We start from the raw sequence: 55,644 nt of genomic DNA on the forward strand, positions 1-55,644 counted from the left end.
CTCACGCCGTGCATATGGCTTCAGGAACTTTGAGAATTACCGCATGAGAGTCTTGGCTCAATGCGGTTGGAACGGTGTGATCAACCGTGTCTGATGAATGCCCATCCCCCGTTAATGGGGAAGAGCCGAAAGTGCGAAAACGCTCAACCCGTTGGCTACGTTGACACTTCGTTGACAGTGCCAAATAAAAGCGGGTTTCCAAATCCTTGGAAACCCGCATGAATACTGGTGCCCCCCCCGTGAGTCGAACACGGCACCAACGGATTATGAGTCCGCTGCTCTAACCAAGCATGAGCTAGAGGGGCGTATCGGTTGACCGCCTGGTTTTGCTACAGGCTTCGAATCGATAAGCCCGCAATTATTGCACAAACAGCTGTAGCGTGCTTAGCGTTTCGTCCTTGTATAAGAGCCAATCTGCGTAAGCCGACTTGGATGACGAACCACCGTGCCACACTGGAGACGCAACAATTCATGTCGCCATGCGCGACCAGGAGTCCGAACAATATTTTCTCGACTGCAAGCCGGCGCCAGGACCTTCAGTCCGGGTCGCCCATTTTATGCAATCGCTGCGGAAGCGATACCCCTGCTCACATATTGATGGGGATTGACTTAGTTTTACTCTCTCAGCTGTTAAACTTTTACTCTATCGAATAATCGTTGGGGGAAGTTTAATGAAAACTGTTCGTACGTTCGGCCGCTTTATTGCACCAGCCAGTCTTATATTCCTGGCCGCCTGCCAATCCGTACCCACCGACAAGACAGCAACGACTGCCGGTCAGTCGCCCGCCGTAACTGCGCCACAACCTGAATCCGTTCAACAGGCTCAGCAGCAAGGCGCCCCCGTCGCGGTATTCCTGGCCGATACCACCATGCAAAGTGGATGGACACCGGTTAACCTGCAGTCGGGTGCGCTTTACGTCAATCCTCAGCCTGTCATTACGCGTGCCGATCTGACTGGTATTCAAGCCGGTACGAACAAGCAGGGTGAAGGTCTGCTGGCGTTGGAACTGAACGAGGCAGGAAAAAAGAAAGTTGCCGACATTACCAGGCAAAATCCTAATAAGCGTCTCGCACTGGTAGTCGGGCGCACCATGATGGCCGCGCCAGGCTATAGCACTCCCGTCACTTCGGGCCAATTGGTATTTGTAGTGGGTACCGAAGAGAATGCTACGGCGGCAGCGCGTGCCATCGCAGGGCAGCCCGATAATGCCGCTGGAAGCAGCACTGGCACGGGCAGCACAAAACCCTCGTCGATGCCGGCCGGCGGCGCTTCCGGCAGCACTGGTACGCAGTAATCGCTACGTGCGCTCGTCGTATAAGCGTACAGCAACCATCGAATACACGGCACCCATGGCGGTGCCGTTTTTTATCCACGATCGCGCTCCATTTCGGCGGTATACATGAACAGCACTTCGAACGATCGACCGCCTACCGTTTCCGCCCTGACATCGTCGCTCGCGCTTGGCTTCAAATTTCTAGCATGGATCAACGGGCTCGGTGTGGTCGCAATGCTTTTCTTCGGCCTTGGTGTCATAGAGATCAATCTCGCACCGCAGTGGTTGAGGCTACCCCTGGGCGCTTTCCTTGGCGGCCTTGTCTTGTCGGCGCTGGGGCTGCTGTGGACGTATCCGGCACAGGCGAGTTTGATTAATCAGTCGATAACCGGGCGTGTGCGTCGATCGCATTGGATCCCGCTATCCTGCACCATGATTGCGTACACGCTAAGTCTACTTGCCTTTGTTGCCGGATGCTGGATTACGCTCGGGGTGGGTCACCTGGCTTACCTGAACGCGGAACAGACATTATCCATGCAAGATGAATATGGCGAACCTCTCGACCAATCGGCCGGCGAAGCCGATGTGCACACGAGTACGAGTAATAGAGCGATCCGATTCATCTATTGAGCTGCCCGGTTTGGCGCCATCTGTTGTTTTTTTAGTTTTTATAGTGAATCAGTGCTCGTCAATAGCATGTAGTCTAAATAAAATATACGCTTTGCGTATATAAATTCAGGATACTGTCATGACCGTTTCGCAGCAAGTGTTTCTTCGCGATTCAATGCGCCGCTTAAATCTGACCCGCGACGTTTTTGCCGCAAGGATTGGCGTCAAGCGCCGGGCGCTCGATACATGGCTGCTTCCGGAGGGGTCTCAGGAATTCCGTACGATGCCTGAGGTAGTATCCCGTTTTGTGACCGAGATCGTGCAGAATGAAGGTTTGCTACAAAAGTATGCGCAGAGCGCACAGTCGGGCCCGTTGCGTGATCGGATCGCTTACCACGGCAAGCATCAGTTACTGTCCGTAGACCAATTCACGCGTGAGTCGGTGGAGGATTTATTCCGTATTGCCGACCAGATGCAGCCTATCGCACGACGTCAAAAAGTGTCTCGCGTGCTGGAAGGCGCGGTTCTTGGGAATCTTTTCTTCGAAGCCAGTACTCGCACGAGGGTAAGCTTTGGCGCGGCGTTTTGCCGGCTAGGCGGTTCGGTGTGTGACACCACTGGATTCACCTTTTCCTCCATGGCCAAGGGCGAGTCCATCTACGACACAAGTCGCGTCATGAGCGGTTACGTCGACGCCATGGTGATACGGCATCCGGAAAAGGGTTCTGTTGCCGAGTTTGCACAGGCGACGAATATACCGGTGGTTAACGGCGGCGACGGCCCGGGAGAACATCCCAGCCAGGCCTTGCTGGATTTGTACACGATACTGACCGAATTCTCACGCTTGGGAAAATTGCTGGATGGTGCGCACATAGCGCTGGTTGGAGACCTGAAATATGGTCGTACCGTGCATTCACTAATCAAGCTGCTCGCGCTGTATCGCGGACTTAAATTCACACTTATCGCTCCGCGCGGGCTTGAGATGCCTGACTACTTGCTGGAAGAAACCGGCAAGCAAGGCCACACCATCGTTCAAAGCAGTTCTTTGGAAGAAGGGCTGGTTGGCGCCGACGTAATCTACGCTACCCGGGTGCAGAAAGAGCGTTTCGCGGCGGAAGAGATTGAAGGCTATACACCCGACTTTCAGGTGAACAAGGCGATTGTCGACAAGTGTTGCGGCCCCGATGTTATCGTCATGCATCCGCTGCCTCGCGACAGCCGCGAAGGCGCCCATGACCTGAGTGTGGACCTGAATCACGATACGCGCCTGGCCATTTTCAGGCAAACCGATAACGGCATACCGGTGCGCATGGCCATTTTTGCGGTGCTTCTGGGCGTGGAAGGCTTAGTGCAGCATTCGCTGCGTGACGTCACCTGGAGTCCGCCGTCGCATATCGGGCCGGACGACAGCATCTTGCACGATATGGATTGAGTGCTGGCAGTGATCGTATCCAGGCTTATACTTGTGGCCTGGATACCTCGTTCGAGTGTGACGTCTATTTTCGCTCGCCGCCCAGGGCTTCTACCAACTCCGTAACCATGCGGGATAATTCGCCAGTCATCAGGGTGAAGTCGGAATCGAATTGTTCGGCGTCATTGTGGGCGGAGCCGTCCTGGCCTTCCTTGAGAACATCCAAAGGATTGACCCGCTTGATGTCCAGGCCTTCGGTCAACGTGAACGATACCCGGTCGGCCCAGGTCAGGGCCAGGCGCGTACATTGTTTGCCGGCCTGGACATGCTTGCGCACATCGTCGATTTCGATGCTCTGACGCACATAGCGGATGGCGGAACCATTTTCGTTGGTGGACTTGAGTTCCGTGTCTTGGTCTATGCTGAACCCGGATGGCGGTTCATCGGTGATCAGCCAGTTAGTCATTGCCGCCGCAGGTGATTGTTCTACAAATAGCGGAGCGATCGGGAATGATTCAATTGCTTTTGCCAGCATGCCAAGCACCTCGTCGCTTTTGGCTGCCGCTGCCGCATCGATGACCAGCCAGTGATTGCGGGTGTCCATCCAGACCCGCGTGTCGCGGTAGATGCTGAAAGCCTTGGGAAGCAGTTCGACAGTTACTTGCTCCTTGATGTCTTTCATCTGTTTGCGGCCGGGTTTGAAACCCTGTTGTTCTTCGATATCTTGCGCTTTGGCCTTTGCCACCTGGTTGATAACGGTGGATGGCAACAATTTCTTTTCGGCACGTAGGCTGAGCAGAAATTGTCCGTTCACTTCATGGACCAACCCACTATTTTCGCTGGGCCGTACCCAACCCAAACTTTGCATTTCCTGGCTGCCGCCAGGCTTGAAGGCCTGTTTCTCAATGGCTGCTTCCAGCGTATCCGCGGTGCAGGACCATGAGGGGGACAGACGGAATATCCTGAGATTCTTGAACCACATGTTTTTGATGTCTTCTCGAGTTGCGGCCGAGGCAGGTTCGCGTCAGTCGCGAGCGTCGGCCTGTAAAGAGTAACGAGCGACGATTGTAAGCCGTTTTTGCCGGTGCATTATTTTGGGGACGCAAAGGTGGTAGGTCAGGAAACGTTACAAAAAAATGGCCCGAAGTGCCGTAGCACCGGGCCATTGGAGAGCACACCTGATGTTGCGCTGATAAAAATTGCGGGGCGCGCAACATAGGCGACAGAAAGGATTTCCCGTGTCGTCGAACCGGGGGATCAGACGCCCGACAACAGACGTTGAACTCCTTTCCATCCGCTAAATTGTAGACCTCTAGGCTGACACAGTGCTGAATCGAAACGCCGTCGAACAAAAAGACCGCGGCCGTCGTAAATGCTGACGGTGGCGGCGACCACAGCAAATGCCACGGGCGGCAGGAACCCCCAAACCGGCCGTTTCAGATAGGCAGGAACGCGTCATGGACGCATAATGGATACGCGCGTCTTTGTCGCTCATATCCGGGCCCTCCACATCTGTTCAAAGTATCGGACGCAGGTAAAATGAGAAACGGCAGCGGAGTATGGCGTTGACGCAGCTGACGTAGAATCGCCAGGCCTGACATGACCGGTGAATCGGGATCGGAGGTCAGCAGGTCGAAGCTTTGCAGTTGCAAAGCGGAATCAGCACTTGAGCCATCTGCCACTACATTTACAGCATAACCGTCGTAGCGTAGGGAACGCGAAAGTCCGTCCGCAAGAATACTGTCGTCTTCGGCGATTAAAATGCGCATGTCAATGGGGCTGCAGCTTGATGTGGAAAGGTGTTCTTAGTTTGACATGCGTCATTGGGGACGGATAGTCAGGGATTACGATCGGTCGGGCTGGATATCTGTTTATTTATACAGTACAATTTGATGCAATAATTCCTATCGCTTCAATTGCCGCGTTACTACGCTTTCAACCATTCGCTTCAAGTCAAGGATCCTACATGGACGACAAAAACAGCAAAGCCGCGACCGATCGCGCCAAAGCACTCTCTGCCGCCTTATCCCAAATCGAAAAGCAATTCGGCAAGGGTTCGGTAATGCGCTATGGCGACGACAAAGTGGAACACGACATACTGGTTTGCTCCACAGGTTCCCTTGGCCTGGATATCGCTCTGGGTGTTGGCGGCTTGCCACGCGGTCGCGTCATTGAAGTCTACGGTCCGGAATCCTCGGGTAAAACTACCCTTACGCTGCAAGTCATTGCCGAAATGCAAAAAATCGGAGGCACTTGCGCATTTATTGATGCCGAACATGCACTCGATGTCCAGTACGCCTCCAAATTGGGCGTAAATCTGAACGATTTGCTCATCTCCCAGCCCGATACCGGCGAGCAAGCTCTGGAAATCACCGACGCCCTCGTACGCTCGGGCTCGGTCGACCTCATCGTCATCGACTCGGTCGCCGCGCTGGTGCCCAAGGCCGAAATCGAAGGCGATATGGGCGATTCCCTGCCAGGCTTGCAGGCCCGCCTCATGAGCCAGGCCTTGCGCAAATTGACCGCCAACATCAAGCGCGCCAACTGCATGGTTATCTTTATTAACCAGATTCGTATGAAAATAGGTGTCATGTTCGGCAATCCCGAAACAACCACCGGCGGTAACGCACTGAAGTTCTACGCATCAGTCCGGCTCGACATCCGCCGCATCGGCGCCATCAAGAAGGGCGACGAGGTCGTCGGCAACGAAACCCGTGTCAAGGTGGTCAAGAACAAGGTCGCACCGCCGTTCAAGCAGGCTGAATTCGACATCATGTACGGTGCAGGAATCTCGCGCGAGGGCGAAATCATCGACCTTGGCGTACAGGCGGGCATTGTAGACAAGGCTGGTGCATGGTTCAGCTATAACGGAACGCGCATAGGGCAGGGTAAGGACAACGTGCGCGAATACCTCAAAGAGCACCCCGATATGGCGTTCGAAATCGAAAACCGGGTGCGCGAGCAATCCGGTGTCATCGCGCAGGCGGCTTCCACCGTAGCCAAAGCCGTAGCGCCGCTGGCACCCGAAGAAGATCCTGTCGACTAATCCTCAAGGCCAGTCATGCGCTCTGACGACGATTTCGAAACACTGTCTCACGCAGTTGCGGAAACCGCCAGGGTCAAAAAAAAGGGGCCTAGTCTTAAAGCACGTGCGATTGCCATACTTTCAAGGCGCGAGAACTCGCGTCTTGAATTGCAGCGTAAACTCGCTCCGCACGCCGAAAGCCCTCAGGAACTCGATCAGTTATTAAACGACCTTGAACGCGAGAACTGGCTTTCTAATCAGCGTTTTGCACACAACCTGGTCCATAGGCGGGCACCTACCAAAGGTACCGGGCTTATTGTCCAGGAACTTCGCCAGCATGGTCTGGCCGATGAAACCGTCTCAGATCTTCAACTGCAGTTGCGCCACACTGAAGTCGATCGTGCTCGAAGCGTCTGGGAAAAGAAATTCGGACAAGCTCCCGAAGATGCCAAGGCATACGCCAGGCAGTTTCGCTTTCTGGCCTCGCGCGGTTTTTCTCCCGAATGCCTGCGTCGTATCCTGGGTGACCTGCCCGATCAGTAATTGATGCATCGTCAGCCGCCAGGCCCGTTGTTGGCGCGGTCGAACCTGTGCCGTCTACTGATCAACGCACGGCTTTTATTCCAGTCAATGTCTTGAAACAGGTGTCGCGCGCTTGGGCGAGGAAGGCTTGAAGATAGTCGGCCTGCATATCCTCGCTGCGCAATGCCGCATACAAGGTGCGCCAGACCCCTTTTTCTCCCAGGCGACACACGCGCAGCCATGGCTGTGATAAATATTCGGTGAGTGCCCAATTGGGCAGGGCGGCTACGCCTCGTTGACTCGCGACCAGTTGGGCAATTACGGGGGTAAGTTCGGCCTTGCGGATGGCAGTTGGCTCCACGCCAGCAGGGTCAAGAAACACCGTAAACACATCCAGGCGTTGTCGCTCAACCGGGTAAGTAATCAATACCTGATCGGAGAGCTGATGGGGCTCTATGTATTTATGGTTCGACAAAGGGTTGCCCGCCGCCACGGCCAATACCAGTTCGTAACTGAAGAGCGGAACGTACTCCACCGCCTCGGTATCTTGGGGATCGGAAGTGATAACGACATCCAGGTCGCCACGCAGCAATGCCGGCAGCGGGGCGAACGAAAATGCCGCCGACAGGTCCAGCGCGACATCCGGCCAGTCTTGCCGGAATGCGTCCAGGGCGGGCATGAGCCATTGAAAACACGAGTGGCAATCGATAGCAAGGTGGAGCCGGCCGGTACGTCCGGCAGCCAGTCGCTGCAGCTCGCGCTCGGTATTCTTCACACGAGGCAATACTTCATCGGCCAGGGCAAGAATACGCAATGCCGCCGTCGTGAGTCGCGCCGGCCGCGTGCGGCGGTTCAGCAACGGAGTCTTCAGACGAACTTCGAGGTCGCGAAGTTGGTGCGAAAGGGCGGACTGGGTGACATGGAGGCGTTCGGCGGCATCTTGCAGGCTACCGGAATCGCGGATAGCGCTGAGTGTTTCCATATGGCGTATTTCAAGCAGCATGACGGTTTGCCTTAGTATGAGATCTATTCATGTTAAGTATGGTGTATTTGATTTTGATTCATTGCGTTGCGGGAGCACAATGAACGACTTGATAAATTCCTCATATTGTAAAGAATTAACATGACAATTACTCATAATCTAGGTTTTCCCCGTATCGGGGTCCAGCGCGAACTCAAGAAGGCGCTTGAAGCCTATTGGTCCGGCACACGAACCGCGCAGGATCTCGAGGGCACTGGTCGGGATTTGCGTGCGCGCCACTGGAAACTGCAGGCCGCATCAGGACTGGATTTCGTGCCCGTCGGCGACTTTGCCTGGTATGACCATGTACTAGAGTGGACCACCTTGCTGGGCGCGGTTCCTGCACGCTTCGCCCAGTCAGATCATGAAGACGTGGCGCTGGACACCTTGTTCAGAATGGCGCGCGGGCGCGCGCCCACAGGCACCCCGGCTGCCGCCTGCGAAATGACCAAATGGTTCGACACTAATTATCATTACCTCGTGCCCGAACTTGTGCCGAATCAGACTTACCGCATCGCCCGCCGTTATTTGTTCGATCAGATCGAAGAGGCGCAGGCACTGGGATACCGTGCGAAGCCGGTGATTCCAGGGCCGCTGACCTGGTTGTGGCTCGGCAAAGGCGACGCATTTCCCCACGGCCCGAACGACCCCGCCAAGCTGGAACTGTTGAATAACCTGGTGCCCGTCTACCGGCAGGTACTGGAACAAATCAAGGCATTGGGCGTGGAATGGGTGCAGATTGACGAGCCCATCCTCGGTCTGGACTTGTCGCCGGCATGGAGAGCAGCGTTCAAGGGCGTATACGATGAACTTGAGCACGCAGGCATCCCTATATTGCTTGCCACGTATTTTGAACATTTGCAGGATAATGTCGATGTCCTTGATGGCTTGCCGGTGCAGGGCGTGCATATCGATCTGGTGCGGGCACCGAATCAGCTCAACGACGTTCTGGCTGTGATAAGCGACGAGCAAGTGTTGTCGTTGGGCGTGATCGATGGCCGGAATGTCTGGCGGACTGACCTGGACAAGGCGCGTGCGCTCGTGGAAACACTGGCCGTCCGCCGAGGCGATCGACTGTGGCTGGCGCCATCGTGCTCATTGCTGCATGTGCCAGTCGATCTTGATGCCGAAAACGAGCTCGATGCCGAACTGCGCGGCTGGCTATCGTTTGCAACACAGAAGCTCGATGAATTGGCGTGGCTCGCCGATTCGTTATCGTTGGCCCCCTCTGTCGCGACGCAAGATGCATTGCAGCGTCAACGCCTTGCTTTGAAGGCCAGGCAGGACTCAGGTCGCATCCGTAACAGTGTTACGCAGAAAGCGCTGGCCGCCTCGAACTCCCTGGATCGCAATCGGACACCATTCGTACAGCGTATTCGGCGACAGCAGGACAAGTTGGGTTTGCCGGCCTACCCGACCACCACCATAGGCTCGTTTCCCCAGACACCTGAAATCCGGGTGTCGCGTCGGGACTGGAAAAGCGGTGCATTGAGTGACTCGGCCTATCAGACGGCGATGCGCAAGGAAATCGAGCACGTCATACGATTCCAGGAGAGGATAGGACTGGACGTGCTGGTGCATGGCGAGGCGGAGCGTAACGACATGGTGGAATATTTCGGCGAGCTGTTGGGCGGATTCGCGTTCACGCAGAGCGGCTGGGTTCAGAGTTACGGTTCGCGTTGCGTAAAGCCGCCGATTATTTATGGCGATATCGCCCGGCCTGCACCCATGACCGTGGCTTGGTCAGCCTATGCGCAATCGCTTACCGAAAAGCCGGTGAAAGGCATGTTGACGGGACCGGTGACCATCCTGCAATGGTCATTCGTGCGCGATGACCAGCCGCGTGAGGAAACGTGCCGTCAGTTGGCGCTGGCCTTGCGCCAGGAAGTGATCGACCTGGAAGCGGCAGGTATTGCCGTCATTCAGATTGACGAGCCCGCTTTTCGCGAGGGCCTGCCATTGCGCCGAGCCGACTGGAATCGCTATTTGGATTGGGCCGTCGATTGTTTCCGTCTGTCGACCAGTGGTGTCAGGGAAGAAACACAAATACACACGCATATGTGCTATTCGGAATTCAATGACATCATCGAAGCGATTGCCGCCATGGACGCGGACGTCATCACCATCGAGACCTCGCGCTCCAATATGGAGCTATTGGCGGCATTCGAAGACTTCCAGTATCCCAACGATATAGGACCCGGGGTTTACGATATCCACTCACCCAATGTGCCTGATATCCAATGGATGATCGCCCTTATGCAAAAGGCTGCGAAACGATTGCAGCCCCAGCGATTATGGGTCAACCCCGACTGCGGCCTGAAAACCCGCGGCTGGGCTGAGACGGAGGCGGCTTTGGTCAAGATGGTCGGAGCCGCCCGGGCACTGCGCTATACTTAGAGGGTTTACCGCTATATTCTTTTTTGTAGATGCCCCTACCTCCTTCCAAAATTGCCCGCGAACCTTTGCACACGCGTTCCATACGCGTGAATTCGTTTGCCCGGGAGGACGGCCAGTGGGATCTCGAAGCCGAACTCATCGACGTCAAGGCTTACGATTTCCCACTAAGGGACGGCGCCACAATACACAGCGCCGGCGACCCTATCCATCACATGCACCTTCGCGTCACGATTGACGACCAGTTCCAGGTCACGGACGCTGTCGCCGATTATGACGCCGCCCCATACAACGAGAACTGCAGTGCCATTGCGCCTGACTACCGCTCGCTGGTGGGAATGAATCTGCTGCGTAACTTCCGCCAGATGGTCAAAGACCGTTTTGGCCGAACGGCAGGTTGCAGCCACATGACGGAACTCTCGTATCTCCTGCCCACGGTCGCGATTCAAACCATGGCCAATAAGCGGCGTCAAGAGCAGTCGGCGCCGGGCAAGCAACAGAAGCGTCCGTTCCAGCTGGAAGGTTGCCATGCCCTGAGGCTGGATGGTCCGATTGCAAAAGAGTTTTATCCCCAGTGGTATAAATCCCCGAAAGTCGAGACAAAGTGCGAATAGGCATATCCCATAGGGCGGCTAAGTACCACGCCCACTGGCGCACGCGTTCTTTTTCCAATTCTTTACGTTCTGACAGGTAATAAATGAAAATTCACGAGTATCAAGGCAAGGAACTGCTGAGGAAGTTTGGCGTTACCGTCCCCCGCGGAATTCCAGCTTTCTCCGTCGAAGAAGCCGTCGCTGCAGCCGAGAAGCTGGGCGGACCCGTATGGGTGGTGAAGGCGCAGATTCATGCAGGTGGCCGTGGGAAGGGCGGCGGTGTGAAGCTGGGGCGTTCCATTGACGAAGTTCGCCAATTGGCTTCCGAAATCCTGGGCATGCAGCTGATTACACACCAGACCGGGCCCGAAGGTCAAAAGGTGGGACGTCTTCTTATTGAAGAAGGCGCCGACATCAAGAAAGAATATTACGTTGGAATTGTCACCGATCGCGGCACGCAACGCGTTTGCGTGATGGCTTCGAGCGAAGGCGGGATGGACGTCGAGGAAGTCGCTGAAAAGACACCCGAGAAAATCCTGAAGGTATTCGTCGATCCCAAGACCGGGCTCACCGACAAAGAAGCGGCGGACCTGGCGCGCGGCATTGGCGTACCCGAAGGGTCTGTGGAAAAGGCGGCCGTTGAATTCCAGAAGCTTTACAAAGCCTACTGGGACACAGATGCGTCGCTCGCAGAAATCAATCCGCTGATTCTTACCAACTCCGGCGATATTATCGCACTGGACGCAAAGTTCAACTTTGACTCCAACGCCTTGTACCGTCATCCCGAAATCGTCGAGTACCGCGATCTGGCCGAGGAAGACCCTGCTGAAATCGAAGCCAGCAAGTTCGATCTGGCCTATATCCAGCTCGACGGCAACATCGGCTGCCTGGTCAATGGCGCAGGCCTCGCCATGGCGACCATGGATACGATCAAGCTGTTCGGCGGCGAGCCCGCCAACTTCCTGGACGTGGGCGGTGGTGCAACGGCCGAGAAAGTGACCGAAGCATTCAAGATCATGCTCAAGAACGAAGGTGTCAAGGCTATTCTGGTGAACATTTTCGGCGGCATCATGCGTTGCGATGTCATTGCCGAAGGCGTCATCGCCGCTTGCAAGGCCGTTAATCTTAGCGTGCCTCTGGTGGTGCGCATGAAGGGCACCAATGAAGAGCTAGGCAAGAAATTGCTGGCCGAGTCGGGCCTGCCTATTATCAGCGCTGATACCATGGCCGAAGCCGCGACTAAAGTCGTAGCCGCCGCGAAATAAGAATACTGCCGAGGATCTGTAAATGTCGATTTTGATCAACAAAGACACTAAAGTCATTACCCAAGGAATTACCGGCAAGACCGGTCAGTTCCATACCCACATGTGCCGCGAGTACGCCAACGGTAAGGCGGCGTTCGTAGCAGGCGTGCATCCCAAGAAGGCCGGCGAGAACTTCGAAGGTGTGCCCATTTTCGGTTCCGTCAAAGATGCCAAGGCCGCAACCGGCGCCACGGTGTCGGTCATCTACGTTCCGCCGGCCGGTGCTGCAGCCGCTATCTGGGAAGCGGTCGACGCCGACCTGGACCTCGTCATCTGCATCACCGAAGGCATCCCCGTACGCGACATGCTTGAGCTGCGCAATCGCATGCGCGACCAGAACAAGACTGCCCTTGTGCTAGGACCCAATTGTCCCGGTCTCATCACGCCCGACGAACTGAAGATCGGTATCATGCCCGGTCATATTTCCCGCAAGGGCCGTATTGGCGTAGTCAGTCGTTCAGGCACGCTGACCTATGAAGCCGTCGCACAATTGACCGAGCTGGGGCTGGGCCAATCCACCGCCGTGGGTATTGGTGGCGATCCAATCAACGGTCTGAAGCATATTGATATCCTCAAATTGTTCAACGACGATCCCGACACGGATGCCGTCGTCATGATCGGCGAGATCGGCGGACCTGATGAAGTCAATGCGGCCGAATGGGCTAAAGACAACATGACCAAGCCGGTTGTAGGTTTTATTGCTGGCGTCACCGCTCCTGCAGGCAAACGCATGGGCCACGCCGGCGCGCTGATTTCCGGTGGAGCCGATACGGCTGATGCCAAGCTCGAAATCATGGAAGCTTGCGGTATCCGCACTACGCGCGATCCTTCGGAAATGGGCAAATTGCTCAAATCCGTGCTGTAGAAGTATCTGCCGGTAGAAAGGCTCGTGCTGCTTTCACAGTTAGCGCGGGCTTTTTTTTTGGACAAGTACAAGCAGCTTTCAAAGCTGATTTACAATGGCTCGTTATGTTTTGCCTCGGTACAGACTTAGCCGGGGCTTTTTATCGCTTTTCAAGATCACACAGGAATACACATGCTAGAGTTTATCGACACGCTGCATTGGGGTGCGCTTTTTCAGATTGTAATGATCGATATATTGTTAGGGGGCGACAATGCCGTGGTCATAGCGCTGGCGTGTCGCAATCTGGGTCCCAAGCAACGTGTCCAGGGCATTCTCTGGGGAACGGCCGGCGCCATCATCCTGCGCATCGTGCTGATTGCCTTCGCGCTCACATTGCTGGCAATTCCATTCCTCAAGATCGTGGGTGGCCTGCTATTGCTGTGGATCGGTATCAAGCTGCTGGTTCCAGAGGAAGGACATCACGAAAATATCAAGGCCAACGCTTCAATCTGGGCAGCAGTCAAGACCATCATCATTGCCGACTTTGTCATGAGTCTGGATAACGTCATCGCCATCGCCGGCGCGGCACAAAACACCATTCCTGATCACCAGTTGGGCTATGTGATCTTCGGTCTGCTGGTCAGCGTGCCCATCATCATCTGGGGCAGCACGATTGTCCTCAAGCTTATCGACCGTTTTCCTTTGGTGGTCACACTGGGCGCGGCCTTGCTGGGTTGGATTGCCGGCGGCATGATCGTCACCGACATTTTCATTCAAGATCAATGGGGCGGTGTGCTTCCCGGTACAATCAAGCTGGCGGCCGAAGTCATTGGCGCCGTGCTTGTGGTGCTCATCGGTAAATGGATCGCCAGCCGCAAAGGCGCTCCCAAGGAAAATGTAAATGGGTCTGTTTAAATCTTCCGGGCGCAAGAAGCCCGATGAATCTGGCTTGAGCCTGCTTCAAGGATTATTCATCCTGGCGATTATCGGCATTATCCTGACCATCGTATTCACACAGTTGGCAGGCTAAGGCATGGTTCCTGTCCCCGCTACGCTGGTCATCGCGACGCGCGCCAGCCGGCTGGCCTTATGGCAAGCCGAACACGTGCGCGATCGTTTGCAGGCTGTTTATCCAGAGTGCCAGGTCACATTGCTGACCATGACCACCCGTGGAGACCAGATCCTCGATCGCACACTATCAAAAATCGGCGGAAAAGGTCTGTTCGTCAAAGAGCTGGAAACTGCTCTGCTCGACGGCCGCGCCGACCTGGCTGTTCATTCCCTGAAAGATGTCCCGGTCGACATGCAGAGCCCCTTCGCCCTGCCTGTCATACTCGAACGCGACGATCCCCGCGATGCGTTCGTTTCCAACGACTACGATACCCTGGACAGCATGCCGCCCGGTGCCGTTGTAGGCACTTCCAGCCTGCGCCGGGAATCGCAAATCCGCCAGCAGTTTCCTCAGCTCAAGATACAGGCGCTGCGAGGCAACCTTGATACGCGCCTGGGCAAACTCGATCGCGGCGACTACGCGGCCATCATCTTGGCTGCCGTGGGCCTGAAGCGGCTTGGGCTCGAATCTCGTATTCGAAGCTGTTTGCCGGTCGAGCAAAGTTTGCCCGCCGCGGGCCAGGGTGCGTTAGGTATTGAAATCCTCGAAAATCGGGATGACATGCGTCTTTGGCTGGCGCCATTGGCCTGCCCGGATACGACAGCGTGCGCGCTGGCCGAGCGGACGGTGTCGCGCGTTCTGGGCGGGTCGTGCCAGGTACCGCTGGCAGCCTTCGCCAGACTGGACGGCGGTGTGCTGCACCTCGATGCGTTGGTTGCCGAACCTGACGGCTCGCACATTGTACGGTCCCATGTCCACGGCCCGATCGCATCAGCAGTGCAGCTGGGCGAGCAAGCCGCCCAGGAACTTATGCAAAAAGGTGCACAAGAAATCCTGTCCCGACTCTTGTCTGCGGACACGGCCTCCTGATACGTGGCGGCCTTTTTCCGGCTCAAGCTATCATGACAGTCAACGTTGTATTGACACGGCCGGACGGCAGGAACCAGGCACTGACGGCACGGTCGCTGGCCGCCGGATGGCGGCCGCTCTCGCTCCCCGCCCTGATGATCCGCCCGTTGCTGCAACGGGGCGACCGCGTACCGGATCCCGGCGACTATGATCTGGTTATGTTCGTAAGCCGCAATGCGGCCAGGCTTTATCTCGATCTGCTGGCTGACCAATCCGCCGGCCAGGCCTGGCCGCGGCGGACACTAGCCGCTACCGTCGGCAGATCCAGCGCACAACCTCTTTACGATTCCCTCGGTATCCCGAATGCACAGATCGTGCACCCCGATCTCGACAGCGAAAGCCACGACTCGGAAGCGTTATGGCGTTGTCTGGGAACCCGACTCTCCACGATCCGCAAAGTATTGATCGTAAGAGGCGAGTCGGGACGGCTATGGTTCGGCGAGCAATGCGAACGCGTTGGCATCAAGGTCGATCGATTGGCTTTGTACCGCCGTGAACCGGCTTTGTGGAATGCCGGCCAGGCTGCCGAATTGTCCCAAGCGCTTGTGATACCGGAATCATGTGTATTCCTGTTGACCAGCAGTGAAAGCGTTGACGCCATACATGCCAATATGTGTCGTTTGGGCCTGGAGACCGCATGGCGCAAATCCTGTTTCGTAGCGATACATGAACGCATCGCCAGCCGATTACAATCCGTGCTTGGTGGTACTGGCAATGACGAACCGCCGGTGGTAAAAGTATGCTCACCGAGTGACGACTCGATATTTCTGGCCATCGGCCAGATGGCGTCGCGTTAAGAAATACTCCAAGGATTACAATCTGGCCATGACTGATAAAAAACCCGAGATCCCGCAAGCAGCCCAGGCCTCCACTTCAAGCGCTTCGGCTACCCCTGGTCCAGCCACCACTGCCTCGGCCAAAAAGGCATCGCCCGTTAAAAGGTCCCGCCCTTTCCTTTTGCCGGCATTCATCATCCTGTTGATCATTGCCGTGGCGCTCGGTGCCGCCTTTTGGTATCAGCAGAAGCAGTTCCGCCTTTCCTCCGCAGATCTGGCCGCGCAAGTGGAACGCAGCACCAGCATGGCCGGCCAGGCCGCTGGGCAGGCGCAGCAAGCTCTGTCCATGCTGCAGGAGCAGACCTCGCAGCTCGATACCCTGCGTAGCTCGCTCGAGGAATCGCGTGAACAGGTCGAAAGCCTGGAGCAGGCGTTCCGCACGCTTACCGACAGCGGCTCCGACCTGGTCCTGATCAACGATATCGACCACCTGCTTACTATCGCTCAACAGCAGCTGCAGTTGAGCGGGAACGTTGCAAACGCCGTCATCTCTCTTGAAACCGCACAAGCACAATTGGCGAGGGCCAATCGGCCCGGACTGGCTTCGTTGCTGCAAACCATCAATGGCGACCTCGATCGCCTGCGTGCCGCCTCAACCGTGGATGTTGCGCTGTTGTCCACCCAGCTCGATGAACTGAGTGCACTCGTCAGCGAAGCACCATTGCTCGTCCCCGATGACGCGTCGCCCGATGTGGTTGGCGCGGAAAAAGCGGATGCGCCGCAGGCTTCGGCCAACAGCGGTGGCAATGTTGACTCCAATGCACCGTGGTGGCAAAAATCGCTGGCCACGCTAGAGGACTGGTCGCGCAACGCGTGGACGTCAGTGCGCCAGGATCTCGGTCAATTCATCGCCGTGCGGAGGGTGGATGATCCTGTCGCTCTGTTGATGTCGCCGGATCAGGCAACACGCTTTCGTGAGAATCTGCGCTTGCGCATCATGACGGCGCAATTGGCACTTATGATGCGCCAGCCGAAAGTGTGGGAATCCGAAACCGATGCGCTGGTCAAGGCCATTGAAAGCCGCTACGATCCAAAATCGCAGTCCGCGCGGCAAGCCCTCAAATTGGCGCGTCAGATGGCCGATACGTCCATCGAGCTGAAGCTTCCCACCGTCACTAATAGTCTGCAGGCCGTGCAGACACTTCGGGACGCCAGTGCTAAATCGGCTCGGGACGGTGCCATACCGTCTGCTGATGAAACCGCCGTGCCGGTCGCTCCAGAAGAAGCTGGAACCGACCAGCCGTCGATCAAGCCCGAGGCACAGTCGGCGCCCGAGCCTACGGAAGCGCCAGGAACAGGGTCGGCGCCGGATTCCTCTGTCGCGCCTCAGTCGCCAGAGCCGGCAGCACCGGCCGCGCCGGCAACACCCGAATCCTCTGGTGCGCAGAGCCAACCCGCCGTTCCTGCTCTTGCACAGCCTGCCGCGGCGGTAATTAGTCGGCTTCGGGGGTAAGCAATGAGAACCTGGTTCTGGACTCTGCTCGTATTCGTGGCTGCCGTAGCGCTGGCCTTACTCTTGCGTGACCATAGCGGCAACGTACTGATCATTGCGCAACCGTGGCGCATCGAATTGTCGCTCACGCTCGCGGTCCTGCTTATATTGGCCGCTTTCATCATTCTGTATGTGCTGCTTCGGGTAATGGCGTGGATCTCCGGCGGCCCGGAGCGCTTTCGTTCGTGGCGAAGTCTGCGAGCCGAGAATCGCGATCACGAGTTGCTCGAAAATGGCTGGATCAATGTGCTGGAAGGCCGCTACACCGAGGCGGAAAAAGAACTCTCAAAGGTGCTCGGCCGCACGCGGTCCAGCAACCGCAAGGTATTGGCTGGGCTGGCGTCCGCACGAGCCTCGCATCACCTTGGCGAATTCACGCGCCGTGACCAGGCGCTGGCGCTTGCCAACGAGGCGGCGGGCACCGACGCCCGCTTACGTGAAGCGGCCGCTACCGTGGCCGCCGAAATGTACCTGGACCAGAATCGTCCTCAAGACGCCCTGGTGTTGTTGCAGCCCTTGCAGGACGCCAGTTCGCGTTATTTTCACGCGACGCGCCTGCTATTGCGCGCACACCGGCAATTGCGCAACCACGACCGGGTCTACGAGCTTACGCGCCTGCTGTTGCGTCGCGGTGTCATCGATAAGGCCGAAGCGACCCAGCTTATCGAAACATCGGCCGCAGCGCGCCTGCATGCCGGTGGCGCGGAGGGGTTCAAATCCATCTGGAGCGATCTGAAAGCCGAAGAACGCGTCCTGCCGGACATAGCGCTGGCGGGGGCCGCCATTCAAGCGGCGCAGGCGAACCATGACGAAGCCTCGAAAATTCTCGAGGCGGCCATCAACGTCAAGCTGGATGCCCGCGTGCTCAGCGCATACTCGCAGTGCCCGCCTGAGCATGTCGCGCGCCGTTTGAGCAAGGCCGAGGTCTGGCTTAAATCGCATCCAAATGATTCCGCATTGCTCGCCGCGCTCGGCAACTTGTGCCTTACCGGCGAACTGTGGGGGCAGGGCGAGCATTACCTGCTGCGCAGCATGAAGATCCGCAGCGATATGCGCATCCACGCATTGTTGGGAAATCTGTACGATCGCCTGGGACGCCCGGCCGATGCCATGAACCACTGGCGCCTGGCATCCAGTGTGGCAGGGGTGCTGCCTATGTTGCCAATCAATCGCGCATTGCCGGCCGCCGATACGCGTGGCGACCCGATGCTCATTGATGTCGAAAGTCTGCCCGAAACAACCATGGCGCGCCATGCCGAGGCGCCCCAGGCAGCGAGTGCGGCCGATTTCATGGACGAGGACATAAGCGGGCCTCAGCCCGTGTTGACTGGCCCGTCGGCCAGCGTGCGTCCTTCGGTTCCAGTTGATCGTAGGCCGGAAACTGATTCGGACCTGGACGAGTATTTCGACAGTGCGCCTATTCCGGGTGTCGATCTTTCGCAGACTTCCGACCGTCCACGGCGGGGCCCCGAAAGATATTGATCTTTATTTACTTTTAAATAGCTGAGGTTGAACGAATAATGAGCCTAGATCGAGTACCCGCCGGCAGCAACCTGCCAGATGAATTCAATGTCATTGTCGAGATCCCCATGAATGCGGACCCGGTCAAATATGAAGTCGATAAAGAATCCGGCGCTGTGTTCGTCGACAGATTCATGCTGACTGCCATGCATTACCCGTGCAACTATGGCTATATCCCGCAGACCATCTCTGATGATGGCGACCCGGTCGATGTGCTGGTGCTTGCTCCGTTCCCAATCCAGATCGGCGCTGTCATACGCTGTCGCTCCATTGGCGTATTGATCATGGATGACGAGGCCGGTGGCGACGCAAAAGTCCTGGCTGTCCCGGTCGATAAACTGTATCCTCCGTACCGAAATATCCATAAACCGGAAGATCTTCCTCAAGAGGATCTCGCCCGTATTCAACACTTTTTTGAACACTACAAAGATCTCGAAAAAGGGAAGTGGGTCAAGGTGAAAGGCTGGGAAGGTCCAGAGTCCGCGTTAAAAGAAATTCGTGATGGCGTCAAACGCTACAGCAAAGGTGGCAATTAAATGAACACAGTCATTCCAGTACATCCCGTCGCAGCTATTCCTGTATTTGGATCGGACGCTGTCTTTCCCGTCAGGCGTGTGTATTGTGTCGGTCGCAACTATGCCGAGCACGCCAAGGAAATGGGCTTTACCGGCCGCGAAGAACCATTTTTCTTCAACAAGCCGGCCGATGCGCTGCTGACAATTGCAGACGGCCAGACAGGCACCATGTCGTATCCGCCGAAAACATCCAACCTGCATTACGAGATCGAGCTGGTGGTGGCGCTGGGCAAGGGCGGCCGCGACCTGACCACAGAGCAGGCGGCGGAATGCGTGTGGGGCTATGCCATAGGCCTGGACATGACACGACGTGATCTTCAGGGCGAAGCCAAGAAGCAGGGCCGTCCATGGGAAGTAGGCAAGGCGTTCGACCAGTCGGCGCCTATAGGTCCATTGCATGCACGGGATCAGGTGGGTACGCTGGACACCGGTGCAATTTCGCTTAGCGTGAACGGCACGGTCAAACAGACCAGCGACTTGTCGCAAATGATCTGGAACATTGCCGAATCCATTTCTTATCTTTCCGGCCTGTTCGAATTGAAAGCCGGCGACATCATCTTCACTGGCACCCCTGAAGGCGTGGGTCCCGTCGTGGCCGGTGATACGCTGGTGGGCTCGGTTGCCGGCCTGGGCGAATTGCGCGTAAAAATTGCCTGATTCGTTCCGGCGTCAAGCACGTTTTCATTAAGAATATTTATAGCAGAAGGGGAAAATCATGGTCACTAAACTACTCGCTTCCTTGGCCCTTTTGGGCTGCCTCGCCATGGCCGGTTGCAATACCGTGGCCGGTGCTGGCGAAGATATAAGCAGGGCCGGCGGTGCATTGAGCCGCTCTGCAAAATAGGTGTATGCGCCGTGCGCGTATGGCACGGCGGCACGCACCGATTAAAACTGGCTGAGCCCCGTATTGCACGGGGCTCAGCCTTTTTTATGCCCGGCTACCCTCTATTCTTTTAACGAAAGCCCGGTCTCTTTTACGAACTTATCCCAGCGCTTGTACTGTTCGACGGTGTAGTTGTCCACGCTGGCTCCATCGGTGCCGACCACCTCGAAACCCAGGGCGGTAAGCTTGCCCTTAACCTCTTTGTCGGCAAGCACCTTCTGGAAGGCTTTGGTCAAGTCATTCGAAACGTCGTCTGGCGTGGCGGCTGGAGCGAATATGCCTATCCACGAATAGGCTTCATAGTTAGGAAAGCCCGATTCTTCAACCGTAGGCGTATCCGGCAGATCCGGCAGGCGTTTCGTGCCTGTTACTGCCAGAGGTTTGATCTTTCCGGCCGCAATATTGGATTTCGTTGCCGCATAGCTCAGCATCGTGAAATTGACCACCTTCCCCAACACCGCCTGAACCGCTGGCCCCCCACCTCCAAAAGGAACATGAAGAATATCAACATCCGCGCGGCGCTTCAGGTCTTCGGCGGCAAGGTGGTTCAACGATCCGGCTCCGGTCGAGGCGTAGCTGAATTTCTGGGGCTGGGTCTTGGCAACGGCCAGGAATTCCTTCAAATTACTGCCGGGTGTTTCGGTGGATGCGCCAATAACCAACGGAAATCGTAGCGCGAACGCAATGCCGCGCAGGTCTTTGAATGTGTCGTAAGGCAAGTCCGGTTTGATGATGGGATTGATGGCGTGCGTATCAAAGCTGACCAGCAAGGTGGTGCCGTCCGGTTTGGAACGGGTCACGTACTGGGTGGCGATCTGGCTGGCAGCACCTGGCTTGTTCTCGACAATTACGGTGCGACCGAGCAACTCCGCCAATTTGGGCTGGATGATCCTGGATGCAATATCGGTGCTGCCTCCGGGTGGGAAGGGCACGACCAGGCGTATCGGTGCGTCGTCCGCGCGGGCAACGCCTGCCAGAGACAAAGCCAATATACACGCGGCGCCTATTTTCAGAAGGGCGCCCTTGGGGCTTTTTTGGATGAAGAATCGAGTCATTGTTTTTCCTCTTGGTTGTGGCGGTTTACGCAAATTAATCAAGCCGTGTATCGAATCTATGACTTTGGCCATGCTCATCAGCTACCCATGCGGCCTCGATGCGGGCCTCGGCGGCCGAAGCCTCATGGCGGACACGTATGCGCGTATTGGGCAGGGTTACTTCATATTCCCCATTGCTATCGGTTCGCACGTTGGCCTGCGTCAGTACGGCAAGCGATTGCGCCACTGATTGCGGCTGGTTGGAAACGAGGAGAATATCACTGAGTGTTCTGGCGCCATTCGGATGTTTCATATACCTGTCGACCCACACATATTCCGGTGTCAGATGCTGACAGAAATAAACCCGGAATCCGGCAATGGGTTGGGTGGAAAATCGGACCGTATCAAAGCGTGCCACCACCTGGTTACCAGCCAACTCTATAGGTCGCTCCAGTCTTTGGACCGGATTGACGTCAAAGCCGCATTCCTTGAGGTATTCATAGGTTCTCCGCGCGTCCGTGCTGCGAAATACCAGCGCCTCCAGACCTGCAGGTGAGTTGGCGATTTCCTTGCGGGCGGGCGGTGCGCCTTCAGGCCATCCTAGCAATTCGATGTAGCTATTGTCCAGCGTAATGAGTCGATTGATGGATCCGAGGTTATGAACTGCCAGGTCGGTCAGGAAGTAGCCGTCTTTTTCGAATTCTTGCGCCAGCCCGGTCAGACGGTCACGCAACATAAGAACAAGGTGGTCGAACGCTAAAGATGTCATTAGGTAATCGCCCTGGAAAAATTCATTATTGTGCAGTCGGCATGGAAGCGGCTGTCATGGAAACGTCATCGCAGTTTAATCCCGATGTCATGCGCCGTGCCTAAGATGCTGGTCATCAAAGGCGATCTGTGTCGTCTGGCTATTTGGGAGTAAGTGAATGAACTCAGTGATCCGCGTCGAGGGTTTGAACAAAAGCTTCGGCGGTAAACAGGTTTTGTTCAATATGGGACTTGCCGTGCAGCCCGGTGAAATGGTGGCGCTGATCGGTGCATCCGGATCCGGCAAGTCGACCTTGTTGCGTCATCTGTCGGGCCTGGCCTGCGGCGACAAGCATGGCGGCAGCTCAATCAGTGTAATGGGTAGATCGGTTCAGTCCGGCGGCCAGCTCAGCGGCCAGGTTCGCCGTCTGCGTGCTGATATTGGCTATATCTTCCAGCAGTTCAACCTGGTCGGGCGGCTGAGCGTATTGCGCAATGTGTTGCTGGGCTGCCTGGGTCGCATGCCCCGTTGGCGCGGTTCGCTGGGCTTGTTCACACCAGAGGAAAAGCAGCTTGCCATGGCTTCCCTGGAAAGAGTGGGGCTGGCTGATTATGCGCATCGCCGCGCGTCGACATTGTCGGGCGGCCAACAACAGCGCGTAGCTATAGCACGGGCATTGACGCAGCGCGCCGAAGTCATCCTGGCCGATGAGCCCATTGCCTCGCTGGATCCGGAATCGGCACGCAAGGTCATGGACATTCTTGCGGACATCAACGAGAAAGACGGAAAAACCGTGGTGGTCACCTTGCATCAGGTCGACTATGCCGCGCGCTATTGCAAGCGGGTCGTTGCACTGAAATCCGGGCATATTCATTTCGATGGATCGGTTGATGCGCTGGACGGCCTATTCCTCAACGATCTTTATGGCGGCGACCTGGATACATCCCTGGTCCTGGCCAGCCATACCGCGCGGACACCGGCGCGGCCTTCCATGTCTTTGATTGCAGCCTGATTGTCGTCTTGAATCAGGCTGTTCTTTCTAACGTACTTGTCTAGACAACCGACTCGGCAAGCTGTGAAGCACTACTGGAGTATTGACATGTTTAAAGCCATACAGCGCGTTCTGCTGACTTCAACCGTAACCGGCATGGCCTTGATGAGCCATGCCTATGCCGCCGAAACCAAGGAATTGAATTTCGGCATCATCTCGACAGAGTCGTCGCAGAACCTGAAAGGCATGTGGGATCCGTTTCTTGCGGAAATGAGCAAGCATACAGGCATGAAGATTAATGCCTACTTTGCTCCCGATTATGCCGGCATCATCCAGGGCATGCGTTTCAACAAGGTGGATGTCGCCTGGTACGGCAACAAATCAGCCATGGAGGCCGTCGATCGCGCTGGCGGCGAGATTTTCGCGCAAACGGTGGCCGCCAACGGTAATCCGGGCTACTGGAGCCTGTTGATTGCGCACAAAGATAGCCCTTTGGCCTCGGTCGAAGACGTGCTTAAGAATGCCGCGAATCTTACGTTCAGCAATGGCGATCCCAACTCCACGTCGGGCTACCTGGTTCCAGGCTATTACGTTTTTGCCAAGAACGATGTCGAAGCCAGCAAGATTTTCAAACGTACATTGAATGCCAGCCATGAAGTCAATGCACTCAGCGTTGCGAACAAGCAAGTCGATGTGGCCACGTTCAACACTGAAGGCATGGAGCGTCTTGAGGAAACCAATCCGGCCAAGGCAGCCCAGTTGAAAGTGATCTGGAAATCACCATTGATTCCTGCCGACCCTATCGTGTGGCGCAAGAATTTGCCGGAAGAAACCAAGAAAAAGGTCAACGACTTTTTTACCAGCTACGGCGCGAACAAGGAAGAACTTGCTGTACTGGCCGGGCTGCAATGGGGCAAGTTCAAGGTGTCCAACGATGATCAACTGCTGCCTATCCGCCAGCTCGAACTGTTCAAGCAGCGCAGTCAGTTGGCGGCCGACGCCACTTACGATGCCGCCGAGAAGCAAGCCAAACTCAAGGATATCGATGCCAGCCTGGAAAAGCTGAACGCGCGCATGGAGACGTTGGACAAGAAGCTGGCCAGCGCCAAGTAATTGGCTCTTGTCGTTGTCCGGCGCCTGGCCGGACAAAGACACCCTTTGATTTCGGAATACCCATCACATGACAGCTATAACGTCCACCGGCTTGCCCGACCCACAGCTTAAACGCCCCTGGTATCAATGGGTGACGTGGGTCCTGCTGGCCGTCATCCTGGCCTGGTCCTGGGAAGGTGCGGAAATGAATCCCGCCATGCTGTGGCGGGACGCCGAAAACATGCGTATGTTCGCGGCCGATTTCTTCCCGCCCGATTTCCGCTACTGGGAAACCTACGTCACCGAAATGATCATCACGGTGCAGATCGCCTTGTGGGGCACTGTCCTGGCAATCATCTGCTCCATACCTCTCGGCATCCTTTGCTCCGAGAACATTGCGCCATGGTGGATAGCGCAGCCGCTGCGCCGCCTGATGGATGCATTTCGGTCCATCAATGAAATGGTCTTTGCCATGCTATTCGTGGTGGCGGTTGGCCTGGGGCCCTTTGCCGGGGTGATGGCCTTGTTCATCGGCACGACAGGAGTCCTGGCCAAGCTGTTCGCCGAAGCGGTCGAAGCTATCGACGGCGGGCCCGTGGAGGGCGTCAGGGCGACGGGCGCCAGTGCATTGCAGGAAGTCATCTACGGCGTCATCCCGCAAGTGCTGCCGCTATGGATTTCCTATGCCTTGTACCGCTTCGAGTCCAACGTACGTTCCGCCACGGTGGTGGGCATGGTGGGGGCCGGAGGCATCGGCGTGACACTTTGGGAAGCGATACGCGGGTTTCAGCTGGCTCAAACCTGCGCCATCCTGATCATCATCATCGCCGTTGTCAGCCTCATCGACATTATTTCGCAGCGTTTGCGCAAGCACTTTATTTAAGGGCCAGGGGCGCCACGCGCCCAGTATCTGAGATGAACATGTCTAGACAAGTCGTGCCGCGGTACCTGGAAGTGGCCGATGCCTTGCGCAATACGCTTGGCGACTACGTCTCCGGCGACTACCTGCCTTCCGAGCTGCAACTCGCGCAACGCTTTGCGGTCAATCGCCATACCTTGCGGCGTGCCGTCGATGTGTTGATTTCAGAAGGGCGCGTTCTGCGGCATCAGGGCCGGGGCACCTGCGTACTGCCCACGCCCATCGTCTATCCGGTGCATGCCGGCAGCACGTATAGCAAGACGCTGGAAGGGATGGGGTTTCGTTCGCAAGCCGTGCTGCTGAATCGCAGCCAGCGTCCCGCCAAGCCTGATGAAGCGAAAGAACTGGCCTTGAATGGACAGGAGCAGGTGGTGGAGATCACGACCTTGCGCCTGCTCAATGAACTGCCCATCAGCCTCATTGTTCACTGTTTTCCCTCACGACGGGCTCAGGTGCTGGATGCCTATCAGGGGGGATCGCTGCGCTCGCACCTGGAACAAAAAGCCATTGCGCTCACACGCGCGTCGACCTTGATCGGCGCCCGGGCACCTTCCCAGCAAGAGGCGTTGCAGCTTCTGATGCCCCGGCACACACCCGTGCTGAGCATACGGACGCTTTCCCGTGATGCGCAGGGCCAGCCTTTTGAATTATCGAATTCGATCAGCCGAGCCGATCGTTTCAAGTATCACGTCATTTCCGGAGACCAACATGAACAGTAGTGTGAATACCGACGACGCCAGCGCTGGTCGGCGCCAGCAATGGATGAGTGTGCTCGCCCGCGCGAAGCGGCAACTCGATGCCTACGGTTCGCAGCTGCGCGAACCCGGCTACCGCCTGATCCGCCCGCCCGAAACAGGCATGGTGATGGTGCGCGGCCGCATGGGCGCCAGCGGGGCGGCGTTCAACCTTGGCGAAATGACCGTGACCCGTTGCGTCGTGCAGCTGGACAACGGACGCATCGGCCACAGCTATGTGGCGGGCCGCAGCAAGCCGCATGCGGAACTCGCCGCGCTGGCCGATGCGCATTTGCAGGGCGAACAGCACCAGCACTGGCTGGATGCGTTGATTACGCCATTGGAGCAGGAACAATCCGTGCGACGCGGCATCAAGACGGCGCAGGCTGCCACGAGCAAAGTGGATTTCATGACATTGTTGCGGGGTGAGGACTGATGAACGACGCCATGCTTTTACCGGCCTTTACCGAACCCATTGCCCAATCGCAGCAGGCATTCCGTCTCGCGCTGACTGCCATGTCGGAGCCTGGAACGATACAGGTTCTGGAAGGCGGGCCCGCATTGGGCGACATCTCTCCCGCGACATACGCCCTGTGCCTGAGCCTGTTCGACGCCGATACACCAGTCTGGCTGTCTGACGCCCTGGATACGCCGGCTTTGCGCGCCAATCTGGCATTTCATTGCGGTTGCGCCGTGGCCAGTGATCGACGCCTTGCGGCATTCGCCTTGTTGACGGAAGACGATCAGGTCGATCTCCACGAATTCAACAGCGGCACAGATCGCGATCCTGATCGATCCTGCACGCTCATCGTTCAGTTGAGCGATCTGCAGCACGGTGCGGCCGTGGCGTGGCAGGGTCCAGGGATACAGCAGGAGCGGGTGCTGAACCTGCCCGTGGCACCCGACTTCTGGACGCAGCGCAAGACGTTCTGCGCCTTTCCAAAAGGATTGGATATTTTTTTCACCAGCGGATCCAGGCTGGTGGCCTTGCCGCGCAGCACGCGCGTGCGCTACACCATGACGGAGGTGAACTGATGTATGTTGCCGTAAAGGGTGGTGAAAAAGCCATCGATAACGCCCATGCCTTGCTGGCCGCGAAACGGCGGGGTGATGCATCGGTACCCGAACTGAGCGTGGAGCAGATCCGCCAGCAAATGCCATTAGCCGTGGCACGCGTCATGGGTGAGGGGTCCCTGTATGACGAAGAGCTTGCCGCGCTTGCGATCAAGCAGTCGGCGGGCGATCTGCTCGAGGCCATCTTCCTGTTGCGGGCCTACCGGACCACGCTGCCCCGCTTCATGGCCAGCACACCCCTGCAGACAGAAAAAATGGTCCTGGATCGCCGCATCTCGGCAACCTTCAAGGACCTGCCCGGCGGACAGTTGCTGGGTCCCACCTTTGACTACACCCATCGCCTGCTGGATTTCACCCTGCTGGCTGAAGGCGCTGCGCTGCCAACGCCCGATTCCCCGATGGAACCCGTGCAGCAGCCAGCATGTCCCCGGGTGGTCGATATGCTGGCTGATGAAGGCCTGCTGGCGGTCGATAAGGACAGCGCGGCCGAGGTCCCCGATATCACGCGCCAGCCGCTCGATTTTCCGTCGACGCGTGCGCAGAGACTGCAAGTGCTGGCCCGCGGCGACGAAGGGTTTCTTCTGGCGCTGGCTTACTCAACTCAGCGTGGCTACGGGCGCAATCACCCCTTTGCGGGGGAAATCCGTATCGGCGACATAGAGGTGTGGGTCGAGCCCGAGGAGCTGGAATTTCCCGTACTGCTGGGCGACATCGAAGTCACCGAATGCGAGATGATCAACCAGTTCGTGGGCAGCAAGGATCAGCCGGCCCAGTTCACACGGGGTTACGGACTGGCTTTCGGTTATGCCGAACGCAAGGCCATGGGCATGGCGCTGGTCGATCGCGCCTTGCGCGCCGATGAGTACAACGAGGACATCGAATCGCCTGCCCAGCAAGAGGAGTTCGTGCTGATGCATTGCGACAACGTGGAGGCGGCCGGTTTCGTCTCGCACTTGAAGTTGCCGCATTACGTCGACTTTCAGTCCGAGCTGGACCTTATCCGCCAATTGCGCAGGCCAGCGGCCGGCGTATCGGACCTAAAGCAGGAGAAACGGGCGTGAGTACAGCACTACAAAATGCCGAGATTGTCGCGGGCTACAACTTTGCCTACCTCGATGAACAGACCAAGCGCAGCCTGCGCCGCGGCTTGCTCAAGGCGGTCGCCATTCCGGGTTACCAGGTGCCGTTCGGTGGCCGCGAAATGCCGCTGCCCTATGGCTGGGGAACCGGCGGCATGCAGGTGACCGCGGCCATACTGGGTCACGACGACGTGCTCAAGGTGATCGATCAGGGAGCCGACGACACCACGAACGCGGTGTCGATACGGCGCTTTTTTACACGAACAGCCGGCATGGCAACCACCGAGCGTACTGTGGAGGCCACCATCATCCAGACGCGCCACCGTATTCCGGAAACGCCGCTGCGTAAGGGGCAGATCGTGGTCTACCAGGTACCCATTCCCGAGCCATTGCGCTTTATCGAGCCGTCGGATTCCGAGACCAAGGCCATGCATGCGCTGAACGACTATGGCGTCATGCACGTCAAGCTGTACGAAGACATCGCCCGGTACGGACACATCGCCACTACGTATGCCTACCCCGTGATGGTCGACGATCGTTACGTCATGGACCCGTCTCCCATACCAAAATTCGACAACCCCAAGCTGAATATGAGTCCCGCATTGATGTTGTTCGGGGCGGGGCGCGAGAAGCGCCTCTATGCCTTGCCGCCCTACACGCAGGTAGAAAGCCTGGACTTCCAGGACTACCCCTTCGAAATTCCGAAGTGGGATCAAAGCTGCACATTCTGCGGGAGCAGCGAATCCTATCTCGATGAACTGATCGTCGACGACCACGGAAATCGCGAATTCGTGTGTTCGGATACGGACTACTGCCAGGAACGATGCGCGAACCAGGAGGCCATGCAATGAGCCCGCTTTTATCGGTACGAGACCTGACCTTGCTGTATGGCCCGGAAAAGGGATGCCAGGCCGTTTCTTTTGATCTGTATCCGGGCGAGGTGCTGGGCATCGTGGGCGAGTCGGGCTCGGGCAAGTCCACGCTGCTCAGCGTACTGTCCGGTCGGCTGCCGCCAGACCGCGGATCGGTGTTCTACCGCGATCGCGACAACTGCAATGTCGACCTATATGCGGCAAGCGAGGCGCATCGGCGCACGCTGTTGCGCACCGAATGGGGCTTTGTCGAACAGAACCCGCGCGATGGCTTGCGCATGGGCGTATCGGCCGGCGCCAATATCGGCGAGCGCCTGATGGCGCAAGGGGTGCGCCATTACGGACAGCTGCGCAAAGCTGGGTTGGCGTGGCTGGACCAGGTGGAGATCGATCCCCAGCGTATCGATGACCTGCCGCGCACGTTCTCCGGCGGAATGCAGCAAAGGCTGCAGATTGCCCGCAACCTGGTGTCGAGTCCGCGGCTGATCTTCATGGACGAGCCCACTGGCGGCCTGGATGTCTCGGTCCAGGCGCACTTGCTGGACATGATGCGCGGCCTGGTCCGTGAACTTCAGCTGGCCGTTGTCATTGTGACGCATGACTTGGCCGTGGCGCGCCTGCTGGCCGACCGGCTGATGGTGATGCGCCGCTCCCATGTGGTCGAAGCCGGCTTGACCGACCAAATACTTGACGATCCGCAACATGCTTATAGCCAGTTGCTGGTTTCGTCCGTCCTGCAGCCATGAGGGAAAAAACATGACACCCGTTATGAACGTGAAGGGCCTGTCCAAAGCCTTTACGCTGCACCAGCAGCATGGGACGGTATTGAACGTCTTGCGCGAGCTCAGCTTCGCCGTGCAGCCCGGCACTTGCCTGGTGTTGCATGGCCGCTCCGGCGCCGGCAAGTCCACCCTGATGCGCACCCTCTATGGAAACTACCTGCCCAGTACCGGCAGCATCCGGCTTCATCATGCCGGCGAGGTACTGGAAATGGTCGGTGCGGAACCACGGCAGATCCTTGCCGTACGCCGCATGACCATGGGCTACGTCAGCCAGTTCCTGCGCGTGATTCCTCGCGTAAGCTGCCTGAATGTGGTGATGGAGCCCGCCCTGACGCGCGGCATGGACCGCGCCGAGGCGCAAGAACGCGCCGCGGCGCTGCTGACACGCTTGAATCTACCCGAAAGCCTGTGGTCGCTGGCGCCCGGCACGTTTTCAGGCGGCGAACAGCAACGCGTCAATATTGCTCGCGGCTTCATGGTGCCCTGGCCCTTGCTGTTGCTGGACGAGCCAACCGCGTCGCTGGACGATGCGAACCGGGCCGTGGTGCTGGAACTGATAGAAGAAGCCAAGTCCGGCGGCTCGGCGCTGATCGCCATCTCGCACGACGCGAAAGCGCGTGAGGGCATGGCGGATTGCTATCTGGACATGTCTCTTGAGGAGCCTGTAAATGCAAGCTGAACAGATATACACCAACGCACGGGTGGTGACTGCCACTGATGTGTTTGTCGGGACCGTGGCCGTGCGCGATGGCGTCATCCACGACGTCAGCGAAGGCCGCAGCCAACTGCCGAAGGCCGAAGACCTGGACGGCGACTACCTGATGCCGGGGCTTATCGAGCTGCATACCGATAATCTGGAGAAATACATGAACCCGCGGCCGGGTGTGGACTGGCCCTCGGAATCGGCCGTGCTGGCGCATGATGCGCAAGTCATCTCCGCCGGCATTACCACGGTGTTCGACGCCCTGGCCATCGGTGACGTGAATCCGAAAGGGGATCGCCTGAAGCAATTGCCGGTCATGCTGGACGCCATCACCCATGCGCAGGGTCAGGGCCACACGCGCGCCGAGCACCGCCTGCATCTGCGCTGTGAGCTGAGCCACGCCAAAACGCTGGACATGTTCCATGAATTGGTGGGAAATCCGTTGGTGCAACTGGTTTCCGTCATGGACCATTCGCCTGGCCAGCGGCAATTCGTGAAGCTGGAAAAGTACCGCGAATACTATCAGGGCAAGTATCACCTGAACGATGCCGACATGGACGCCTTCATCGCGCTGCAGTTGGATAACTCGCGCCAGTACAGCGACCGGTACCGGCGCGCTATCGTGGATGAATGCCGCGAGCGGTCGCTATCGGTGGCCAGCCATGACGATGCCACCCTGGACCATGCTCGCGAATCGGCGGAATATGGCATGTGCATCGCTGAGTTTCCCACTACCGTCGAAGCGGCCGAGGCCAGTCACAGCATGGGCCTGAAGGTGTTGATGGGCGCGCCGAACATCGTGCGCGGCGGCTCGCACTCGGGCAATGTGGCCGCGGCCGATTTGGCGTCGCAAGGCGTGCTCGATATTCTTTCCAGCGACTATTATCCGGCCAGCCTGCTGCAGGCCGCCTGCATGCTGGCGGACCAGGACAATGCCTACGAACTGCCCGCGGCAGTGGCAACCATCAGCAAAGCGCCGGCAGAGGCGGCGGGGTTGCTGGACCGTGGAGAAATCCACGCCGGCCTTAACGCCGATCTGCTGCGCGTGCGCAAACACAAGAAGCAGTTTGTCGTCCAGCGCGTCTGGCGCAATGGGAACAGGGTGTTCTGATGGCCGGGCGACTCATCTACCTGATGGGGCCATCCGGATCAGGCAAGGACACGGTGTTGCAGGGGGTGGCCGATTTGTTGGCCGGCAAGGCCTATCTTGCGCCCCGCATCGTGACCCGCCCGCTGACACCGACCGAGCCCAATTGTGTATCGGTAAGCTTGTCCGAATTCGAGCACATGGAGTCTTGCGGACTCCTGGCCATGGCATGGCGGGCCAACGGCCTGGCTTATGGTGTTTTCAGCGACATCAACGATCACTTGCTGGCAGGCTGGGATGTATTGCTTAACGGCTCACGCGCTTATCTGCAGGAAGCGCGCCAGCGATATCCTGACTTGCTGCCGGTATTGCTGACTGTCGAGTCGGAACTGTTGCGGCAGCGCCTGCAGGATCGCGGCCGCGAGGATGCCGAACAGGTTTCCAGGCGGCTGGAGCGCAACGCCCGATTTTCTTGCGGGGTGGGCGAGGGCAGCAATGGCGTGCCGGTACTGGTTGTGGACAACTCAAACGATGTGGACCACGCCATCCAGACGCTATATGTTCACTTGACACAGTCTGACGCCAGCGAGCGTTCGGGGCTGAGCAGCAATCACAACTATCGGCATACGGCATGAAATTGACACTGCTGGGTACCGCCAATGCATCGCAGGTTCCCGTGTACAACTGCCAATGTCCCGCATGCGCAAGGGCGCGGCACGATACCCGTTTTCGCCGCGGTCCGTGTTCGGCCTTGATTGAGTGCGGGGGCCAGCGTTGGCTGGTGGATTCCGGGCTGACCGACCTGGCCGAGCGCTTTCCTCCAGGCAGCATAAACGGCGTCCTGCAAACCCATTACCACGCCGACCACGTGCAGGGACTGCTGCATTGGCGCTGGGGCAACGGCATGCGCCTGCCGGTATTGGGGCCGGACGACCCGGAAGGCTTTGCCGACCTGTACAAGCACCCCGGCATGCTGGATTTCTCGCAGAAACTTACGGCATTCCAGACACGGACGTTCGACGGCTTTTCATTGACGCCGCTGCCCTTGAATCATTCCAAGCCGACCTTTGGTTATCTGTTCAGTGATGGAATCAGCAGCGTGGCTTACCTGACCGACACAGTGGGATTGCCGCCCGACACGCAGGCCAGGTTGCAGGAACAGCCGCTGGACTTGCTGGTTCTGGATTGTTCGTATGGGCCTTTGCAGGAAGCGCCGCGTAATCATAATGATCTGACTCGGGCGCTGGAGACGATTGGGTTGCTAAATGTGAAGAAGGCGGTGTTGACCCACGTAGGGCATGAGTTTGATTGCTGGCTAATGGAGCATGGGGAGTCGTTGCCGGCGAATGTGGTCGTGGGGAGGGATGGGGATGTGGTGATGTAGGGACAGGCGGTGTTTGCCGCAGATATGCGCCGATAGCGCACTCGTAAGGTTCCTCACCTTGTTCATATGCCAAGTTGGGTCGGCATTGAATTCCGAAACTTTTGTCTGAAGTGGGTGCCGGATTGTCATTACTTACACTGCATAGGCGTGGCATGCCTGACGTCTTGCGTTGAGAAACCGGTCTCCACTGACCGCTTATGGCCGAGGCTGTGTGAAAACGCCGTTTCCACACAGCCTCGGCCGGAAGTAATCTATCGCGAATAACGAATATCATTCCGAAGCAGCCAGCCGGGCAACGTTGGAGTTCAGGGGCGCGCCGCCAGGTGGAGTATTTCTTGCAATTCAGGATTACAGGAGCTGAGCTACGCGGACGGGATAAGACCTAGATGCTTTCCTTCTGGTATTTTGGCATATACAATATGGCATATACATCCCAGGAGGCGAAGATGACCGCGATCACCAAATCCAGGGCTCGTGAAGCCAAGCTCTTTCGCAACAATCGCAGCCAGGCTGTGCGTATCCCAGCTGAGTTCGAGTTGCCGGGTGATTGTGTGTTGATCCGTCGAGAGGGCACGAAGCTCATCATTGAGCCTGTGAGCGGGCCAAGGAACATCGTGGAGCTCTTGGCCCAATGGCGAAAAGAGGAGCCGCCCGCTCCCGACGACCAACTCCCCGACATCTCCGACACACCGACTGTGCCGGAGGATGTCCTGTGAGCGGCTACCTGTTGGACACCAACATCATCAGTGCGCTCCTGCGGGTTCCGGATGGCTCCGCTGCCCACCACATCGAGCGGGTCGGCCACCAAGAAATCTACACCAGCATCATCGTTGCAGCCGAGTTACGCTACGGTTGCGCGAAAAAGGGCTCCGCGAAGCTGCTGGCGCGGGTTGAAAGCCTATTGGAGACGATTCCCGTTCTGCCTCTGGACATCCCGGCCGATGCTGAATACGGTGGCATTCGCGCCGAACTGGAGGCAGCTGGAGAGTCCATCGGCGCCAACGATCTGTTGATCGGTGCTCACGCCTACGCGCTTGGCATGACGCTCGTGACGGGAAACACCAGGGAATTTGAGCGGATTCGTGGCTTGGTCGTAGAAAACTGGCTAATCTGAACGCTATGCTTATGTAAGCCCCGCAACGTGCACGAAGCGTGCCAGCCAAGAAAGTGTTGATTGGCCGTTACTGGCCGCCTCCAGACACGCCAGATTCAGCCATGCGTGGTCAGAGGCTCAACCGTCAGCTTAAAACCCATGGCATGGATAACCTTGAACAGCGTATCGGAGCTGGGCGCACGCTCTCCCGAAAGACTCTTGTAAAGACTTTCCCGAGACAGTCCGGTGTCGCGGGCCAATTGAGTCATGCCTTGGGCTCTGGCGATGTCGCCCAATGCTGCCGCCAACAGCGCTGGATCTCCATCTCCTATTGCGACCTGAGGGTAGGCGGTGATATCTGCTTCATCGTTTAGGTAGTTGGATACACCAAACGGACGGGTCTTATGCACGCAACCTACTTGGAAAAATAAAATCATCAGTACGTAATTGTCTGGCGCGAATCCACACCGCCAACGCATCACGTGTTGGTTCTGTGATTTCAAATTGCACAGGACGTTGGGTGTTCTGCTGCATAACAATCGTACGAGTTGACACGTGCTCTCCGTGTGCGATATCTCGGGCTCGTAGCTTCACCAAATCGCATGCGCGAAGCTTGCTGTCAATCGCCAGGTTGAAAAGAGCAAGATTACGAATTTCGTTCGAAAGTTGTAGTCGAACGCGGATAGCCCAGATGTCCTTGAGCTTTAACGGTGCCTTTTGCCCAACGAGTTTGCCCTTGTTCCAAGGCGCGCGCTTCAAAGGAGCGGAAGTGGTCGGATTCGTGATGAACTCATTTTGTAGGGAAGGGAGTTTTAGTTTGCTGATAATCGCGTACATCTGACAACCCGATGGACCGAAAAAAGCTCAGGCGCTATTCGACCCATTGCTGCCCCTGACAACGGCTGCATGCCCTCATGTGGTTAGCCGTCTACTGCGCGCTTCATCTTCTCCAGGCGCCACACTCTTTCGTCGCGTCATTGAGCAAGCGCGTGGCTTGACGGGCAGTGTGTACGGTCGCCGCTTGTTGCGGCGGTAATCCGCAGGTTGAAGGATGGACTTGCAGGCGAGATTGAAGTTGGCGGATCAAACCTTGCACACAGCATGGCCGAGATAGGCCTCATTGATGAAAACTTGATTTATCTCCATCCAATCGTACCTGGTCATGGCAAGCCATTCTTCGCTGGCCCCCGGGTGCCGCTCCGCCTTGTAGCAAACGAGTTGATCGGCGAGGCCGTGATTAGATTGACGTACGTTCCTGCGTAAGTCCACTTCGCGTCACGAATTGGTGCTAACTCGATCGGCACCGCAGCCTCTCCGTCGGTTGGTCGAAGTCGCTGTTATTAGGCCTTTTGGCGGTCAGCGCGGCTTGTCCTCCGGGATTTCTAACGTCGACAGCAACTCAGCGAGGCGATCATCCAGGGATGCCAGTGCCTCAGGCTGAAGCAGCGTCAGGATTTCCCGTTCGTTCTCAACGTGCGCCTCTACCGCGCGATCGATCAGTTCAAGCCCTGCCGGGGTCAGTTGGACCAGCATACTGCGTGCGTCGTTGCGGTTCGGTATGCGCTGCACCCAACCGGCAGCCTCCAGCCGCTGAAGCCTATGAGTCATCGTACCGGAAGTGATCATCAATGCTGCAAACAACGTTGTCGGCGCCAGACAGTATGGGGCACCGGAACGTCTTAGCGTGGCCAGTACATCGAACTCCCAATTGGTCATTCCGAATTCCGAGAACATCTTATCCAGTTCGCGCTGTAGTAGCGCTGCACAACGCTTGAGGCGCCCAATGGGCCCCATCGGGCTGATCTCCAGATCCGGACGCTCGCGGCGCCATTGTTCAAGGATGGCATCCACCGAGTCCGGTTGTCGCTTTCTTCTCATTGCAATCTCCACTTGTCTTGACTTCAAGATAAAATGCCGTCAAACTTCAATTTTATCTTGAATTGAAGATTGTTTCATGCCCAGTCCCTCACATCACCCAGTCTGGGGTGACATTATCCTGACGGCCCTGGCGCCCGCCATCTGGGGTTCGACCTATATCGTTACCTCGGAACTGCTCCCGCCGGACCGACCGTTTACCGCCGCTTTGATTAGGACATTACCCGCTGGTTTACTGCTCGTCTTATGCTTGCGGCATCTACCAACGGGGCGTGAATGGGGCCGCTTGGTCGTACTGTCAGCGTTGAATATCGGAATTTTTCAGGGGTTGTTGTTCGTGGCGGCGTATCGCCTGCCTGGAGGTTTGGCATCGGTAGTGGGCGCGATCCAGCCGCTGCTGGTCATGGCGTTGATATGGGCTGTAGATCATCGCAAGCCGATAAAATTGGCAATGTGGGCCAGCATGCTGGGCGTTGTGGGCATGGCGATCCTGCTGCTGTCCCCGAGCACCATTTGGGAGCCGATCGGCGTTGCAGCTGCGTTGGCCGGAGCCGCATGCATGGCTGCCGGGACCTATCTGACACGCCGCTGGCGAACGGACATGCCAGTGCTTGCCCTGACGGGCTGGCAACTGCTGGCCGGTGGTCTGATGTTGGCGCCCGTCGCCTTGGTAGCGGATCCACCACTGCCGACATTGAACCTTACACAGGCACTGGCTTATGCCTACCTCTCTATTGCGGGCGCACTGTTCGCCTATGCGCTGTGGTTTCGTGGCATCGCACGATTGTCGCCGGTGGCTGTGTTATCGCTGGGGTTGCTGAGTCCGTTGACGGCAGTGATTCTTGGCTGGGCACTGCTGGGGCAATCCGTTACGGGCGTGTCTCTGGTCGGGCTCCTCATGGTGCTTGGCAGCATCTTGGTAGTGCAATGGGCATCAAACCGGCCAACCTGATCAAATCACCTTCATCCTTTTCTTAAAACTGTCCACTTAAATTTAACGGAAAGTCCTATGAGCAACCCCATCAAGCAAGCTATTGAGTCACGTGTTTCGACCAATTACTACGACCCCAGCCGACAACTATCCGATGATGACATCAAGGGGCTAGTTGACCAAGCCACGCGCGCGCCCTCAGCGTACAATTTCCAGAACTGGAGGTTCATTGCCGTGCGTTCGTCCGAGGCCAAGGCGCGTTTGAAGGCTGTTTCCTACGGACAGCAGAAGGTTGCCGACGCATCGGTGACGTTCATCATCTGCGGCACACTGGCTGCTCACGAGCAACTGCGCCAGGCCCTCGAGCCGTCCGCGGAAGCAGGGATCATGGACCAATCGGCAGTCGATGGATGGGTTGCTCAAGCCACTCGCACGCATACCGACAACCCAGAATTACAGCGTGATGAGGCCATCCGCTCTGCATCGCTGGCAGCAATGACGTTGATGCTCGCGGCAGAGGGGATGGGGTTGGCCACAGGGGCAATGATTGGCTTCGACCCCGAAGGCTTATCGCGCGAATTCAAACTGACGACGACAGAGGTGCCTGCCATCATTGTCACCGTCGGTTATCCGATGTCGGGGAACTGGTCACAGAAGCCTCGCAAACCGTTGCATGAAGTCATCGAGTTTGCTTGAGGATCGTCGCTCAATTGGAGGTCTTCACCGCCGCACCGTCGAACTGATCAAAGTCTGCTTTGGGTTGTGCATTCTTAAAAATAACCTATACGGAACCCGTCGCCCGCATGCGCGCGATTTCGCTCTCTGTGTAAATCGCCTGCAGGGCTTCGCGACGTTGATGACGCAGGCTATTGGTGCAAAACAGTGGGTCGCTTGCCAGTGTGGCGTTGAGGATGACATGCTCACAAAAGATCGCCCATTCCCGTTCGTTCTGAATGCCCAGGATAACGGTGTCACCATTTTTGTTGCTGAATGGTCCGTACGGATAAATCGTCGCGTGGGATGCTCCCGACCTGGCGGGAGGCGATGCGCCGTGGTAGGCGTAGTACATCGGAACACCCATGAGCGCGCCGGCCGGCACGGATCCCTTCAAGTCCACGCTGGATACCGGGCGTATCTTCGGCCAAGTATCGGGAGGTGTTCAAGTGCTAGGCAAGAAAGGCATGGACGTCAGGCTTCAATACGACGGGCTGCTGTCTAATAAAGTCCGTAGCCATTCGGGGTCCTTGAAGGCCAGCTGGCAGTTCTAACTTGCAATAAGGTACAAGCCGGGCGTTCTAGCCGTGACGAACTTGACCCCATTGGCGACGATCTTCAGATAGTCGGTCAAGGGGGCGGTCACGCCCGGGCCAATGCGGCATCACGCCGTTTCATGATCCGGACGATGGCGTTCAGCGCAACCCCGTACATGGGCACGAACAGCAGCAGGCTGACAGCCAGTTTGATGACGTAGTCCACGACGGCGATCTCCGCCCAATGCTCGGCCATGAAGGGGTTGCTGCTGCGCCAGAAGGCAACGCTGAAGAAGACGGCCGTATCCAGCGCCTGCCCCACCACGGCCGCCGCGGCGGGCGCCACCCACCACTGCATATAGTTGCGGCGCATGCGGTCAAACACTTGCACATCCAGTAGCTGACCCAGCACGTAGGCGGCGAAACTGGCGAAGGCGATGCGGAACACGAAGCTGTTGAATTCGCTTAGCGTGTCGATGCCGTTGAAGCGGCCTTCATGGAACAGCACCGACACGATGTAGGACGCGATAAGGGCCGGTAGCATGGCTCGCGCTATCACGCTACGGGCCTCGGTCTTGCCAATCAGGCGCACGGTCAGGTCGGTTGCCAGAAAAATAAAGGGAAAACTAAAGGCGCCCCAGGTGCTGTGAAAGCCGAACAGGTCGATGGGAAGCTGCACCAGATAATTGCTGGCGATGATGATAACGACGTGGAACGCTACCAATAGCGCGAGATAGAGCGATACCCGCGATTGCGGGGCGTATGCCAAGGTCATGATGAGCCTTTTTGATGGATGGGGTTAGGGAACCCATGGAGGAATGCTAGGACGAATTGTACGCCGAGTTACACGACGGTCGGAAACCGCAAGAGGCTCTTACGGCGTATCCGACCGACAGCGAGCCACATTAAACCGCGCTGCGGCGAGGACATTCACGTTGGGGTAGCGGTGCCCCGTTCTCGCGGGTAGCGCCTTATTTGCCCAATTCGGCATTCCCGAATTGTTAGCAAACCGGCCTGCGCGCACACTGGAATCCTGGAAATGTTTCAGGAGAACATCGTGCAAAAACGACAAGGCAGGCAATCCGGCCAGGGTATGACCGAATACATTATCGTGGTCGCGCTCGTCGCAGTGGCCGCGATCGCCGTATACCAGTTATTCGGTCAGGTCGTCCGCTCGCAGACGGCGGCTATGGCCAAGGAGCTGGCCGGGGAAGATGGCTCCGAAGAATCTCGCATGGCGCAAACTGCTGCCGAAGCGGCCGCCGCGCAAACTGCTGCCAAGACCCTCAAGTCATTCACCGGTAACTCGGGGGCGCAATGAGCTTCACGCGGCCCTCAGTCATGACTGGTGCGCAGCAAGGGCAAGCCTTGGTGCTGGGCATGCTGCTCGCCGGCGTGGCTATCGTGGTGTTTCTCAGGTATTTCGCTACCGCGCAGGTAGTGGCGGCCAAGGCCAGGCAGTTGCATGCGGTCGATGCAGCGGCTTATAGCGGCGCCTTGACACAAGCGCGCGGCATGAACTTCATGGCGTATGTTAACCGTGCGCACGTTGGACACCAGCTTGCCATGGCTCACCTGGTCACTCTGGGTACATGGGCGTCGCTGGGCGGAAATCAGGCGCATCAGCTGGCCAGTGGAAATCCCCCGGCTTTTCTCGTTTCGATGATGTTTGGCGAGGACCATGGCGCAGCCTATCGCGCTGCCAAGAGGGCCGCCGGTTTCGATGCTCGTGCCACGACGCAAGGCGAATTGGCACGAGCCTACGCCGATCACGATGACGTGGTCCGAACGGTGCTCACAACGGTTCAGGATGACGTTGCAAACAGTCTGCCGCAAGCCCGAGCCGCTGCCATGCAATCTGTTCTTGCCCGAAATTTCCCTGAATTCCCCGTTGTCCATGATTTCAACCTCACTGTAGATCACGATAAATGGCCCGGTTATGTGCAGCTCCATTCGGGTCGGCAGTCGCTTCATTCATTTGTCAAAGACATGGCGCAGGTATATCGCTTTCTTTCGCCACGTGACCATACTGCTTCAAATCCGTGGTCCGTTGACGCCCGATGCCCCCACTTAAGACACGAACTGCGTCGGCGTGGTCGCACGGAACTTGACGCTTCCGGGCGTTGGCAGTCCATCGACACACAGTCCTATCATGCCCTGCGATCCAATAAATGGATAGGCTGCTACTACCGCGAATACGCAATGGGGTGGGGTTGGATACCTAGCACATCGCATTCCGTGATGACCGGGGCCCATGTGGGTGACGCTCCGGCCGATTTCTCGGCTCAGGACTTCTGGCGCTGGGTGAAGGACGCCACTGACTGGGACATCGTATCCGGCAGCGATAACCCATTGGCCAATTCTAGGGCGGCGGCGAACCGACATCGCTGGGAGGGTGGCGGCCTGCCTGACTACATCGACGTAAATCGGCAAGGTACAGACTTTGCCTTGAGGTTTGGTGTAACGCTCAGGCATCCAGGTCCGCAAGGTCTCACGATCACGACACAGAGCGGCGCCGAAACGTTTTTCGACAGGCCTCATGTGCGTTCCGATGGCAAGCGCGAATACGCCAACCTTTTTCATCCCTATTGGCAGGCGCGACTTGCCGCCCATACCTCTACCCAACTGGGCGACACAGGGCCATGAAACTGATTCTATCTCCCCCGCTTGGATGTCGGCTTCCGACATCTTCTCCCTGGCATGAATGTGCGTGGCCCACGACCCAGCGTGGGCAGGCATTGCTCGAGGGCTTGGTGGTCTTATTGGCATTGCTTTCCTTGTGGGTTGGTGTCGGCTGGGTGGGACGGCTGCAGGACATGGCGCTACAGGCCGCCCATGCGAGCCGATACGTTGCCTTTGCACTAAGCCGTGATCCAGGTGCGTCTATGGAAGTAGAAATGCGGCAACATTATTTTTCGGGGCGTGCCCATCAATGGTCGGATCGTCGTGGCGAACGACTGTTAAGTCCGGGACTTAATGAAGTGACGTTGCAGATAGACCGGCAAACCGTGCTGGACGCGTCGGCGCAGGCAGGGCGGACATCTGACAAAGCCGCCATTTTGCGCCGGCAATGGCGTATTGAAGACACCGGCATAGTGGCCAGCAATATTGCTGTCGCACCGCTGTCTGGACCTGTTAGGGCGCCGGAAACGGCTACTGTAACCGGACTGAATGACTTTGATCGACAGCAATTCGTTTTGCGACGCCATACCGCCATTCTTACGGGCGCCGGTCATGCGTCCAGCGATGCTTCAACGCAACAGGTCGTGGCTGAGTCCGCGCTTGCATGGAACCAGAGCGCAGGTTCGTCGTATGCGCTAGGAACCGATGTCGCGGCCGCGATGTCGCGGGTTGATGCAGCCTGGAATCGTCCCGAACCGATCTTCGATTGGTTGGCTCCCTGGGCCGGTCAGGTACCCGATTTTCACTTGGGAAGTCCGGGATATGAATAATCGTGTGAAAACCCTATTGACAGCCCGTGGTTTGAGCTTGTTTCCATTAATTATCGGCCTGTGCCGCATTTTCGCGAATGCGTGCCTGGGCTTTGTAATGGTGTCGGGTCAGGCTAACGGCATGCCACTATTCGATACGGATAAGAAGGTGGAGGCACTTCTTGCCTCGTTGCCCGACAAGCGGTTTCATTGGCAGCAACACCAGGCCATGCAGCTATCCGGGATGCCGTCCTACGCAAAGTCCTTTGCTTCAACCCTGCTTGCTGTCGAAGCGGCCGAGATCCTGTCTGGCCATACTGATATCTTCCAGCGCGTTCTGACGCTACGCGACAAGATCATATTGTCGGGGCTGCGGGCCGGATGGCATTGGTTGGCTGAAATCGAGTCGGCTCCACAGGGATCCCGCGGCTATGTGTCGGCGCTGTATGTACAAGCCCCAAGTACCAATCCGCCCGGCACAGACAGGGACCATTTGTTCCAATGGTTGCCCGCCAATGCGGCAAGAAGGTTCAGCCTGACATCCGCCGCAAGGCCTCATACCGTAAACCAACATATTTATAGCGTCGCACTTGATCGTGATGAACTTCTTGCTTATATCGAACGTGGCCTGCACCAAGAAGGGTGGACTCGCGAACAGGCTTTTGCAACACGCGGTTCAAGCGCCTGGCGTCGAGGGAATGCGCGCCTGATGCTGTTTCCTCAGGTCAGCGCGGCAGGAACTACTTTATTCGTTCACCACGTTCAATAAGTCATCGTGAGAAAGGATATCCAATGAGGGCACCGATCTTTAATCGTTCCCTGGCGATGCTATCGCTGGCACTCGTCGCCGGCCTCTGTGCTGCCTGGGCAGCACGCCAGCACATACAGAATCGTGTTCAATTGCTCGAAGCACAGGCCCGGGTTCCCATGGTGAACCGCGTCGTAGCCGCCCACGATCTGCCTGCCGGAACGCAGCTGGGTTCGGAACACCTTGCGCTGCGATCATTGCCAGCGTCGGTGGCATCCAGCGACAGCATTCCTCCGGAACGCCATGGCGAGTTGCACGGTACTGTGTTGCGCTCGCCTTTGCGCGGCGGCGATCTTGTTCTTCCTGCCCATGCAATGGCACAGCAGCAGACTGCCTTCTCATCTCATCTCGCGACGGGCCGCAGGGCCATCACTATGCCGGTGGACGCCATCAATTCCGTTTCGGGCTTGTTACAACCTGGCGACCTGATCGATCTGTATGTGTCGTTCGAGTATCGGCGGCGCCGGATCACTGCGCCGTTATTGCAGGGAGTATTGGTCTTGGCAACCGGCACCACAACGCAGCAAGCACACGAGAGCACACCATTGCGTCAAGGTGCCTACGCCACTGTTACGCTGGATGCCGCTCCTGAAGATGCGGTTAAGCTGGTCGCAGCACGGCAAAGCGGCACCATAACGGCAGTACTTCGCCATCCGACGGACAGCGTCGCCACCCAAAAGGCGGTGCGCGGCGACTTGGCGAGTCTATTGGAAATTGACTCGGGGCTGCCGCCCGCGGTCAGCAAGAAGATTCCAGTCATCTATGGCAACAAGGTCATCGCAACTATACCCGGACTCACTTCTTCGGGGTTGTCATCGCCACGCCAGGGCAGCGGTCTGTTCGATTTGCCCTATGCGCCCGAACTGGTCAGCGCCTGGATGCAGTCGGTAGCCGACGCTCACGACGCCCCGCGTATCCACGATCTGACCGCAGGCCCTGCGTCGCTGTCTGATGCCCCCGTCGAGTAGGTGCCGGCAATGATGCTCAACCTCTGTCGCGGCTGGCTAATTCTATCGCTCATGGTGGTGTCACCCGGTCTGGCCGCTCCGCAGGATACGCTGCTGAAGCTGCAAGTCGGCGAAGTAAAAGTGCTGGGGATCCCAGACGTGGCGCGCATCGCGGTAGGGGATGGTCACATCTTGAACGCCGTAACGACCGAAGAAAAGGAAGTCATCGTTTTCGCTCGGCACGAGGGATCCAGCGCGCTGCAGATCTGGTCTTCCAACGGTCAACGCCACCGATATCAGGTGGACGTCGCTGCGGAGGGAGCTCGTCAGGTGCAGGAGGAACTTCGTAGCGCCCTGGAGCGCATCCCACAGGCGAAGGTGTCAATTGTCGGGGACAAGTTGATGGTCGAAGGTGATGATTTGTCAGACAGTGACCGTGAACGGGTGGCCGAGCTCGGGAAACGCTATCCGCAACTTCTGGACTTCACCAGCCAGGTAGGTTGGGATCGCATGGTTCTTCTTGACGTCCAGGTCGTCGAGGTACCGCGTATCCAATTGCAGGAGCTTGGGGTGCGCTGGAATTCCGCCGCGGATGGCGGCATCAACGCGGGACTTTCATGGGATGGCGGTTCCAGGCGTTTCACCGATCGTCCTGGCTTGCCGACCGTGCCTATCCCATTCCCGGCGACGGCCGCCGCCGGGTATTTTGGTATCAATGCACTGTTGTCCGCACGCATCAACGCCATGGCGCAGACTGGCGAAGCTGTCGTGCTGGCCCAGCCCCAATTGCTCGCCCGCAGTGGCGCGACCGCGGAATTCCTCGCGGGCGGTGAAGTTCCATATTCCACCGTAGACAAAAACGGAAATACGAACACGGTGTTCAAGCCTTACGGGGTCTCCCTCAGAATAACGCCGCAAATCGAGCGCAACGCTGCGGTACGGTCGCGCATCGAAGTCGAAGTCAGTTCGGTCGACACGTCAATCTCGGTTCCCAACGGACCATCGCTCAAAACAAGGCGGGCTGCTACCGAGTTCAATGTGCGGTCCGGGCAGACGCTTGTACTCGCGGGCTTCCTGTCGCGTGATGAATCGCGTAACGTCGACAAAATGCCGGGGCTAGCCGACGTTCCGGTGCTGGGTCGCTTGTTCAAGTCAACCCGTTACCAGCGCAACGAGACTGAACTCGCGATATTTGTCACCCCTGTGGTCGTGGCGCCAGACCATCCCGACCTCATGCGCCGCGTTCATAAGAGTCAGGGAATTCTCGACGCCGCGTTCCCTGACGAGCAGCTCATCAATGTGCCGGTACGTGCCGCCAGTAGTTTTCCGAGCGCGCTCCCGGATCTGTCTGGTACACGCTGGGATCCCTGGGAAGGCGAAGGCTCCCAATGGCAGGAAGGTGTTCGGTCGGATGCAGCAGTTTGGCCGCAAGCCCATACCCGCGCGGGCTCCAATCAATATGATTTTCGGGAGTGAACATGATCGAGATGGAACTGCGCTTCGAAGATGGCACCGTGAATACGCTCAGAGCCGCATTGCCGCTCGATATCGGAAGAGGGTCCGGTTGCGGCTTACGGCTAAAGGCCTGGCGGGTCGCAAAGCGTCACGCACGCATAGAGCGGCGCGCGGGCGGCCTTTTTCTTGAAGACTTCGGCGCATTGAGCGGCACGCTGGTCAACGGGCAGCGAATAACACAGTACGGACCGCTTGGACTCGATGACGAAATTGTGATCGGCCCCTGCTTGCTCCGTTTATGCGGATCGATCCAGCATCACCCGATTGTTCCAATGACGGAAAACGCATTGCCTTGCGATCATCCTTCAGACGACGACTCAGTGGGGGCGGTCGTGACGGGCGGGTCGGCGCCGCTGCGCCCAGTGCTGGTCGATCGGCAACCGCCATGCAAGGGTGAGGCTCATGCCTCAAATGAATTAGATCTCGATACCCTTCTTCGTCATCGTCGGCGCTTGCATGTCGCCCTTCTCGAAGCACTGGATTTACGGCGCCGCGACATTGCCAGCATGAGCGACGACGCCTTGCGCAGTGAAGCGACGGCCGCACTGCGCGAAATTATTGTGCACGATGCAGAACTGCCTGACTCAATGGATAGGACTGCACTCTTGACGGATGTGGTCGACGAGGCAGTAGGATTAGGCCCCTTGGAGCCCTTGCTGGCTGATCATGTCGTCACTGAAATCATGGTGAATCGGCACGATGAAATCTATATCGAAACGGGAGGCCGCCTTCTCCGGCATAACGCGGCCTTCAGCAGCGAGCAGGCGGTACTGGGCGTTATCGAGCGCATTGTTTCACCGCTGGGACGGCGGATCGATGAAAGTTCTCCCATGGTCGATGCGCGCCTTCGCGATGGCTCGCGCGTCAACGCGGTGATTCCGCCAGTTGCATTGCGCGGAGCCAGCATCACCATACGCAAATTTCCGCAAAGCAGGCCCGGAATGGCGGATCTCTTGCGTGTCGGCGCTCTGGACGAGTCCATGCGCGATTTCCTGTCAGCCTGTGTCGAGCACAGGAAGAACATCATCGTCTCCGGCGGAACAGGTTCGGGCAAGACCACGCTGCTGAATATTCTGTCCAATTGTATTCCGGCTGGCGAGCGCATAGTCACCATTGAAGATGCGGCTGAACTCCGTCTTAATCACCAGCATCTGGTGGCGCTGGAAGCGCGTCCGGCAAATCTGGAGGGCCGTGGCGAGATCAATATCCGCGACCTGGTGCGCAATGCCCTGCGCATGCGGCCCGATCGCATTGTCATCGGCGAATGCCGTGGCGGGGAATCCTTCGATATGTTGGCCGCCATGAATACGGGGCATGAAGGTTCCTTGACCACTCTGCATGCCAACAGCCCTCGCGATGCGCTGTCTCGTCTGGAAACCATGATCCTGATGGCTGGCATGGATATTCCCTTGGCCGCGGTGCGGGAACACATAGCAGGCAGCATTAACGTCATCGTCCAGCAGGCCCGGTTGAATACCGGTATGCGGCTGATCACTTCTATCGTCGAAGTCACCGGCATGGAGAGCGGCAGGATACAAACGCAAGCGCTTTTTCGCTATCAGGGCGGCCCTTCCGCCCTATTTATCGGCTGCGGTGTGGTCCCCGAATGCTTCCAGGATGAAGCGGGATCCGCACGGCTGCCCCTTGATTGGTTCAATCAACGCACACCGGCCCGCAGCGAAATTCAAGCTTTCGTTCGTTCGGACCCTTTAGGGGCGACGCGTGCGCACCCGGCCTGACGGAAGACTTTTATGGTGATGATCTTTTTGCTCTCGATTGCCGTGCTGGTCACGGTAATCAGCTGGATTTTCCAGAAGTCGGCCGCGCAAGCCTACAAGCGCTATCGCACGGCGTTCAAGAAGGAAGCCAAGCAGCGCATGAGCGAATTTTTCCTGTTTCTGGACCCTGCGCAGCTATGGTTCGCCAATGTCTTGATTTGTGCGCTGGTCATCGTGTTGTTTTATATCGCGGCAGGCTCGGTATGGGTCTGCGCAGCGGCGGGCACGCTTGCGCTGGTAGCTCCTCAGTACAGCATCAAGCGCCTGAAACGACGACGACTGCAACATTTCGACGAACAGCTGCCCGATCTGGTCCAGGCGCTTGCAGGCGCCTTGCGTTCGGGTTCAGGCGTGCACTCGGCCTTGCGGCATATCGTGGCCCAGTCTCCTGCGCCGTTGATACAGGAATTCGGTCTTGTGTTGCGTGAGCAGCGCATGGGGGTATCGTTCGAGCAGGCCCTGGCTAATCTCTATCAGCGGGTGCCCACCGAGGGCGCCGGACTGGTCGTCTCTTCATTGAAAATAGCGTCCCAAAGCGGTGGGAGCCTTGCTGAAACGCTCGAACGCATTGCCGCGACCTTGCGCGCCCGTTTGCATTTGCTCGGGCGTATACGGGCCTTGACCTCGCAAGGGCGCATGCAAGCCTGGGTCATGGCCTGTCTTCCTGTTGCTTTGGGTGTTGTGTTGAACCAACTTGATCCGCACTCCATGCAGGCCTTATGGCAGACTCCCATGGGCTGGCTTGTATTGGCCGTCATCACCGTCCTCGAGTTGCTCGGCATATTTTTCATTCAACGTATCGTCAATATTCAGGTATGACCTATGTTCTTCTGGATTAGCTGCGCGGCCGCGGGTGTGTCGCTTTGTCTTGTCGTCTGGGTATTTACGCGTCCCGTGGTCACGCAGGATGCCGATATTGAAAGACCGTCTCAAGGCACGCTATTCAGGCTGGCGTGGCCTTGGATATCCGTCCTTTCCCGGCTATGCGGGCCATTCATCTCGTGGCCGATGCGCGAGGCGCTCGGAAGACGTATCCAAATAGCGGGCCTGGCTTCGGCATGGCAGCCAGATCATGTGGTCGCGCTGCAGTGCCTCGTATTTCTATTGGTCGGTCTGGCTGCACCGATGTTCCTGTTTTTTTCACTCGATGTGGCGGCGCTACAGAGTGTAGTCCTTCCCATGGGGGCAGGCCTGTGTCTCATGTGGTGGCCGCGACTATGGTTGCACGATATGGGAAAGCGCCGGCAGAATCTAATGCTGCGCGAGTTTCCTTTCTTGCTGGACATGACGACCTTATGCGTGGAGGCCGGCCTGAATCTTCAAGGTGCTTTGCAACAGGCTGCGCATCATGGACCTGAAGGCCCTCTGCGCAGCGAGTTGCGGCATGCCCTGGCCGATATGCGCGCGGGTATGCCGCGATTGCAAGCGCTTGACGAACTGGCGGAACGAACAGGCCTTGCCGCGGTCCGAAGTCTTGTGACGGCGTTGACCCAGGCGGATCAGCTCGGTATGAGCCTGGGGCCCTTATTGCGATCGCAATCGGATCAGCGGCGTACAGAACGGTTCTTGCGGGCCGAAAAACTGGCTCTTGAGGCCCCTGTGAAAATGCTGTTTCCTATGGTGCTGTGCATTTTCCCGTGCACGTTTCTTGTAATCGGATTCCCCATCGCCATCAAGATCATGGGAAACGAATTTTGATGAGCCGATTACAGAACCCAGAGGTGTCACGCCGGGATAGTGTTAAGGCCGTCGACACCTTACCCCCACTCACTCTGCGCAGAGCCGAGAGCTTTTGGGCTCGTCTGCGCGGCCTGCATGGCTTGCCGTGCCTGCCCTGGCATACTGGCCTGTACCTGTCGCCCTGCCGGGCCGTCCACTCATTCGGGATGCGCTACGCGATCGACGTCGTGTTCCTGGGCGCGGATGGCAAGCGCTTGAAGCAGGTCAGCAATATGCTGCCCGGGCGCGTGGCATTCTGTCTACGTGCCGCATCGGCCATCGAACTGCCAGGTGGTTACTGTCTGGCGTATCCGGCCTATGAAAGTGCTATAGAACGCTGTCTTCATCCCCGCTGCCATGGGCATCACCATGGCCTTGACCCGGATAGTTGGTGCCGAACACGCTGATATAAGCGGGATAAAAGCTGCAGTACAAGACCGCTGCGACGACGATGTTCACGGGTGTCAGCAGTATCTGCATTATGCCCGGGGGTATGCCAAGCGAAGTCAGGGTCGCACCCGCCATTTGTATGGCAAAGAATATCGCAGCCCAGCTGACGCCGTAGGCCAGGAAAGGCCACTTGTTGCGCCAACATGCCACCATGGAAAAGAAGAGCGCCTGTGTCATCTTGATGCGATGCCAGCCTATCAGTGCGGGCGCATGCCAGAACAGCGCCGAGATCACCACATATATCAGCGCAAAAGTGATGAAAGGGCCGCGCATGGCCAGCATCAACGCCCGCTCGTCGATGGCGCCGTCCGCAGTGATGGCGCTCATCAAACCATCCAGGAATGGCAGCGTGGCGATGAATCCACCGGCCAGACAGCACACCATGTAAGCGAATCCCAGACCGAACAGGCTCTTGCGGGTTTCTTTATCGCGCAGGGGTTCCAGCCACATTGGCAAAAGCATGGGTCGCCCTGCGGCGATATTGCGGCAGGCACTCAGCGTGATAAAGGTGAGCAGGGGCGTGCTGGCGATCAGCACCATTTGGCCGAGCAGAGGGATCAGATAGCTGACAGTAATGAAAAAGCCGGTCATCAGGCTCCAGAAAAACATCGCCATGGGCTGGAGTTTGAACAGCTTGAATCCATCTTGAATCCAGGACCAGCCTGACGTGATGGGAAGGGTGGCAGCTTGCATAGTGACTTGGACTTCCTGGAGACGCATCGCGCCGGAGGTGAACGCGCAACGATGCGCGTAGGTTTAATGATAGCTTGTTAGCTTGCTAAGGAAGCGCCAGAACTGTGGTCTTGCGGCGCTCAAGCAATATACGTTCAAAGTGCCGGGGATCATGCGGTTTGAGCGTTTGCGCAGGCCGCGGCAAATAGAAGTCATAGAGCCGCGATACCCAGAAGCGCAAGGCAGCGGCCCGCAATAGAACAGGCCATGCTGCTTTTTCGTTGCTCGTAAACGGCCTATTTTCTGCGTAGGCGCCCACCCATGCGGCCAGTTTTTCCGTATCGAACACGCCGGTATTGGGCTCGATGCACCAGTCATTTACGCTTACCGCAACGTCGAATAGCCAGGTGTCGCAGCCGGCAAAATAAAAGTCGATGAAACCGCCCATGCGGGGCATCTCGAAAGTGCCGTCGAACAGCACGTTGTCGCGAAACAGATCGCAATGAGCCGGCCCTGTTGGCAGCGCCCGATAGACATTATTTTCGGCGAACCGTATTTGTTCATCCAGGGTTTCCTGCAGCAGTGCGGATTGCGTGCCGCTCAGGAAGGGCAGCACTTTAGGTGTAGTTTCCCGCCACCAGGAAAGTCCGCGCAGATTGGGCTGCTTTATGCCGAAATCCCGGGCGGCCAGATGCGCTTGCGCCAGCGTTGCGCCGGCCAGTGCGCAATGCGCGGCGCTGGGCGCCGGCTCGTAGCCGCCGGACAAACGTGTGACGATGGTGCAGGGTTTGTCATACAGTGCGGTCAGGCGCGTGCCGTCGCGCAACGTTTGCGGCTCGGGCACGGGAATGTGGCGTTGCGCCAGGTGGTGCATGAGTTCAATATAAAACGGCAGTTGCTCGCAGGTCAGAACCTCGAACAGAGTGAGTACATATTCACCCTGTGTGGTGGTCAGAAAGTAGTTGGTGTTTTCAATACCGGCGGTAATGCCGCGCAGGGAGACGAGTTCGCCCAGGGTGTAATGGGTCAAAAGTGCGCGCACATCGTCGTCGCTGACAGGGGTAAAAACGGCCATGGGCTGCAAACTCTGCTTGTGGTAAACCGCGGATGAATAAAAACCGGCAAAGCCGGGACAGTGATTTTAGTCCAGGTTCCGCCTTCGTGCGGCGCGAACTTCCTGGCAACAAGCGGAGTGGCCGCCTGGCTGTTCCTATGCCCCAAGCTTGAAACGTGAAAATGACGCAAAATACGGTTTATCGTTTATTTTTTGTGGCTCAAACCTGTTTCCCGTGACGACTGAATTGTCCGCTATCCCCGTTTCCGACTGGCGACTCTGTGTGGCGCCCATGATAGATGTGACTGACCGGCATTGCCGCTATTTCCATCGCCTGCTGGCACCCCGTGCCCGGCTCTATACTGAAATGATCACGACCGGCGCGTTGTTGCACGGCAAGGTGGCGCGGCACCTGGATTTCGATCCGGCCGAAGAGCCCGTGGCGCTGCAACTGGGCGGCAGCGAACCCGAAGCGCTGGCCGAATCCGCGCGGTTGGGCCAGCAATGGGGCTATGACGAAATCAATCTGAACTGCGGTTGCCCATCCGAACGCGTGCAGAAGGGGGCTTTCGGCGCCTGCCTGATGGCGGAACCCGCATTGGTGGCCGACTGCGTAAAAGCCATGCAGGACGCCGTGTCGATTCCCGTTACCGTCAAGCACAGGCTGGGGCTGGACTATGACGACTCCTATGGCTTTGTGCGGGACTTCGTCGGCAAGATTCACGACACGGGCTGCCGCGTCTTTATTGTGCATGCCCGCAACGCCGTGCTCAAAGGACTGTCGCCTAAAGATAATCGCGAAAAGCCGCCCCTGCGCTACGACATGGCAGCCCGCATCAAGGCTGATTTCCCCGACTGCACGATCGTGCTGAACGGCGGAATAACGGGCGTGTACGAGGTGGCAAGCTTGTTGGGTGAGTTCGATGGCGTGATGCTGGGCCGTGCGGCTTGGCACAACCCGGGCATACTGTCGGATATTTCACGTTCCATGCATCCCGACCTCATAGTGTCCGAGCCGGCGCAAATCGTTCAGGCCATGGTGCAGTACGCTGGCCGCGAGATCGAGAAGGGCGTTCCCTTGCGCCTTATTGTGCGTTCGATGCTTGGCTGGATGAGCGGCAGGGCTGGGGCGCGTTATTGGCGCCGCACCCTGTCCGATCATTCGCAGTTGAACGACAATGATGCCAGGCTGATTGACCGGGCGTGGTCCGATCTTGTACTACGGGCCAGCGAGGAAGGCTGACCGTTTACGGTTTAAGCAGGGAACATTTGGAATCGGTCGCTTTCGTAAACGCCTCATCGCCCGGAATGGTGGCGACTATTTTCATATAGTCCCAGGGTTTAGTCGATTCTTCAGGCGTTTTGACTTGCATGAGATACATGTCGTGTATGTAGCGTCCGTCAGCTCTGATATGGCCTTTGGTATATACATCGTCTATCTTCATGCTTTTCAGCGTTTTCATTACCTGGTCCGAATCTGTGGTCTTGGCGGCTTCGACCGCCTTCAGGTAGGTCAGCGTGGCGGAGTAAGCAGCCACCTGATGGGTACTGGGCATTTTGTTCATCGTTTTGTAGAACCGTTGCGCGAACGCCCGCGACGCTTCGTCCCTGTCCCAATACCAGCTGTCTGTCATCATCAATTTTTGGGCCACTGGCAACCCCAGGCCGTGGATATCGTTGATGGTCATGAGCAGACCCACCAGCTTCATGTCCTTGGTCAGTCCGAAATCGTTGGCCGCCTTGATGGAGTTGATGGTGTCTGCGCCGGCATTGGCAAGGCCCAGGACCTGTGCCTTGGAGGCCCTGGCCTGCAGAATGTACGAGGACATGTCCGACGAGGTGGGCGGGTGACGAACGGATCCCACCACGGTGCCGCCGTTGGCCTTGATCACGGCGCCGGTGTCGGCTTCCAGCGAATGGCCGAATGCATAATCGGCCACCAGGAAGTACCAGGATTTTCCGCCTTGCTTGATGACAGCGGAACCCGTGCCCTTGGCCAGCGCAACCGTGTCGTATTCATAGTGCACCGTGTACGGGGTGCAGTCCTCGTTAGTCAGGCGGGCCGTGGCGGCGCCGATGTTGATGTAGGGGATTTTCTTTTCTGCCACGATGGTATTCATGGCGAGTCCCGCAGCCGAATTCACCCCGCCGATCAGCAAGGACAGCCCCTGCTGGTCTATCCATTCCCGGGCTCGCGCCGACGCAATCTCGGGCTTGTTCTGGTGATCCGCGGAAAGAATTTCTATTTTCTTGCCTAGCACCTTCCCGCCGGCATCCTGCACCGCCATCCTGATTGCCTCGACGCCTCCCGGCCCGTCCGTATCGGCATAGGGGCCAGACATATCGGTAATGAAACCGATGCGCACCACGTCTTGCGGGCTTTGTGCGTGACCATTGGTGCTGAAGGCTGATGCAAGCATCAGCGCGAATGCGTTCAGATGAAATAGCGATTTGTTCATGATGTTGTCTCCAGTTTTTATTGGGGTGTTCAGTTCCAGGGCCCAGCAGATTCTTTTTCTGGTTTCAAGCTTTTGCGGCGTTGCGCTGCTGCAGTAGTTGGATGGCCAGGTCAACGCGCACATCTTTGTTGATTACCATTTCTCGTACTACCCAGTCCACATCCTGGCCTTTGGCGCCCGCGGCGATGGCTATGTTGCGCGCATGCAAGGCCATGTGACCGCGCTGGATACCTTCGGTGGACAAGGCGCGCAGGGCCGCCATATTTTGAGCAAGACCGACAGCCACGGCGATCTCGGCCAATTCCTGGGCGGACGTCACGGCCATGATCTTCAAGGAAAGCCGGGCAAGTGGATGCGTTTTAGTGGCACCACCCACCAGCCCCACAGGCATGGGCATTTCCAGCGTCCCGACCAGGTCTCCGTTGGCGGCGATTTCCCAGGTGCTCAAGGAGGTATAGCGGCCTTGGCGGCAGGCATAGGCATGAGCGCCAGCTTCTACGGCACGCCAGTCGTTGCCCGTGGCGACGATGATGGGATCGATACCGTTCATGATCCCCTTGTTGTGCGTTGCCGCCCGGTAGGGGTCGACCGCCGCGAATGCATAGGCGTCCACGATGCCGTCGATCACTTCCTGTCCGCTATAGTCTTTGCTAGCGAGCGTCTGGCCAGACAACTGCACACGGGCGCGGGCCAGGCGCAGGTCGGCAAGATTCGACAGAATACGCAGGCGTACCCGGCCCCCTGTAATTTGTTCGATACGCCCGGCCACGGCCTCAGCCATGGTATTCACCGTATTGGCGCCCATGGCGTCGCGCACATCCACGATCAGGTGCGTGATCACCATGGCGCCGCGCGCGGTGTCCGCAAAGACATACACTTCGATGTCGCGGCAGCCACCGCCCAGGCCGATGAGAACGCGGTCACGGCTGTTGGCGATATCGATGATTTCCTGGCGATGCTGCAAGATGGCAAGCCTGGCGCCATAGGGATCGGAAACGTTCATCAGCTGGACCTGGGCACGCATGATGGGACCGGTGCTGGATGTCTGGAATCCGCCGTTCTCACGTACCAGCTTGGCCATGTACGAAGCGGCCGCCACAACGGAGGGCTCTTCCACGGCCATCGGTACCAGTACATCTTTGCCGTTGATCTGGAAATAACCGGCAATGGCGTAAGGCAATTCAAACTTCGCGACGACGTTCTCGATCATGCCATCGGCTGTGTCGATCGGGAGAGCGCCGGCCGCGGCCAGGAGTTGGCGTTCTTCGGTGGCCAGCTGGGCCTTTTCGGCAATGTGGTTCAGGCGCTCGGCGGGATTGAGGGCGCGAAAATTCGGTAGGCGTGAATCCAGGCTCATGGGAGGTCAGGTTCTAATAATGGATGTTGGTCAAGAGGGGTGCGCTTAGTATAGGTAGCGGAGGTTCGAAAACAAATGTTATAAGTGCACATATAAATCATTCTTGTATGTTCAAATGCAACGAGGCCCGCCAGTGCTTTCTGTTGACGACTATCACTACCGCATTCTGCGTGCGCTGTATCAAGGCGAGGATCGCCACGAACTTGTCGGTTTGCGGGATGATGGAATCATGTCCTTGCCGGAAAGCGCAGCCAAGGGGGATTTGATCCGAAGCGTGGAGATGGCTATCACCATACGCGAGCGATTCGAGCAGCATCAACTGCGTGAGCGCGGATTGTTGGCGGTGATTGAGACCGCTCAGGATCTCACTGCGCTTACCGACCTGGATCGCGTCCTGCAGGCGATCGTGCAGCGCGCGCGCAAGCTGATCGGCTGCGACGTCGGCTACCTGTCCATCTACGACGATCAGCAAGGCGATTTTTACGTGCGTGCCACCGATGGCGCGTTCTCGGCAAAGTTCAAGCAGGTCAGGGTAGGAATCGATATCGGTGTATGCGGTTATGTCGCCCGCAATCGCGCGCCGTACGCCTCGTCCGACTACGTCGCGGACAGCCGCTTTACCCATAACCGCCTAATCGATTCGGCTATGACCGACGAGAATATTCAGTCCATATTGGGCGTTCCGCTGCTGGCCGCGGATCAGGTGATCGGCGTGCTCTTTGTTGGCGACCGCTATGTCAGGTCGTACATCGCATGGGAGATGTCGATACTATCGACGCTTGCCGCGCACGCCTCCGTTGCGATCGGCAACGCCAGGTTGTTCGAGCAGGCTGAATTCGCATTGCAGCAAGCCGGCGCGGCCAATGCCTTGCTGGTCAAGCAGACGGCCGACACCCGGGCAGCCGCCGAGGTGCACGAGCAACTGACTTCGTTGGTGGCGCGTGGAGGAGAGCTGCGTGACATCTGCCACATGGTGGCACACCGGCTTGGAGGCCACGTCGTGGTATGCGACGAGGGCGAACTAGAGGTATGTACATCGACCGGACCGGGATACACTCATCCGGTTGCGGCGATTGCCGATCCTACCCGCCGGCATAGTCTTGAAGACCGGATACACGCGGCCCTTGATGAAAGCCGCCGTCTTGGCCGGTCAGTGGTTGCCTTGAGCGAAGAGGGGCACGAATGCCGGGTCTCGGCGGTGACCGGCGGAGCAGGTTTGCTTGGTGGACTCATCATCCATACACACGCTGCACTCAATGAGGTCGCGGTACGGATTCTGGAACGCAGTTCGCTCGTGACCAGCATCGTCCTGCTGCTCAAGGAACGGCGCGAATCCACGCTATGGTCTGACAATCCGGTCGCGTTGCGCCGACTGATTCTGCAGCCGCAAAGCAACCTGAAAGCGTTGGCCGTGCAGACATTGGTTTATGGACTGGACCTCGCGCAGCCTGTATGTGTGTTGGTCATCCAGGTGCCGTCCGG

At 57.6% G+C, this 55,644-nt stretch carries 61 protein-coding genes, 1 tRNA gene and 2 pseudogenes (1 of these 64 only partly in view); 49 read left to right on the forward strand and 15 right to left on the reverse strand.

What is annotated here, in order from left to right:
• Positions 1-226: 226 nt before the first annotated feature.
• Positions 227-305 (reverse strand) — tRNA-Ile (locus tag CR155_RS17070).
• Between the two features lie 366 nt (positions 306-671).
• Here CR155_RS17070 and CR155_RS17075 point away from each other — a divergent pair.
• From CR155_RS17075 to CR155_RS17085, 3 genes are all read left to right on the forward strand, one after another.
• Positions 672-1,295 (forward strand): SecDF P1 head subdomain-containing protein, encoded by a 624-nt coding sequence (locus tag CR155_RS17075; protein ID WP_233214393.1) that lies wholly within the window; start codon positions 672-674, stop codon positions 1,293-1,295.
• 105 nt (positions 1,296-1,400) lie between these two features.
• A complete protein-coding gene (locus CR155_RS17080) occupies positions 1,401-1,904 on the forward strand; it encodes a hypothetical protein (RefSeq protein WP_102071246.1) in 504 nt (167 codons plus the stop codon).
• A 118-nt stretch (positions 1,905-2,022) separates the two neighbouring features.
• On the forward strand, positions 2,023-3,315 hold the full coding sequence (locus tag CR155_RS17085; RefSeq protein ID WP_102071247.1) for an aspartate carbamoyltransferase: 1,293 nt from the start codon (positions 2,023-2,025) through the stop codon (positions 3,313-3,315).
• A gap of 64 nt (positions 3,316-3,379) precedes the next feature.
• Here the strand turns inward: CR155_RS17085 and CR155_RS17090 are convergent, their stop codons facing one another.
• Positions 3,380-4,276 (reverse strand): recombination-associated protein RdgC, encoded by an 897-nt coding sequence (locus CR155_RS17090; protein ID WP_102071248.1) that lies wholly within the window; start codon positions 4,274-4,276, stop codon positions 3,380-3,382.
• Between the two features lie 529 nt (positions 4,277-4,805).
• Positions 4,806-5,063, reverse strand: a pseudogene (locus tag CR155_RS17095) (response regulator); the annotation flags it as partial.
• 197 nt (positions 5,064-5,260) lie between these two features.
• Between CR155_RS17095 and recA the strand changes: the two are divergent.
• Both recA and recX read left to right on the forward strand, forming a co-directional pair.
• Positions 5,261-6,340: a recombinase RecA gene (recA, locus tag CR155_RS17100; protein ID WP_102071250.1), complete on the forward strand. Its 1,080-nt coding sequence runs from the start codon at positions 5,261-5,263 to the stop codon at positions 6,338-6,340.
• A 15-nt stretch (positions 6,341-6,355) separates the two neighbouring features.
• Positions 6,356-6,862 (forward strand): recombination regulator RecX, encoded by a 507-nt coding sequence (gene recX / locus CR155_RS17105; protein ID WP_102071251.1) that lies wholly within the window; start codon positions 6,356-6,358, stop codon positions 6,860-6,862.
• A gap of 61 nt (positions 6,863-6,923) precedes the next feature.
• Here recX and CR155_RS17110 read toward each other — a convergent pair whose 3' ends face one another.
• A complete protein-coding gene (locus CR155_RS17110) occupies positions 6,924-7,841 on the reverse strand; it encodes a LysR family transcriptional regulator (protein WP_102071380.1) in 918 nt (305 codons plus the stop codon).
• A 123-nt stretch (positions 7,842-7,964) separates the two neighbouring features.
• On the opposite strand from CR155_RS17110, the gene metE reads away from it, so the two are divergent.
• From metE to CR155_RS17170, 13 genes are all read left to right on the forward strand, one after another.
• Positions 7,965-10,259 (forward strand): 5-methyltetrahydropteroyltriglutamate--homocysteine S-methyltransferase, encoded by a 2,295-nt coding sequence (gene metE, locus CR155_RS17115; RefSeq protein WP_102071252.1) that lies wholly within the window; start codon positions 7,965-7,967, stop codon positions 10,257-10,259.
• Positions 10,260-10,288: 29 nt separating this feature from the next.
• Positions 10,289-10,870, forward strand: coding sequence for a DUF2889 domain-containing protein (locus CR155_RS17120; RefSeq protein ID WP_102071253.1), 582 nt, complete (start codon positions 10,289-10,291; stop codon positions 10,868-10,870).
• An 83-nt stretch (positions 10,871-10,953) separates the two neighbouring features.
• Positions 10,954-12,114 (forward strand): ADP-forming succinate--CoA ligase subunit beta, encoded by a 1,161-nt coding sequence (gene sucC / locus CR155_RS17125; protein WP_102071254.1) that lies wholly within the window; start codon positions 10,954-10,956, stop codon positions 12,112-12,114.
• A gap of 22 nt (positions 12,115-12,136) precedes the next feature.
• Positions 12,137-13,018 (forward strand): succinate--CoA ligase subunit alpha, encoded by an 882-nt coding sequence (gene sucD / locus CR155_RS17130; RefSeq protein ID WP_102071255.1) that lies wholly within the window; start codon positions 12,137-12,139, stop codon positions 13,016-13,018.
• Positions 13,019-13,189: 171 nt separating this feature from the next.
• Complete coding sequence (locus CR155_RS17135; protein ID WP_102071256.1) at positions 13,190-13,912, forward strand: TerC family protein; 723 nt, start codon at positions 13,190-13,192, stop codon at positions 13,910-13,912.
• Positions 13,899-14,027 (forward strand): hypothetical protein, encoded by a 129-nt coding sequence (locus tag CR155_RS21250; RefSeq protein WP_255399279.1) that lies wholly within the window; start codon positions 13,899-13,901, stop codon positions 14,025-14,027. The genes CR155_RS17135 and CR155_RS21250 overlap by 14 nt, the downstream gene beginning before the upstream one ends.
• A gap of 3 nt (positions 14,028-14,030) precedes the next feature.
• Positions 14,031-14,978 (forward strand): hydroxymethylbilane synthase, encoded by a 948-nt coding sequence (gene hemC, locus CR155_RS17140; RefSeq protein ID WP_102071257.1) that lies wholly within the window; start codon positions 14,031-14,033, stop codon positions 14,976-14,978.
• A 32-nt stretch (positions 14,979-15,010) separates the two neighbouring features.
• Positions 15,011-15,814: a uroporphyrinogen-III synthase gene (locus CR155_RS17145; protein WP_102071258.1), complete on the forward strand. Its 804-nt coding sequence runs from the start codon at positions 15,011-15,013 to the stop codon at positions 15,812-15,814.
• Between the two features lie 28 nt (positions 15,815-15,842).
• Complete coding sequence (locus CR155_RS17150) at positions 15,843-17,306, forward strand: uroporphyrinogen-III C-methyltransferase (RefSeq protein ID WP_102071259.1); 1,464 nt, start codon at positions 15,843-15,845, stop codon at positions 17,304-17,306.
• Between the two features lie 3 nt (positions 17,307-17,309).
• Positions 17,310-18,827 carry a heme biosynthesis HemY N-terminal domain-containing protein gene (locus CR155_RS17155; protein ID WP_102071260.1) on the forward strand — a complete coding sequence of 506 codons (1,518 nt, stop codon included), beginning with the start codon at positions 17,310-17,312 and terminating at the stop codon, positions 18,825-18,827.
• A gap of 38 nt (positions 18,828-18,865) precedes the next feature.
• Entirely contained in the window at positions 18,866-19,402 is a 537-nt protein-coding gene (gene ppa, locus CR155_RS17160) for an inorganic diphosphatase (protein WP_102071261.1), read from the forward strand.
• Positions 19,403-20,098: a fumarylacetoacetate hydrolase family protein gene (locus CR155_RS17165; RefSeq protein WP_102071262.1), complete on the forward strand. Its 696-nt coding sequence runs from the start codon at positions 19,403-19,405 to the stop codon at positions 20,096-20,098.
• A gap of 58 nt (positions 20,099-20,156) precedes the next feature.
• Entirely contained in the window at positions 20,157-20,285 is a 129-nt protein-coding gene (locus CR155_RS17170; protein WP_102071263.1) for an entericidin A/B family lipoprotein, read from the forward strand.
• A 101-nt stretch (positions 20,286-20,386) separates the two neighbouring features.
• On the opposite strand, the gene CR155_RS17175 is transcribed toward CR155_RS17170, so the two are convergent.
• Both CR155_RS17175 and CR155_RS17180 read right to left on the reverse strand, forming a co-directional pair.
• Positions 20,387-21,379 (reverse strand): Bug family tripartite tricarboxylate transporter substrate binding protein, encoded by a 993-nt coding sequence (locus tag CR155_RS17175; RefSeq protein ID WP_102071264.1) that lies wholly within the window; start codon positions 21,377-21,379, stop codon positions 20,387-20,389.
• A 34-nt stretch (positions 21,380-21,413) separates the two neighbouring features.
• Complete coding sequence (locus CR155_RS17180) at positions 21,414-22,127, reverse strand: VOC family protein (RefSeq protein WP_102071265.1); 714 nt, start codon at positions 22,125-22,127, stop codon at positions 21,414-21,416.
• 157 nt (positions 22,128-22,284) lie between these two features.
• On the opposite strand from CR155_RS17180, the gene phnC reads away from it, so the two are divergent.
• The 15 genes from phnC to CR155_RS17255 all read left to right on the forward strand — a co-directional run bounded on the left by phnC (position 22,285) and on the right by CR155_RS17255 (position 33,937).
• The gene (gene phnC, locus CR155_RS17185; RefSeq protein WP_102071266.1) at positions 22,285-23,118 is read left to right on the forward strand and encodes a phosphonate ABC transporter ATP-binding protein; all 834 of its coding nucleotides are present in this window, start codon (positions 22,285-22,287) and stop codon (positions 23,116-23,118) included.
• Positions 23,119-23,205: 87 nt separating this feature from the next.
• A complete protein-coding gene (gene phnD / locus CR155_RS17190; RefSeq protein WP_102071267.1) occupies positions 23,206-24,210 on the forward strand; it encodes a phosphonate ABC transporter substrate-binding protein in 1,005 nt (334 codons plus the stop codon).
• A 67-nt stretch (positions 24,211-24,277) separates the two neighbouring features.
• Positions 24,278-25,072, forward strand: coding sequence for a phosphonate ABC transporter, permease protein PhnE (gene phnE, locus CR155_RS17195; protein WP_102071268.1), 795 nt, complete (start codon positions 24,278-24,280; stop codon positions 25,070-25,072).
• A gap of 38 nt (positions 25,073-25,110) precedes the next feature.
• Complete coding sequence (gene phnF, locus CR155_RS17200; RefSeq protein WP_233214394.1) at positions 25,111-25,827, forward strand: phosphonate metabolism transcriptional regulator PhnF; 717 nt, start codon at positions 25,111-25,113, stop codon at positions 25,825-25,827.
• On the forward strand, positions 25,817-26,278 hold the full coding sequence (gene phnG, locus CR155_RS17205) for a phosphonate C-P lyase system protein PhnG (RefSeq protein WP_102071270.1): 462 nt from the start codon (positions 25,817-25,819) through the stop codon (positions 26,276-26,278). Before phnF ends, phnG begins: the two co-directional genes overlap by 11 nt.
• On the forward strand, positions 26,278-26,877 hold the full coding sequence (gene phnH, locus CR155_RS17210) for a phosphonate C-P lyase system protein PhnH (RefSeq protein ID WP_102071271.1): 600 nt from the start codon (positions 26,278-26,280) through the stop codon (positions 26,875-26,877). The genes phnG and phnH overlap by 1 nt, the downstream gene beginning before the upstream one ends.
• Positions 26,877-27,977: a carbon-phosphorus lyase complex subunit gene (locus CR155_RS17215; protein ID WP_102071272.1), complete on the forward strand. Its 1,101-nt coding sequence runs from the start codon at positions 26,877-26,879 to the stop codon at positions 27,975-27,977. The genes phnH and CR155_RS17215 overlap by 1 nt, the downstream gene beginning before the upstream one ends.
• Positions 27,974-28,846 (forward strand): alpha-D-ribose 1-methylphosphonate 5-phosphate C-P-lyase PhnJ, encoded by an 873-nt coding sequence (locus CR155_RS17220; protein ID WP_102071273.1) that lies wholly within the window; start codon positions 27,974-27,976, stop codon positions 28,844-28,846. The genes CR155_RS17215 and CR155_RS17220 overlap by 4 nt, the downstream gene beginning before the upstream one ends.
• Entirely contained in the window at positions 28,843-29,613 is a 771-nt protein-coding gene (gene phnK, locus CR155_RS17225) for a phosphonate C-P lyase system protein PhnK (protein ID WP_199171810.1), read from the forward strand. The genes CR155_RS17220 and phnK overlap by 4 nt, the downstream gene beginning before the upstream one ends.
• Positions 29,614-29,623: 10 nt before the next feature.
• Positions 29,624-30,328, forward strand: a complete 705-nt coding sequence (gene phnL / locus CR155_RS17230; RefSeq protein WP_102071275.1) for a phosphonate C-P lyase system protein PhnL — start codon at positions 29,624-29,626, stop codon at positions 30,326-30,328.
• Positions 30,318-31,463, forward strand: coding sequence for an alpha-D-ribose 1-methylphosphonate 5-triphosphate diphosphatase (locus CR155_RS17235; RefSeq protein ID WP_102071276.1), 1,146 nt, complete (start codon positions 30,318-30,320; stop codon positions 31,461-31,463). Before phnL ends, CR155_RS17235 begins: the two co-directional genes overlap by 11 nt.
• Positions 31,463-32,074, forward strand: coding sequence for a phosphonate metabolism protein/1,5-bisphosphokinase (PRPP-forming) PhnN (gene phnN, locus CR155_RS17240; protein WP_102071277.1), 612 nt, complete (start codon positions 31,463-31,465; stop codon positions 32,072-32,074). Before CR155_RS17235 ends, phnN begins: the two co-directional genes overlap by 1 nt.
• Positions 32,071-32,823: a phosphonate metabolism protein PhnP gene (gene phnP, locus CR155_RS17245; protein WP_102071278.1), complete on the forward strand. Its 753-nt coding sequence runs from the start codon at positions 32,071-32,073 to the stop codon at positions 32,821-32,823. Before phnN ends, phnP begins: the two co-directional genes overlap by 4 nt.
• Positions 32,824-33,242: 419 nt before the next feature.
• Complete coding sequence (locus CR155_RS17250) at positions 33,243-33,539, forward strand: antitoxin (RefSeq protein WP_233214395.1); 297 nt, start codon at positions 33,243-33,245, stop codon at positions 33,537-33,539.
• Complete coding sequence (locus tag CR155_RS17255) at positions 33,536-33,937, forward strand: type II toxin-antitoxin system VapC family toxin (RefSeq protein WP_102071279.1); 402 nt, start codon at positions 33,536-33,538, stop codon at positions 33,935-33,937. The genes CR155_RS17250 and CR155_RS17255 overlap by 4 nt, the downstream gene beginning before the upstream one ends.
• A 95-nt stretch (positions 33,938-34,032) precedes the next feature.
• Here the strand turns inward: CR155_RS17255 and CR155_RS17260 are convergent, their stop codons facing one another.
• Complete coding sequence (locus CR155_RS17260; protein ID WP_233214396.1) at positions 34,033-34,326, reverse strand: addiction module antidote protein; 294 nt, start codon at positions 34,324-34,326, stop codon at positions 34,033-34,035.
• Position 34,327: 1 nt separating this feature from the next.
• Positions 34,328-34,702 (reverse strand): annotated as a pseudogene (locus CR155_RS17265) (site-specific integrase); the annotation flags it as partial.
• 249 nt (positions 34,703-34,951) lie between these two features.
• Between CR155_RS17265 and CR155_RS21405 the strand changes: the two are divergent.
• Positions 34,952-35,179 carry a dihydrofolate reductase family protein gene (locus tag CR155_RS21405; RefSeq protein ID WP_102071281.1) on the forward strand — a complete coding sequence of 76 codons (228 nt, stop codon included), beginning with the start codon at positions 34,952-34,954 and terminating at the stop codon, positions 35,177-35,179.
• A gap of 93 nt (positions 35,180-35,272) precedes the next feature.
• Here CR155_RS21405 and CR155_RS17275 read toward each other — a convergent pair whose 3' ends face one another.
• On the reverse strand, positions 35,273-35,794 hold the full coding sequence (locus CR155_RS17275; RefSeq protein WP_102071282.1) for a MarR family winged helix-turn-helix transcriptional regulator: 522 nt from the start codon (positions 35,792-35,794) through the stop codon (positions 35,273-35,275).
• Between the two features lie 76 nt (positions 35,795-35,870).
• Between CR155_RS17275 and CR155_RS17280 the strand changes: the two genes are divergently transcribed.
• Complete coding sequence (locus tag CR155_RS17280; RefSeq protein ID WP_102071283.1) at positions 35,871-36,743, forward strand: EamA family transporter; 873 nt, start codon at positions 35,871-35,873, stop codon at positions 36,741-36,743.
• Between the two features lie 57 nt (positions 36,744-36,800).
• Positions 36,801-37,418, forward strand: a complete 618-nt coding sequence (locus tag CR155_RS17285; RefSeq protein WP_102071284.1) for a nitroreductase family protein — start codon at positions 36,801-36,803, stop codon at positions 37,416-37,418.
• 85 nt (positions 37,419-37,503) lie between these two features.
• Here the strand turns inward: CR155_RS17285 and CR155_RS17290 are convergent, their stop codons facing one another.
• Positions 37,504-37,803, reverse strand: coding sequence for a CoA transferase (locus CR155_RS17290; RefSeq protein WP_102071285.1), 300 nt, complete (start codon positions 37,801-37,803; stop codon positions 37,504-37,506).
• Between CR155_RS17290 and CR155_RS17295 the strand changes: the two genes are divergently transcribed.
• Positions 37,802-37,990 carry a hypothetical protein gene (locus CR155_RS17295; RefSeq protein ID WP_102071286.1) on the forward strand — a complete coding sequence of 63 codons (189 nt, stop codon included), beginning with the start codon at positions 37,802-37,804 and terminating at the stop codon, positions 37,988-37,990. The genes CR155_RS17290 and CR155_RS17295 overlap by 2 nt on opposite strands.
• An 88-nt stretch (positions 37,991-38,078) precedes the next feature.
• On the opposite strand, the gene CR155_RS17300 is transcribed toward CR155_RS17295, so the two are convergent.
• A complete protein-coding gene (locus tag CR155_RS17300; protein ID WP_102071287.1) occupies positions 38,079-38,747 on the reverse strand; it encodes a 7-cyano-7-deazaguanine/7-aminomethyl-7-deazaguanine transporter in 669 nt (222 codons plus the stop codon).
• Positions 38,748-39,065: 318 nt separating this feature from the next.
• On the opposite strand from CR155_RS17300, the gene CR155_RS17305 reads away from it, so the two are divergent.
• From CR155_RS17305 to CR155_RS17350, 10 genes are read left to right on the forward strand one after another with little or no spacing between them, the layout of a single operon-like run.
• Positions 39,066-39,293 (forward strand): hypothetical protein, encoded by a 228-nt coding sequence (locus CR155_RS17305; RefSeq protein ID WP_439650458.1) that lies wholly within the window; start codon positions 39,066-39,068, stop codon positions 39,291-39,293.
• Positions 39,290-40,618, forward strand: coding sequence for a hypothetical protein (locus tag CR155_RS17310; RefSeq protein ID WP_233214398.1), 1,329 nt, complete (start codon positions 39,290-39,292; stop codon positions 40,616-40,618). Before CR155_RS17305 ends, CR155_RS17310 begins: the two co-directional genes overlap by 4 nt.
• Positions 40,615-41,424 carry a hypothetical protein gene (locus CR155_RS17315; protein ID WP_143705211.1) on the forward strand — a complete coding sequence of 270 codons (810 nt, stop codon included), beginning with the start codon at positions 40,615-40,617 and terminating at the stop codon, positions 41,422-41,424. The genes CR155_RS17310 and CR155_RS17315 overlap by 4 nt, the downstream gene beginning before the upstream one ends.
• 4 nt (positions 41,425-41,428) lie before the next feature.
• The gene (locus CR155_RS17320) at positions 41,429-42,172 is read left to right on the forward strand and encodes a hypothetical protein (protein ID WP_158238296.1); all 744 of its coding nucleotides are present in this window, start codon (positions 41,429-41,431) and stop codon (positions 42,170-42,172) included.
• Positions 42,173-42,195: 23 nt separating this feature from the next.
• Positions 42,196-43,179, forward strand: coding sequence for a Flp pilus assembly protein CpaB (cpaB, locus tag CR155_RS17325; protein ID WP_102071292.1), 984 nt, complete (start codon positions 42,196-42,198; stop codon positions 43,177-43,179).
• A gap of 9 nt (positions 43,180-43,188) precedes the next feature.
• Positions 43,189-44,634 (forward strand): type II and III secretion system protein family protein, encoded by a 1,446-nt coding sequence (locus CR155_RS17330; protein WP_233214399.1) that lies wholly within the window; start codon positions 43,189-43,191, stop codon positions 44,632-44,634.
• Between the two features lie 2 nt (positions 44,635-44,636).
• Complete coding sequence (locus CR155_RS17335) at positions 44,637-46,412, forward strand: TadA family conjugal transfer-associated ATPase (RefSeq protein WP_102071293.1); 1,776 nt, start codon at positions 44,637-44,639, stop codon at positions 46,410-46,412.
• A 12-nt stretch (positions 46,413-46,424) separates the two neighbouring features.
• Positions 46,425-47,270: a type II secretion system F family protein gene (locus CR155_RS17340; protein ID WP_102071294.1), complete on the forward strand. Its 846-nt coding sequence runs from the start codon at positions 46,425-46,427 to the stop codon at positions 47,268-47,270.
• A 3-nt stretch (positions 47,271-47,273) separates the two neighbouring features.
• Positions 47,274-48,149 carry a type II secretion system F family protein gene (locus CR155_RS17345; RefSeq protein WP_102071295.1) on the forward strand — a complete coding sequence of 292 codons (876 nt, stop codon included), beginning with the start codon at positions 47,274-47,276 and terminating at the stop codon, positions 48,147-48,149.
• On the forward strand, positions 48,149-48,577 hold the full coding sequence (locus CR155_RS17350) for a DUF192 domain-containing protein (protein ID WP_102071296.1): 429 nt from the start codon (positions 48,149-48,151) through the stop codon (positions 48,575-48,577). The genes CR155_RS17345 and CR155_RS17350 overlap by 1 nt, the downstream gene beginning before the upstream one ends.
• On the opposite strand, the gene CR155_RS17355 is transcribed toward CR155_RS17350, so the two are convergent.
• Positions 48,498-49,313 carry a BPSS1780 family membrane protein gene (locus tag CR155_RS17355; protein WP_102071297.1) on the reverse strand — a complete coding sequence of 272 codons (816 nt, stop codon included), beginning with the start codon at positions 49,311-49,313 and terminating at the stop codon, positions 48,498-48,500. The genes CR155_RS17350 and CR155_RS17355 overlap by 80 nt on opposite strands.
• An 85-nt stretch (positions 49,314-49,398) precedes the next feature.
• Entirely contained in the window at positions 49,399-50,367 is a 969-nt protein-coding gene (locus CR155_RS17360; RefSeq protein WP_102071298.1) for a homoserine kinase, read from the reverse strand.
• A gap of 235 nt (positions 50,368-50,602) precedes the next feature.
• Here CR155_RS17360 and dusA point away from each other — a divergent pair, with 235 nt between their 5' ends.
• Complete coding sequence (dusA, locus tag CR155_RS17365; protein ID WP_102071383.1) at positions 50,603-51,589, forward strand: tRNA dihydrouridine(20/20a) synthase DusA; 987 nt, start codon at positions 50,603-50,605, stop codon at positions 51,587-51,589.
• A 4-nt stretch (positions 51,590-51,593) separates the two neighbouring features.
• On the opposite strand, the gene CR155_RS17370 is transcribed toward dusA, so the two are convergent.
• Entirely contained in the window at positions 51,594-52,766 is a 1,173-nt protein-coding gene (locus tag CR155_RS17370; protein WP_102071384.1) for an ABC transporter substrate-binding protein, read from the reverse strand.
• Between the two features lie 103 nt (positions 52,767-52,869).
• Positions 52,870-54,162: a hydroxymethylglutaryl-CoA reductase, degradative gene (locus tag CR155_RS17375; protein WP_102071299.1), complete on the reverse strand. Its 1,293-nt coding sequence runs from the start codon at positions 54,160-54,162 to the stop codon at positions 52,870-52,872.
• Between the two features lie 133 nt (positions 54,163-54,295).
• Between CR155_RS17375 and CR155_RS17380 the strand changes: the two genes are divergently transcribed.
• Positions 54,296-55,644, forward strand: the 5' portion of a protein-coding gene (locus CR155_RS17380) for a helix-turn-helix domain-containing protein (protein ID WP_158238297.1). Its footprint extends 607 nt past the window's final position; 1,349 of the gene's 1,956 nt are visible here — the first part of the coding sequence; the start codon lies at positions 54,296-54,298; the stop codon falls past the right edge of the window.

The sequence above is a fragment of the Pollutimonas nitritireducens genome (assembly GCF_002849615.1).
Taxonomy (GTDB): Bacteria; Pseudomonadota; Gammaproteobacteria; order Burkholderiales; family Burkholderiaceae_B; genus Pollutimonas; species Pollutimonas nitritireducens.

Bases quoted from the DNA above. Each gene is read 5' to 3' on its own strand.
- CR155_RS17075 (WP_233214393.1), top strand. From the start codon at position 672: ATGAAAACTGTTCGTACGTTCGGCCGCTTTATTGCACCAGCCAGTCTT.
- CR155_RS17080 (WP_102071246.1), top strand. From the start codon at position 1,401: ATGAACAGCACTTCGAACGATCGACCGCCTACCGTTTCCGCCCTGACA.
- CR155_RS17085 (WP_102071247.1), top strand. From the start codon at position 2,023: ATGACCGTTTCGCAGCAAGTGTTTCTTCGCGATTCAATGCGCCGCTTA.
- CR155_RS17090 (WP_102071248.1), bottom strand. From the start codon at position 4,276: ATGTGGTTCAAGAATCTCAGGATATTCCGTCTGTCCCCCTCATGGTCC.
- recA (WP_102071250.1), top strand. From the start codon at position 5,261: ATGGACGACAAAAACAGCAAAGCCGCGACCGATCGCGCCAAAGCACTC.
- recX (WP_102071251.1), top strand. From the start codon at position 6,356: ATGCGCTCTGACGACGATTTCGAAACACTGTCTCACGCAGTTGCGGAA.
- metE (WP_102071252.1), top strand. From the start codon at position 7,965: ATGACAATTACTCATAATCTAGGTTTTCCCCGTATCGGGGTCCAGCGC.
- CR155_RS17120 (WP_102071253.1), top strand. From the start codon at position 10,289: ATGCCCCTACCTCCTTCCAAAATTGCCCGCGAACCTTTGCACACGCGT.
- sucC (WP_102071254.1), top strand. From the start codon at position 10,954: ATGAAAATTCACGAGTATCAAGGCAAGGAACTGCTGAGGAAGTTTGGC.
- sucD (WP_102071255.1), top strand. From the start codon at position 12,137: ATGTCGATTTTGATCAACAAAGACACTAAAGTCATTACCCAAGGAATT.
- CR155_RS17135 (WP_102071256.1), top strand. From the start codon at position 13,190: ATGCTAGAGTTTATCGACACGCTGCATTGGGGTGCGCTTTTTCAGATT.
- CR155_RS21250 (WP_255399279.1), top strand. From the start codon at position 13,899: ATGGGTCTGTTTAAATCTTCCGGGCGCAAGAAGCCCGATGAATCTGGC.
- hemC (WP_102071257.1), top strand. From the start codon at position 14,031: ATGGTTCCTGTCCCCGCTACGCTGGTCATCGCGACGCGCGCCAGCCGG.
- CR155_RS17145 (WP_102071258.1), top strand. From the start codon at position 15,011: ATGACAGTCAACGTTGTATTGACACGGCCGGACGGCAGGAACCAGGCA.
- CR155_RS17150 (WP_102071259.1), top strand. From the start codon at position 15,843: ATGACTGATAAAAAACCCGAGATCCCGCAAGCAGCCCAGGCCTCCACT.
- CR155_RS17155 (WP_102071260.1), top strand. From the start codon at position 17,310: ATGAGAACCTGGTTCTGGACTCTGCTCGTATTCGTGGCTGCCGTAGCG.
- ppa (WP_102071261.1), top strand. From the start codon at position 18,866: ATGAGCCTAGATCGAGTACCCGCCGGCAGCAACCTGCCAGATGAATTC.
- CR155_RS17165 (WP_102071262.1), top strand. From the start codon at position 19,403: ATGAACACAGTCATTCCAGTACATCCCGTCGCAGCTATTCCTGTATTT.
- CR155_RS17170 (WP_102071263.1), top strand. From the start codon at position 20,157: ATGGTCACTAAACTACTCGCTTCCTTGGCCCTTTTGGGCTGCCTCGCC.
- CR155_RS17175 (WP_102071264.1), bottom strand. From the start codon at position 21,379: ATGACTCGATTCTTCATCCAAAAAAGCCCCAAGGGCGCCCTTCTGAAA.
- CR155_RS17180 (WP_102071265.1), bottom strand. From the start codon at position 22,127: ATGACATCTTTAGCGTTCGACCACCTTGTTCTTATGTTGCGTGACCGT.
- phnC (WP_102071266.1), top strand. From the start codon at position 22,285: ATGAACTCAGTGATCCGCGTCGAGGGTTTGAACAAAAGCTTCGGCGGT.
- phnD (WP_102071267.1), top strand. From the start codon at position 23,206: ATGTTTAAAGCCATACAGCGCGTTCTGCTGACTTCAACCGTAACCGGC.
- phnE (WP_102071268.1), top strand. From the start codon at position 24,278: ATGACAGCTATAACGTCCACCGGCTTGCCCGACCCACAGCTTAAACGC.
- phnF (WP_233214394.1), top strand. From the start codon at position 25,111: ATGTCTAGACAAGTCGTGCCGCGGTACCTGGAAGTGGCCGATGCCTTG.
- phnG (WP_102071270.1), top strand. From the start codon at position 25,817: ATGAACAGTAGTGTGAATACCGACGACGCCAGCGCTGGTCGGCGCCAG.
- phnH (WP_102071271.1), top strand. From the start codon at position 26,278: ATGAACGACGCCATGCTTTTACCGGCCTTTACCGAACCCATTGCCCAA.
- CR155_RS17215 (WP_102071272.1), top strand. From the start codon at position 26,877: ATGTATGTTGCCGTAAAGGGTGGTGAAAAAGCCATCGATAACGCCCAT.
- phnK (WP_199171810.1), top strand. From the start codon at position 28,843: ATGAGCCCGCTTTTATCGGTACGAGACCTGACCTTGCTGTATGGCCCG.
- phnL (WP_102071275.1), top strand. From the start codon at position 29,624: ATGACACCCGTTATGAACGTGAAGGGCCTGTCCAAAGCCTTTACGCTG.
- CR155_RS17235 (WP_102071276.1), top strand. From the start codon at position 30,318: ATGCAAGCTGAACAGATATACACCAACGCACGGGTGGTGACTGCCACT.
- phnN (WP_102071277.1), top strand. From the start codon at position 31,463: ATGGCCGGGCGACTCATCTACCTGATGGGGCCATCCGGATCAGGCAAG.
- phnP (WP_102071278.1), top strand. From the start codon at position 32,071: ATGAAATTGACACTGCTGGGTACCGCCAATGCATCGCAGGTTCCCGTG.
- CR155_RS17250 (WP_233214395.1), top strand. From the start codon at position 33,243: ATGGCATATACATCCCAGGAGGCGAAGATGACCGCGATCACCAAATCC.
- CR155_RS17275 (WP_102071282.1), bottom strand. From the start codon at position 35,794: ATGAGAAGAAAGCGACAACCGGACTCGGTGGATGCCATCCTTGAACAA.
- CR155_RS17280 (WP_102071283.1), top strand. From the start codon at position 35,871: ATGCCCAGTCCCTCACATCACCCAGTCTGGGGTGACATTATCCTGACG.
- CR155_RS17285 (WP_102071284.1), top strand. From the start codon at position 36,801: ATGAGCAACCCCATCAAGCAAGCTATTGAGTCACGTGTTTCGACCAAT.
- CR155_RS17295 (WP_102071286.1), top strand. From the start codon at position 37,802: ATGAGCGCGCCGGCCGGCACGGATCCCTTCAAGTCCACGCTGGATACC.
- CR155_RS17290 (WP_102071285.1), bottom strand. From the start codon at position 37,803: ATGGGTGTTCCGATGTACTACGCCTACCACGGCGCATCGCCTCCCGCC.
- CR155_RS17300 (WP_102071287.1), bottom strand. From the start codon at position 38,747: ATGACCTTGGCATACGCCCCGCAATCGCGGGTATCGCTCTATCTCGCG.
- CR155_RS17305 (WP_439650458.1), top strand. From the start codon at position 39,066: ATGACCGAATACATTATCGTGGTCGCGCTCGTCGCAGTGGCCGCGATC.
- CR155_RS17310 (WP_233214398.1), top strand. From the start codon at position 39,290: ATGAGCTTCACGCGGCCCTCAGTCATGACTGGTGCGCAGCAAGGGCAA.
- CR155_RS17315 (WP_143705211.1), top strand. From the start codon at position 40,615: ATGAAACTGATTCTATCTCCCCCGCTTGGATGTCGGCTTCCGACATCT.
- cpaB (WP_102071292.1), top strand. From the start codon at position 42,196: ATGAGGGCACCGATCTTTAATCGTTCCCTGGCGATGCTATCGCTGGCA.
- CR155_RS17330 (WP_233214399.1), top strand. From the start codon at position 43,189: ATGATGCTCAACCTCTGTCGCGGCTGGCTAATTCTATCGCTCATGGTG.
- CR155_RS17335 (WP_102071293.1), top strand. From the start codon at position 44,637: ATGATCGAGATGGAACTGCGCTTCGAAGATGGCACCGTGAATACGCTC.
- CR155_RS17340 (WP_102071294.1), top strand. From the start codon at position 46,425: ATGGTGATGATCTTTTTGCTCTCGATTGCCGTGCTGGTCACGGTAATC.
- CR155_RS17345 (WP_102071295.1), top strand. From the start codon at position 47,274: ATGTTCTTCTGGATTAGCTGCGCGGCCGCGGGTGTGTCGCTTTGTCTT.
- CR155_RS17350 (WP_102071296.1), top strand. From the start codon at position 48,149: ATGAGCCGATTACAGAACCCAGAGGTGTCACGCCGGGATAGTGTTAAG.
- CR155_RS17355 (WP_102071297.1), bottom strand. From the start codon at position 49,313: ATGCAAGCTGCCACCCTTCCCATCACGTCAGGCTGGTCCTGGATTCAA.
- CR155_RS17360 (WP_102071298.1), bottom strand. From the start codon at position 50,367: ATGGCCGTTTTTACCCCTGTCAGCGACGACGATGTGCGCGCACTTTTG.
- CR155_RS17370 (WP_102071384.1), bottom strand. From the start codon at position 52,766: ATGCTTGCATCAGCCTTCAGCACCAATGGTCACGCACAAAGCCCGCAA.
- CR155_RS17375 (WP_102071299.1), bottom strand. From the start codon at position 54,162: ATGAGCCTGGATTCACGCCTACCGAATTTTCGCGCCCTCAATCCCGCC.